The following is a 57,671-nucleotide window of genomic DNA, read 5'->3' as shown; positions in this document are numbered from 1 at the left end:
TTTCAGCCTCGAAAAATAATATAGTACCTCATACGCCACGCCAACCACCAGCAACACCAGGTATCCGCCGATGAGCTGTTGCAGGTACACATCTACCGTAATCGGTACGCCGGCAATGCCCAGCAGCCCGAACAGCGACACGATACCGACCTGGGCCGCGGTAACGATCATAAAATAGCCCAGAAATGTGATCAGTATACGCTGTCGTGTCTGATCGATGTGGGTGTAGCGCAACCGGACGAAGCGCAGCCAGCGGGTAAAGCACTCCCAGATCAGGGAAATATAGACCATACCCCAGAAGCTGGTGCGCAGATAAACACCCCAGTCATAGTGGTATTGCTCCAGGTACAGCAGATTGGTCGACAGTTCAACCAACGGTATACCGATTAATTGCAGCCATTTATCGTTCAGCTTTTCCAAGAGTACAGGTTTATGCAAATCCGCGTAATTGGTTAAAAATACACGCTATTACCGGTCCGGACAACCACACTGCTGTTCAGTTGACAAGAACCGGACTTCATCCGTATAAAAGGGCGGTTGGCCCGTAGGAACCTCAGCCGATTTTCGATAATTTTGTTGGCAACAAATCCGGCGTTATCCGGCTAAAGCAACAAGCAGGCCAGCGCTTCTACTTACTGTTTCCCTCTGAATGAAAAACATTGACGTTTGTCTTACTCCGGACTTATTACATCTTCATAAAATTGATAATGCTATTGTTGTCGTAGCGGATGTTTTCCGGGCAACCTCCTGCATGGTTACCGCTTTTGCCCACAATGTTTCGTGCATTGTCCCGGTGGCAACCGTTGAAGAATGCAGAGCGCTGCAGGAGCGTGGTTACCTGGCTGCTGCCGAACGGAATGCCATGAAGGTCGACGGGTTTGACCTCGATAACTCGCCGTTCAGCTACATGGAAAGCTGGATGGAAAATACCAAAGTAGCCATGACAACGACCAACGGCACACTGGCTATCACCAAATCACGGTCGGCAGTGAAAGTACTGGTCGGGTCTTTTCTGAATCTGGGCGCCATTGCCCGTTACCTGCAAACCCAGCCCTACGATGTCATTGTGCTGTGTGCAGGCTGGAAAGGTCGCCCCAACATGGAAGATACCCTGTTTGCCGGTGCGCTGATCGAGCGGCTGAAAGAAAACCACATGATTGCCGAAGATAGCGCCATCATGGCGTGGCGTTTGTACAATCAGGGGAAAAACGACCTGTTAAGCTACCTGGCCAACTCGTCGCACATCCGCCGGCTACAGCGCCTCGGTATCTCCAAAGACATTGCCTATTGCTTACAGCATGACCTGTATGATGTGGTACCGGTTCTGCGCGGCAACACGCTGGTGAATATGGATATCTGACCGGCGGTCTGCGGTTAAAACAAAAAAGCGGCTGACGTTCGGAACGTCAGCCGCTTTTTTGATGCCATTCCGGCTATATCAGGCCATTTCGGCCACTTGTTGCTCGTGCTGCAGGTAGTGCGTTACACCAGCCAATGTCGTTAACTTTGGATAATCTTCATCCGGAATACGCAATCCGAATTCCTGCTCCAGCTGCATGATCAGATCAACCGTATCCAAACTGTCAAGGCCAAGGTCACGGGTAAAATGTACGTTATCAGTTATCGCGTTACGGTTAACTCCGAAGTTGCATAATATGTCAATAATCTTCTCTTTCATAACATTCCCGTTTTTAGTATTTTATTGATGTACCTTCTGAATCTGTAACAGGAAAATGCGGTAGTTTGTTGTACTCTGTTAAGGTATATTTCAGCTTTTTTAACAATTTTCCTTATCCGCATTCTCACTTCCGCAAAATAGTATTCTGCCGGAAACAACGGCGCCGTAACAGCATAACGACAGCGTATACTGTTACGGCTTTACAACCCATCGATTATGTACGCAAACTTACAGGCTCTCGCCCAGTAATCGTTTTAATTCCAGCTGAGATAACAAAATCTGGTACTGAACCGACAATTGTGTCAGACGAGCTTCTTCCACCCCTGTTTCAGCGCTCTCTAATTCAACCGCCGTGATGACTCCGTTTTTCAGCCGGGCCCGTGCAATGTCCAGCGCTTTGCCAGCCTGCAGCAACTGCGTTTCCAGATTCTGAAGCCGTGCCTGATACGCTTTCATATCGGCATTAAGCTGCGCAAGGCTCTGTCTCAGCTGAGCGTTTGCGTTCTCAACCGCATACTTGCTCGCCGTCAGGCTCACCCGTGCGGCTTCCGTTTGCAGCGCATTGCGTTTTCCCGAATAAATCGGCACGACCAGCGACACACCGGCTGCCTGATTGAATTTCGGCGTATTTACGTCAGGAATATAGCCGTTTTTAAAGCCTACGTTCCCGCCGAAGCCAAGCGTCGGGCGACCGTTCAGCTCACTGGCCCGGATTTCTGACTCGGCCTGGCGCACACGGTCCTGCGCAATCACCAGTTCCTTATTGCCCGACAGTGCCGCCTGATACTGAGCATCGGCAACGGACAATGGCCCCGTAACGGTACTGAACTGCATGGCATCCGGACCAATTGCCGGCGACGGGTTACCGGTCAGGTAGGTCAGCAGGGCCAGCTGGCGGTCGAGCTGATTCTGAATATCGACCTTGCGGTTTTTGGCGGTTTCCAGCCGGACCTTCTGGGTCAGTACGTCAAACTCCAGTGCATCTCCGTTCCGAAGGCGGTTGACGATGGTCTGGATATTGGCCGATGCCGTCTGGATTACCGAGTCCTGAACGGCCAGACTTTTTTGCAGGAAGCCAATGCCGTAATAGGCCGCTGCCACCTGAAAGCCCAGATTATGCTGCGTCAGTTCTACGTTGTGGCGGGCCAGCAGAATATCATCCTGTGCTTTCCGGATCGCCTCTTTTGTCCGCCCCCAGTCATAGATCGGTACATTGATGCCAATATTGGCGTTTACGTTGTGATGCGGCACAAACTTCAGCGCCACATCCTGACCATTGATCGGGAAGGTCGCCTGCGGCACCGGATTGATGTATTGATAGCTGCCATTGCCCTGAATGGTCGGCAGTAAGGTAGTCCGGACAATATCCCGGCGGATTTCACCTGCCTTCACCTGCTGCTCCTGTTCCTTAAGGCGGGGAAAGTTGGTGTTTGCCTGCTGCATCAGCGTCCGCAGATCATCCGGCAGCGTCTGGGCGACCGCCGTCTGGGCGACCGCCGTCAGCGAGCTTAGCGCAAACAATACGATTATGTGTATTCGGTTCATAACTTTTGGTTCTGTTTAGTGAGCTGCATCGGCAGCGGCTTTTGCGGCAGCCGGATCCATTTTCCGGTTCTGCAGGAAAAACAACAGGGGAAACGTGACAATAAAAAAGGTACCTGCCAGCCGGAACGTGTCCAGATAGGAAATCATCAGGGCTTGTTTCTGAATAATCAGGTCGAGGTTACGGTAGGCCGCCGTAGCCGCATCAAAGGCATTCATCCCGCGCGACATAAGGCCCTGGGTCAGTGCGTTCAGCCGTTCGGTGGTAAGCATATCACCGGCCTGCACGTGTGACACCAGATCGCTCCGGTGAACAGCGGACCGCTGGGTAATGAACGTGTTCGTCACTGCCACCCCGAATGCCCCGCCCAGTTGCCGGATCATGTTGGTAAAGGCAATGCCCATCGGTAGTTCCTGCGGTTTCAGCGTCGAGATCGACTGGTTGATCAGCGGCGCATTAATCAGCGCCATCCCGACACCGCGGATGAGCAGGGCAATCGTAAACAGGCTCTCGGTGGCATAATCGTTATAGCTCGCCATCATGAAACAGAAGGTAATGAAAGCGATATAACCCAGGCTCACAAAGATCCGCGGCGACACGCCGTTGGCCAGTGCCCGCCCCACGACCGGAAAGACAAAGATCGTAATAAGCCCCCCCGGAATCAGGAGGTTACCGGTTTTGGTTGCCGTGTAGCCGATAATCCGTTGCACAAACAGCGGAAAGAGCATAATCGACGTGAAGAGCCCATAACCGATGATAAACACCAGAATCGACCCGATGGCGAGGTTCCGGTTTTTCAGCACGCGCAGATCGACCACCGGATTTTTGGTTTTCAGCTCCCACCAGATAAACATCGGGATTGAAATTGCCGCCGCAATGGTCAGGATCAGAATAGTATGATCATCGAACCAGTCATCGGCCTCACCCCGCTCCAGCACGTATTGCAGACTCCCGACACCAACGGCCAGCAACAGAATCCCCAGCTGGTCGATACTGATTTTGCTGCGGTCGATATTATGTTCCTGCGGCTGTTTTTCGATGAAGTTAAGGCACAGGAACGTTGCCAGAATCCCGAACGGCACGTTGATGAAGAACATCCAGCTCCAGTGGTAATTATCGATAATAAAACCACCCAGCGTCGGGCCGAGGGTTGGCCCCATGACAATGCCCATCCCGAAAATTGCCGAAGCAATCGGCCGCTGCTGCGGCGGGAAGGAGTCATACATAATCCCCTGCGAAGTCGAGAGCAGCGCTCCCCCGCCTACCCCCTGCACAAACCGGAAAAAGGTTAAGGTCCAGAGGTCATCCGCAATCCCGCAGGCATACGAAGCAAGGGTAAACAGAATAATGGAAGCGATATAATAGTTTTTCCGGCCGAAATAGTTCTGAAAAAAGCCGGTCATCGGAATGACGATTACGTTGGCAATGGCGTAGGACGTAACGACCCACGAAATGTCTTCGATGGTAACGCCCAGATTACCCGCCATCTGGGTAAGTCCGACGTTGACAATCGACGTATCGATCAACTCCATGATGGCCGCCGATACAACTGTCAGTACGACAATCCACCGACGAAATCCTTGTTGAGCCATGTTGTTGTGTTTTCTGGGCCGTCAGTAAAACCTGTGGCCTGTTAATGTCCTGCCGGCAACCGGTTATTGGCCTACCTGTACGGCAATTTCAGTACTCAGACCGGCACGGAGCAGGCTTTTGTATTTCTCAGGATTCTCGATTTCGATTTTCACCGGCACACGCTGTGTCAGCTTCACAAAGTTTCCGGTGGCGTTATCGGCCGGGAGCAGGGCAAACTTAGAGCCGGTTGCTTCTGAAAGTGATACCACTTTCCCTTTTACGTCGAGGTCAGGATAGGCATCAAGCTTGATGTCAACCGGCTGGCCAACGCGCATTTTTTCCAGCTGTGTTTCCTTGAAGTTGGCTACCACCCAGAACGTAGAGTCCGCTACGATAGTGAACAGGTTCTGCCCCGGCTGAACATACTGGCCAACCACCACGTTTTTCCGGCCGATTTTGCCCGAGATTGGCGCCATCAGTTTGGTATACCCAATCCGGAGGCGTGCGTTCTGTACGGCTGCCTCCTTCACTTTCAGCATGGCCTGCATTTTCTGAATCGACGCCTGTGCTTTGGCAATACCTGCTTTGGCTACGCCTTCCGATGTCTGTGCCAGCGCAATCTGCTGCTGGCTGGCTTCGTACTGACGTCCCTGCACATCGGCATTATTGCGGGTATCTTCCAGTTGTTTCTGGGTTAATGATTGTTCGTTGTACAGGTTCTGATCACGTTGCAGATCTTTTTGCGCTTTGTCGCGGCGGGCAGCCTGTACGCTGGCATTCGACTGGGCGACACGCTGGTTCTGGGCTACATTCCGCAGATTGGCCTGAGCCGTCTGCAGGTCCGCCTGTGCGGTCTGGATATCGGCCAGTGTCTGCTGATAATCGGCTTCAGCCTGCTGGAGGGCCACATCATACTCCTGCGGGTCAATCACCACCAGCACCTGATCTTTTTTAACGGTTGTGTAGTCATCTACAGACACTTGCTGTACATAACCAGCCACACGGGCAAGCACCGGTGCAGTGTTTCCTTCAATCTGTGCGTTGTCGGTTGTTTCGTACTTCTGATTATAACGATACGACTGAAACCCATAAAACGCGGCAGCGACCACAACGATGAGCCCAATAAGCCGTGGCAAATATTTCTTTACAGGATTGGCTTGTTCGGTTGACATTACTTATGCTTGTTTGATACGAGTAATTTTAATGCTTATGCAACTTAACAGGTAGTCAACTCGTTTGACTATTATGGCGCAAATGTAAACCAAGTTGACTATCAAGTCAACCAAATTGACTACTTTTGTGTTGCACATTTGAATTAAAAACGCATTAAAACAGTATCTTTCGGCCATGATCTCCGAAGAAGCCAATATTTCCTACGATTTCGCGCATTACCGTGCGTTGCGCGAACGTTCGTTCGGCCGCTTAATGATGCGGCTGAAACGTTACATGGGTAGTTATCTGGAAGGGAAACTGCACGAACTGGGCTTTGATGATTTCAAGGTAAGCTACCTCTCTTTTCTGTCGCACATTGAAGAAGGTGGTATTACCAACAGCGAACTGGCCCGTCATGCCTGCGTGACGAAGCAAATGATGAGTAAAACGGTGAGCTTACTGGAAGCCTCCGGCTATATATACCTGAAGAAGAACGAAAATGACAGCCGCTCAAGTATCATTTACCTGAGCGACCGTGGTAAATCGCTGTTTATTGCCCTGACGCAGTGCATGCAGGAACTGCGGCAACAATTTGATACGATTGCCGGTGCGGAGCAGATTGATAATATGCTGGACACAATGATACTGCTGGTCAACGAATTACCAACGGAGTAGTAAGCGGCTCAGGGCTTAGTCGACCGAGACAAATTTGTTGGTGTACAGCACAGAGCCCTTCCCGTTGTCCATCCGGAACAAGCCAATCCGGTATTGTCCCGGCTCAACCAGTGCTTTCGGCATAGCTGCCGACCAGCCCGGCAACGCCCTGAACGGGTGGCGGCCTTTGGGTTTATTGGGTTCTGCAAACATGACATAAGCGTGTTGATCAGAACGGAATATCAGATACGTACCCGTATGCCGGTCAACGGTATAGCCTGCCTCATCACTACTGACTACCACATAATCCGGTTTATACTCGATGGCATACGGCGTCGCCTTGATGGTATCGCGTACCATGCCGTTAATTTTCTTTTCATCGGCCGTAATCGCCGGTTCGGGTAAGGTATACCATCCGCGCTGCTTCATTACATCGGTCAGTTCGATAATCCATTTTCCGAGGGCCGAATTACGGGTCCCACCCAGACCAATCCGGTTATGCTGCTGGTTATAGGTCAGCCCCTGCATGTGCAACCGCCGCTGAACAGCTTCCGGAATGTATGTTTTGTAAGTAAAGCCGCTCACAAACACGAATACAGCAAACATACCGACCAGAATAGCCCGGTTGATGAGGGCCTGCCGCTGCACACTGATCCGGACCGAGGTAGCGATGGTATGCAGCAGCGCTACATAGGCAACCGACCACAAAACCAGTGAGTAGGTCCGGTAGGAACTATGCAGCACCATTCCGAAATAGAACCGGATCCGGAAAAAGGCAATCAGGCACATGTTGGCGAGCAGAAACAAGGCACATCCAAGCAGAAACACATCCGTAAATGATGTGTTACGGTCTTTCCGGAAAACCACCTTGACAAGCCAGAACGCCAGAAAAGCAATCACAACCAGCCCCATCACAAAGGGCAGATGTACCCGCTTTTCGATGGGCCATGCCGGGAAAAAGTCAAAAATACTGCCGGCAAAAATCAGGAAACCGGCAAGGGTCTGGAACGGATGCTTCAGCACATAGGCAAACCCTTCGGCATTCCCCTGCTGCACCGGATACCCCAGAAAATACAGGTAAATACTGGCCGCACCGATTAGCAGCCAGATACCCAGCTGTAACCAGCGGCGCTGAATAAAAAGCATGGCCGCCCCTGCCGGCCAAAGTAGAATACCGTTTCCCATACTGAACGTTGCCAGACATCCCGCTATGAGGGCCAGTGCAAAATAGACCGGTCGTTCTTTGGGGCGGGTCAGCGAACCGGACAACCGGGTTCCGTCCTGTGCCAGCAGGAAAAACGTCACCATGACCAGCATGATGATCGCCAGGTATTGCAGGGTGTAAATGGCGGTAAACGTCAGCAGGTAGTTCTGGGCAGAGAAGAGCATCAGCGGCACGGGCAGCAGATAGGCTGCCGGCAGGCCCAGCCGCCGGATGGTGCTGTAGAGCAGGATCAGAATGACCACCAGCCCCAGATTCCCCCAGAGCATCAGACCGCTGTAGCTGATACCGCCCGTCAGCAGGTACTGGCCAAAAACAACCAGCCGGGCATAGACGACCCGATGTTCATTGTTGGGCCGGATCAGGGCTGCAATCCGCTCCTGAAACGAGCCGGCATCCAGAAACTGCTGTAAAAAGAAAGGAATGTTCTCGTATTCGTCGAACCAGGGAATATCGTAACGCAGGGTAAAGAAATAGGCGAAGAACCCCGCAATCGGCAGCAGGATCAGCAACCAGGTTATCGATGGATAGGTAAGCGTCCGGTAAATACGATTCATGGGTAAGTAATTACGTTAAGTTCGGTATTTCTGATGGATACGGTACAGCTCGTACCATAGCCGGAAAAAATAGCTCATTTTCACCCGCGAGTCATGCTGCTCAATCCACTGCCGCAGCGGCATTTCGGCCACGTGCCCCCGCAGCAGGTGCTGACGGCCGTGCATCTGAATGAGCCGTGCCAGCAGTTCGACATCAAAAAGCCACGGGCTCAGAAAACTTTCCTGAAAAAGCGGGGTAACCACCCGCTGCCGGAACAGTTTAGCCCCGCACTGGCTGTCATAGACCGGCAGCCGGAGAATATTGCTGATAAAGGTGGCAATCACGCGGCCGGTATAATGCCGGAACGTGTCGCGCTGAATATCGGTCCCCAGAAACTTGATGCGGGAACCCATGACCAGATCCAGACCCGGCTGAGCGGCCAGGATCGCTTCCAGATCCTGAATAGCATCGAGGGGCGTGGCGAGGTCGGCGTCCAGGTACCCCAGGCAATCGTAGCCGTCTGAAGCCTTGTGCAGCATACCTGCCCTGACCGCACCGGCCTTGCCCAGATTCTCCGGCAGAATCAGCGCCGTCACCTGCGTTGGCAGGGCCGTTTCCAGCCCCTGCAACACCGCTTTGGTACTGTCCTGACTGCCATCATCGACAAAGCAGACATGAATACCGGGATTCTCGCGCAGATACGTCTGAAAATCCGGCACAGGCAGCCGCTGAGCCTCGTTGTAACAGGGAACGATGATACACGTTTTCACTCTAAGATCAGTTTCTGATGTCCGTAATAACCTGCCTGGCAACGATTCCAGAGATATTCAGGGTCTTCTTTAATGTCATCCACAAATAAGCTGGGCGGCTGAATACTGAGCGGTTTCAGCTTAACTTCCTTGCCCGGTTGCAGCAACTGCTCGCGGCGTTCGTTCATTTCGCGGTTAAACGTAGCGGCATGGCCACGGAGCAGGTCATTATACATCAGTTTCAGCGGCTGGCTGAACCAGATGGCTGCACCGACCCAGATCACCATCAACACCGGTACGCTGACCGGTACCGTAAACCGTTCTACCCGCCAGCTCTGCCGGTTGGCAAAGTAAACCCAGGTCGTCAGTACGTAAAACCAGCCGTAGAGTGCGAAATAATAAAAGACATTCATCGTCCGGAAGGCAGGCGGCATACCGATGCCATAGTAAGACGGAAAAATGAGTGCTCCCAGCAGGCCGATATAAACCAGCGTTACAATACCGGCCGGCACCTGAAACAGGTAACGCACCGGACTATTCGGCCGCAACAGGCGCAGGGCCAGCGGCACATACAAGATTGATAACGGAATAACCGGTGTTTTGAGGAGCCACAGGCCCAGCGACATACCCAGCCACCCAAGCGAAGAGACCAGGGAGTTGATAAACTCACCGCCGTGCGGGTTGCCCCCCATCCGGATCGCATTGCCCTCGGCCCGGAACAGTAGCCAGCTTGATATAAACGATACGATGATCAGCACGCCCAGAAACCAGTCCAGCTTTTGCTGAAACAGCAACCGGTATACGCCGAGCGCCAGTAAAAGCAGCACCAGTACAATCAGGTTGGTTTCGCTGGAGCCAACAATGGCAAATACCAGAAAACCAGCCCAGACAACGGTCAGCGATTTAATAAACCCGTCGCGCAGCCGGTACCAGCGGATAATGACCGCAATGAGGTAAAATGTCAGCGCGGTCGGTACGGTGTAGGACGCCACCGCTGCTGTCCAGAAAAACGCCTCGACACTGCTCTGTAAGGAAACGATGCTGATAAAAAACAGGATGGCCGTCGCCAGAATCAGTGTTTGCTTCGACTGCCCGCGCAGCAGTTCGCTCAGCATCGAATAAATTGAGGCCAGCAAACCCGTCACGGCCAGCAGCGGAATCAGCCGGAAGCCGTCGTACCAGCCCCATACCAGCGGGGTACCGTGTACCAGAAAATTGGAGAAATAACGGCCTGTCCATCCGTCATAGTAAAATATCTGTGCCTGCCAGAATCCGTGCTTCAGCGCTGTGTCTGCAAAACAATAATCGTCGGCAGCAGACGGATGGTTAAAAAACGACAGCACCAGCAGCGGAACGTACGCAAAAAGAAACAGGAACACCGCGCCAAGTTGCATCAGCAGGCGCACAATCGGATGCTTCATATCTAGTCATGAAGAGACACGTAGCGACCTGTTAGTCGGTCTGCGCTACGGTCGGCTCTCCACCTTTCATTATAATTGGATAGGCTAAAACGGCGGCTAAGATAACGAGTGTACCGATGTAAAACCCCGGTGTCATCCGTTCTTTATCTTTGAAAATCAGGACAGCCAATAAAATCCCATAAACCGGCTCCAAATTTACGGTCAAATTCACAGCAAAGGGTGAAAATTTACGTAACAGGCTCATGGAGGCTGTGTAAGCATACACGGTACAGACGCCCGCCAGCACCGCCAGCCATAGCCACTGACTGCCCGACGAGGGGACAAAATACTGATTTACAGATAATTTATCAGTGACTCCGGCGTCATTAATGACCGTTAGGTAAAACAACAGCAGAAAAAGACCCGATGTCAGGAAAGCGCCCGTCATTTCGTAGAATGACATGGTAAGCGCCGGAATACGCCGGGCAAACCGGCTGTTAATAATCGTAAAGAGCGAGGCCAGCATCGCCGAAAAAATGGCTACCGACAACCCGAGTACCTTATCAAACGCAAACCGGAAGATCAGATACAGACCGAACATCACGACCACACCCAGCACCACCTCAACAGGCCGGACCCGGCGCCGCAGCAGGAGCGGTTCCAGCAGGCTGGTCCAGATTGATCCCATGGCCATACCTGCCAGGCACACCGACGCATTGGCCAGCCGGGCCGCCCCGAAAAACGCCAGCCAGTGTACGGCAATGATCACGCCCGTTCCCAGTAACCGCCAGCGGTCGGCAGCCATCACCGTGAAACCATCCTTATTACGGACATATACCACCAGCGCCAGACCGGCCGACGCCAGCAACGTGCGGTAGGCAACCACTGCCGGCGCATTCAACGGATCGAGCAAGAGCCCGAGGATCGCCGTAAATCCCCAGATAACAACCAGAAAATGCAGATGCAGGTAATCGTATAGCTTTGGTTTCACCTTGGAATCGTTTTGTACAAAACTACACCAATGATGGTAAAAACAATGTTTGGCAGCCACACGGCCAGTAAAGGATCCATATTGCCGGATTGGGCCACACCCTTAGCCAGCATGAAAAACAGGAGATAGACAAACGCCAGGAAGAATCCCAGGGCAACCTGCCAGCCCACCCCGCGCCGGCTTTTCCGGGCCGACACAATTACACCAATGACGGTAAGAATCACGATGGCCAGCGGCCTAGTGTCGCGGGCGTATTTTTCGAGCAGGTAGATTTCGAGACCGTCGGCACCACGGCTCCGGAGCAGATCGATGTAATTGTTGAGCTCCGGCAATGTAAAGGTTTCGAACAGGTTAAAGTCATTTTCGAAGTCCGACGGCTTCAGGTTCAGCGTTGTATCGGCGCGCATCCCCGGTTTCAGCGTTTCCTTAATGCCGTCGATGGTCCGGATCTGGTAATCGTACATCGCCCATTTCCGGCGGGTGGTATCCCACTCGATGCGGTCGGCGGTCAGCTTCTGCTTCAGCTGGTTACCTTCGATCCGTTCCAGCGTAAATTTGTAGCCGGTCCGGTTGTAGTTGTTGTAGCTCTCCAGATAGGCATAGACATCCGGCGCAATTTTAATGTGCACGTTCCGGCCGGAGAAGTTATACGGGTCTTTGGTATACTGCAGTTCAAAGGCAATCCGGACCTTGTTCGCCTTCGGAATAATGTAGTTCACCATGAAATAGGTCATCACACTGAGTACCAGCGATCCGATCAGGTAAGGCAGCAGCAGCCGCATAAAACTAACCCCGCTGCTCAGAATGGCAATGATCTCGGTACGGGCCGCAAGCCGCGAGGTCAGGAAAACGGTGGCAATAAACACCATGAGCGGACTGATGTAGTTCGCCCAGTACGGGATAAAATTCAGGTAGTAGTCGAAGACGATCTTACTGAACGGGGCATTGTGCTGCCGGAAATCTTCAATTTTTTCGGTGTAGTCGATCATCACGACAACCAGCACAATCACAAACACCACAAAGACGTACGTTTGTAAAAAACGCTTGAGTATATACCAGTCTAATAATTTCATGAATCGTGAATCAGCCTAATTGACTAAGAGGTTTCTCGTTACTTCGCAACTGACAAATAACGATTTTTCGGCGGATAAGTGCACCTGAACAGACTTGTCGAACGAACTTATTTCAGAAACTTTAACAGCGCAGCCCAGGGTAAGGCCGCTCCGGTCGAGGTGTTGCAGAAATTCCGGCGAATGTTCGAGCACCCCCATGATCGTTACTTCTTCGCCAACCCCGACATCTGATAATTTGCGGTATTCGATCTGAGGCATTGTGCCGGCAGGCGTCGGAATCGGATCGCCGTGCGGATCCACTTTCGGGGAACCCAGAAATATATCCAGCCGCGATACCAGCTCTTCAGACCGGATATGTTCCAGCTCTTCAGCGATATCATGTACCTGATCCCAGCCAAAACCCAGCTTCTCTACCAGAAATACCTCCCACAACCGATGACGCCGGATAACCCGCAGGGCCTGCCGTTCGCCCTCTTCCGTTAGCCTGACGCCCTGGTATTTCCGGTAATGAATCAACTGTTTATCAGCCAGTTTACGGAGCATATCCGACACCGAAGCCGCCTTTGTTGCTGTCATCTCTGCCAGGGCATTGGTTGTTACCTCGCCGTTCTGCCGTGTCGACAGTGCATAGATGATTTTCAGATAGTTCTCCTCGGTGAACGAATGCATCGGAATTTACTTGCTATTGAACGTTTTGAAACAATTCGGCGACAAAGTTAGTTTTTAAGAGAATCATACAAAAAATTTAGGCTTGTCTAAATTTAATATTCTATATTTCGGATAATTATTCTTAAGTACCCTAAAAGTCAGTATTTACATCTATGAAACCTTGGCGGCAAGACAATGCCATGCAGTCGTTGCCAGATGTGCACAGTACAATCCGGGTTCCCCGTAATGCAGGGTTTCTCAAAACACTGATGGCCTATTTCGGGCCCGGGCTCATGATTGCGGTCGGGTATATGGATCCCGGTAACTGGGCCACCGACATTGCCGGCGGGGCTCAGTTCGGCTATAAACTGCTTTCGGTCATTCTGATTTCCAATCTGTTTGCCATTCTGCTACAGCACCTGGCGCTGAAACTCGGCATTGCTACCGGCCGTGATCTGGCGCAGGCATGCCGTGACAGTTTCAGCAAACCGGTTTCCATAATTCTCTGGCTGCTGGCCGAAATCGCCATTGCGGCGACCGACCTTGCCGAAGTAATCGGCTCGGCCATTGCCCTGAACCTGCTCTTTGGCTTACCACTGGCTATCGGTGTCAGCATTACGGTGCTGGACGTACTCCTGATGCTTTACCTCCAGCATAAAGGATTCCGGGTCATCGAGAGCATCGTTGCCGGACTTATTTTCCTGATTTTCTTTTGTTTTGCCTACGAGATTTACGTCTCTAAACCGGATATCCAGCAAATTGCCGGTGGTCTCCTGCCTCGCCCTGAAGTGGTCACTACACCGGGCATGCTCTACATTGCCATCGGGATTCTGGGGGCTACGGTTATGCCCCACAACCTGTATCTGCATTCGAGCATTGTTCAGACACGCGATTACGACCGTACTTCAGAAGGCCGCCGGAAAGCCATTAAATTTGCCACCATCGATTCAACGGTATCGCTGCTGCTGGCATTCTTCATCAACGCCGCCATCCTGATTTTGTCGGCGGCGGCCTTTCACACGAGCGGTAACCAGCACATTGCCGATATCACCGATGCCTACCACCTGCTTGATCCGATTCTGGGCGTTAAACTGGCCAGTGTCATGTTTGCGGTAGCCTTGCTGGCATCGGGTCAGAACTCTACATTAACCGGTACACTGGCCGGTCAGATTGTGATGGAGGGTTTTCTGAACCTGCGGCTGAAGCCGTGGCTGCGGCGGTTAATTACCCGCTTACTGGCCGTTGTTCCGGCCCTGATCATCGCCATTCTCTACGGAGAAAAAGGCACGGCTGAATTACTGGTATTTAGCCAGGTTATTTTATCACTCCAACTGAGCTTTGCCGTTGTCCCGCTCGTTCAGTTTACGGGTAATCACCTGAAAATGCGCGAGTTCGTGAATCCAAAATGGATGACCGTACTGGCCTGGGCAGTAGCCGTTATTATCATTATTCTGAATGGTTATCTGCTGTGGCAGACCCTTTTCTAACTAAATAATACCCTGACATACAGAAAATAGCCGCCCTCTACATACTCTTTCGCCCTTTCCCGCTCTAATAATCTAAACAAACTCTATATTTGCCCCGTTTTTCAGTAGCCCTAACCAATTCAGGGACCGGCTCTATCCGCTGATATGGAAGATAAAAAACAGTTAGATACCGTAACGGGCGCGGGCATTCTTGTTGCACTGGGCATTATTTACGGTGACATCGGTACCTCCCCACTGTACACCCTCCGGGCCATTGTCGGGCCAAACAATGTAGTTGATGAAGATGTTGTCCGGGGCGCTGTCTCCTGCATCTTCTGGACGCTTACCATGCTGACCACCATCAAGTATGTGGTCTTGATCTTACGGGCTGATAACCGGGGTGAGGGTGGCATTTTTGCCCTCTATGCGCTGGTCCGGCGACACGCACGGTGGCTCACGGTACCGGCCATGATTGGCGGCGCCGCACTCCTGGCTGACGGCATTATTACACCGCCAATCTCCGTCTCCTCCGCCGTTGAAGGGCTTGAGATTCTCTATCCGGATATTCCGACGGTTCCGATCGTTATCGGCATTCTGACGTTTCTCTTTCTGATTCAGGCCTTTGGCACCAGCGTTGTTGGTACAGCATTCGGGCCGATCATGCTGGTCTGGTTTTCCATGCTGGCAACGTTGGGCGTCATCCATATTTTCGATGACCCGACGATTCTGTATTCTCTGAATCCCTACTACGCCTATAAAATGCTCACCGGCCATCCCGAAGGCTTCTGGCTGTTAGGATCCGTCTTCCTCTGTACGACGGGGGCCGAGGCACTGTATTCAGATATGGGTCACTGCGGCCGGGGCAACATCCGTGTCAGCTGGGTATTCGTCAAAATTTGTCTGCTCATCAACTACTTCGGGCAGGGCGCCTGGCTGATTACGCAGAACGGACAAAACCTGAACGGCCGGATTCCACTGTACGAACTGATGCCGGAATGGTTCCTGATTTTCGGGATTGTCATTGCTACCTCCGCGACTGTTATTGCCAGCCAGGCCCTGATCAGCGGTTCATTTACGCTCATCAGCGAAGCCATCCGGCTGAATTTCTGGCCTAAAGTACGGCTCCGGTACCCATCGGTGCAGAAAGGGCAGCTTTATGTGCCAAGCGTCAATCTGTTGTTATGGATGGGCTGCGTCGGCATTACACTTTACTTCCGCGAATCGTCAAATATGGAAGCGGCCTACGGTCTGGCTATTACGCTGACCATGCTGATGACGACCTTACTCACGGCGTATTACCTGTACGTGAAGAAATTCCAGGCCTGGGGCATTGTCCTGTTCCTGGCCGTATATCTGTCCATTGAAGGGTCTTTCCTGGTAGCTAACCTGATCAAGTTCCCGCACGGCGGCTGGGTATCGCTCGTCATCGGATTGACCATTGCGGCGGTAATGTACATCTGGCTGCGGTCATTCCAGATTAAGCTGCGTCTGACCGAATATGTCCGGATCGACAGCTACCTGCAGACGATCAAGGAACTGAGCCGTGACATCAGTATTCCGAAATATGCCACCCACCTGGTCTTCATGAGCAACGCCGCCCGGCAGTCGGAAATCGAGTCAAAAATCATTTATTCCATCTTCCAGAAGCGGCCAAAACGGGCTGATATTTACTGGTTTGTCCACGTTGATACGACGGATGACCCGTATACCATGGAGTATAAAGTAAATACGATTGCTCCCGATGACGCCTATAAAGTCACCTTCCGGCTGGGTTTCCGGGTTGAACAGCGGATTAACCTCTTTTTCCGGAAAGTGATTGAAGACATGGTGCGTAACAAGGAGGTAGATATTACCAGCCGGTACGAATCCTTAAGCCGTCAGAACGTAATCGGCGACTTCCGGTTTGTCGTGCTGGAAAAATTCCTTTCTTTCGAGAATGACCTGCCGTGGAGCGAGCAGATCATCATGAACCTTTACTTCTTTATCAAGAGCTTTACTACCTCGGAAGACCGCTGGTTCGGCCTTGATAGCAGCTCCGTGAAGATCGAGAAAGTGCCGCTTATCATCCGGCCCGTCGAAAACGTTAAACTCAAGCGTATCCAAAGCTAATTGCGATTGAGTGACTGAGCGATTGAGCGACCTGGCAAAGCATTTCCGCTCAATCACTCAGTCACTCAATCGCACAATAATCGTATGAAAATTCTAATCACAGGCGGGGCCGGGTTTGTGGGCTCTTCGTTAGCCATCTCGCTGAAAACAAACTACCCTGACTACCAGATCTTCGCCCTTGACAACCTGAAGCGCCGCGGCTCTGAGCTGAACATCGCACGGTTGAAACAGGCCGGTGTGGAGTTTGTTCACGGCGATATCCGGAGCAAGGAAGATTTTGACTCACTGCCGGCGGTTGATTCAGTTATTGAGGCCTCAGCAGAGCCATCGGTACTGGCGGGTCTGGACGGCACGCCTGATTATCTGATTAACACCAACCTGTTCGGGACGGTCAACTGCCTGAACTATGCTCTGAAGCATAAGGCCAACTTTATCTTTCTGTCGACCAGCCGGATTTATCCGATCAAAACGATTGAAACCCTGAACTATTCAGAGGCGGATACCCGCTTTGTGCTGACGGATGATCAGCCGGTGCCGGGTGTTTCGTCGAAGGGTATTGCCGAAAACTTCCCGCTGGACGGCGCGCGTTCGCTCTACGGAACAACCAAACTGGCGTCAGAGCTGCTGATTCAGGAATATAACGAGTTCTACGGGCTGAAAACCGTCATCAACCGGTGCGGTGTGATTACCGGTCCGTGGCAGATGGGGAAAGTGGATCAGGGCGTTATGGTGCTCTGGATTGCCAAGCACTATTTCGAGCAGTCGCTGGCCTATATCGGATACGGCGGAACGGGCAAACAAACCCGCGACATGCTCCACGTGGCCGACCTGTACCGCCTGATCGACTGGCAGCTGCACAATATTGAGTCAATTAACGGCGAAATTCTGAACGCCGGTGGTGGTGTCGAAAGCAGTGCGTCGTTGCAGGAGCTGACCAAAATCTGTCAGGAGGTAACGGGCAAAACCATCCCGATTAAATCGGTAACCGAAAACCGGGCAGCCGACATCCGCTTGTATGTAACAGATAACACAAAGGTTACGGCCCTGACCGGCTGGAAGCCCGAACTGGGCATCAAGGAGATTGTAACCGACATTCACGCCTGGCTCGACGAAAACCGCGCGGCGCTTGAGCCGATTTTAAAATAAATTTTCTTTCTGTTGGCACGGCTACTTCCGTGCCAACGCTTTTTTCAGGCTATCCGATGCAGATTCCCCTCCGCTCAGGCCATAAACGAACCTTTCTTCCAGCTGTTAATTCTTTCATCTAAAACGCTTGCAGGCAATCCATTTTAAACGGATGTTTGCAGTCCAAACAAACACAAAAGGCGTTCAACCTTTTCATAAAGAAACATCTAAACACATGGACCACCTCTTTTCCGCCGAAGGCATTGTCAGTTTATTGACGCTCACCTTTCTGGAAATCGTTCTTGGTATCGACAACATCATTTTTATCTCCATCGCGGCCAACAAACTCGCTGCCGGTGATCAGCCTAAAGCCCGTAACATCGGCCTGCTGCTGGCGATGGCATTCCGTGTTGTGCTCCTGTTCGGTATTTCGTACCTGATTGCGCTGTCGGAGCCATTCACCCACATCGACCTCGGCTGGTTCAAAGCCGGTCTGACCGGGCAGAGTATTATTCTGGTAGTCGGTGGTCTGTTCCTGCTGTATAAGGCAACCAGCGAAATTCATCACAAGCTCGAAGGCGAGGAAGAAACGCCGCAGGCCGGACAAACCGGCGGCAAGGCTACTATCTCGGGCGTGGTCACGCAGATTGCGGTTATCAACATCGTGTTCTCGATTGACTCAATTCTGACAGCCGTTGGTCTTACGCAGAACATTACCATCATGATGGTGTCTGTAATCCTGTCGATTGGCATCATGATGTTCTTTGCCGGTCCGGTCGGTAAGTTCGTTAATGAACACCCGAGTATTCAGGTACTGGGGCTTGCCTTCCTGATTATGATCGGCTTTATGCTGGTCGCCGAAGGTGCTCACCTGTCAGAAGTTGTTATTTTCAACTCCGAAATTGGTACAGTACCGAAAGGATATCTTTATTTTGCCATTGCGTTCTCGCTAATGGTCGAATTCCTGAATATGAAACTGCGTAAATCACAAAAACCGGTTCAACTTCGCGGATACGAAGAACAGGCGAAACGGGAAGGTATTCTCTAACTTTCGTGGACGAAGAGTGGTCATGAAAAACCACTCTTCGTTTTTCACGTTTCACTTGTCATACATTGCCGCTGTTAAGCCAACTACAAGACATTATAAACAGCCTCGGGGGCTTCTGGCCCGAGTTGTGGCTTTCTATTGCCTTTTGTTCTATTCTCATTGCTGAGCTGATTCTGATCCGGCTGAAAATACCACAGGCCCGCCTCTGGCTCAGCAGTCTGACCATTGCCTTCTTACTGATCGCCGGTTTTCTGGTCATTCAGAGCACGCGTCAGGGCTTTTTATTCCTCCACCTGCTTTTCTCCGACGATCAGGCCGCCTTCTACAAACTGATCGTCTTACTGGTTGCCATTCTTGTTATCGGCTACGATCAGCTGACAGACGCTCCGAACCGGAAAGACCGGCTACCGGCCGAATGGTATCCGCTCCTGCTCGCCACGGTCCTCGGCTCCTGCCTGCTGGCGATGTCGGTAAACCTGTTGTCAATCTACCTCAGTCTGGAGTTGATTTCTATTTGTTCGTACCTGCTGACGGCGCTTACCAAAACCCGCAAAGCCGTAGAAGGGGGTATCAAGTACCTGCTGTTTGGTGCTATCAGTTCCGCCATTATGCTCTACGGAATGTCGCTGCTGTACGGTATAACCGGCACACTGGATATTACCAGCCCTGCATTTGGTATCGAACTGGCGAAAAACGAACCGCTGGTCGTCGCCGCGATCGGCCTGCTGACCATGTCAGGCTTCCTGTTCAAACTCTCACTGGTACCTTTCCACGTCTGGACACCCGATGTCTATGATGCCGCCCCGGTTCCGGTCGCTGCTTACTTTTCGATTGCCCCCAAAGCGGCAACAGTGCTTGTACTGATGCGTATGGTGACGGCGCTGCCCGATGCTGCGCTGGGCTTTGATGTACAGAGTCCGCTGGCCATCGTTGCCATTGCCAGCATTACACTGGGCAACTTCTCAGCCCTGTGGCAGACCGACGCCAAGCGTCTGTTAGCCTATTCCGGCATTGCTCAGGCCGGCTTCCTGATCGCAGGCATTGTGGCGCTTAATAAAACCGGTTTTGAAGCTACGACCTTTTACATGGCCACCTACCTGTTTATTAATCTGGCCGCGTTCTTCCTGATCGATTTGCTGAGCCGGCAGCACAACGGCCACCTGGCTATTGCCGGTCTGGCGGGGTTAGGTGCCCGTCAGCCACTGCTGTCCATTGCCCTGACGGTTGTCATGATTGCCTTAGTCGGGCTACCACCAACGGTGGGCTTCACAGCCAAACTGCTTGTCTTTTCGGCCCTTTATGAAGCGTTTCAGGCTTCGGGCAATAAGTGGCTGGGCATTTTGTTTGGCTGGGGACTGCTGAATGCCGTCATTTCACTGGCATACTACCTGAAGATCCCGTTCCTGCTCTTTTTCCGCCCGTCCCCTTCCGAGGATACACCGCTTGTGGTAGTCTCACCGGTAGCGACCGGCCTGGCTGTCGGCCTGGCCCTGCTGAGCGTCTGGTTTTTCCTCAAACCCGAGTCACTTCTCCAGTGGATCGCACGGTTTTAAATCCGGATCAGGCAAATACACTATTCAATCCGCATTCCAATAGTTGTATATTTGTATAGACCTTCAACGTAAAATACATGAGTGTAACAGAAGCATTTGGAGATATTGCAAGTCTGATTGCTCAGATGGCTCCAGAGAAGGTAATTAATCTGAAAGCCTCATCTGCAATGTCCGCTCAGGTAGAGGCATTAATTTCAAAAAAAAAGGAAGGTAACATAACGCCGGATGAATCCGCTGAATTAGAACGATTTTTAGGGCTGGACATTTTCATCAGCCTTGCTAAAGCAAGAGCGCGGCTTATTTTACATCAATGAGACAGTCTATTCCGGAAAAGGTTCGGCAACGGGTTGTATCACGTGCAGGTTCAAGATGCGAGTACTGTCGTATTCACAGTGATGATTTATTTCTGTCTTTTGAGATAGATCATATTATTCCGGTTAAACATGGCGGTAGCAACGACCTTGACAACCTTGCACTTGCCTGTCCTCACTGTAACCAACATAAAGGTTCCGATTTTGCGACTATTTTGGATAATGAAATTGTCCGCCTGTTTAATCCAAGAACAGACAATTGGGATGAGCATTATCAGGTAGCTAACGGGCTAATCGTTTCTCACACTAAAATAGGGACTGCGAGTATAAAAATCTTCCGGTTTAATCATCCCGATTTAGTCATTTTAAGACAGCTACTAATACAGCTTGGCCGGTATCCATAAAAAACGGGCTGACCAATCGCTGCCGACCGGCCAACCCGCATTTAAATGGGTGGATATATTATTCTTTCGGTTCCTTCTCTGAAGCCGGTACAATCGGGACACGGCGCACATCGGCCGTTTGCTGACGGGTTTCTGTAAGTTCCAGCAGCTTCATGCCCAGCAAACCGCTCAGCGATCCGTCGGTCGAACTGCCGCCGCTGCCGTTGATAACCACATCCGGAATAATGCGGATATGGCCTCTGGCGATCTCTTCGGTAATCTTGAATCGGGTAAAGTTCTCTTCGCCCATGGCCTTCACCTGCAACTCGTAGGCCTCGGCTGTTGACCGGCCGATGGCCAGGATCTTCTCGGCTTCGGCCGTACCGGTTTTGGCAATTCGTTCAGCCTCGGCGTCGGCATTGAGCTTGGTCGATTCAGCCTCGGCGGCCGCACGGCGACGCGTGGCTTCGGCTTCTGCCTCGGCGCGCAGTTTCGTAGCCTCTGCTTCGGCACCCACCTGTAGCTTCATACTCCGCGCCTCACCTTCGCTTTTCTTCACAGAAGCATTGGCGGTCCGCTCGGCGATTTCGACACTTTGCTGCGCTTTCACGATTTCGCGCTGCATTTCAGCCAGTGCCGTTTCCCGTTCGTAGCCCTGCCGTTTTTCCTGCGCCATCCGCTGCGTTTCGTAGGTCTTTTCTTCTTCCTGCGCCACCTTCCGGTCAGTCAGTGTTTTCATCAGCGCTTCCGGCGGCACAATATCACCGATCAGCGTATCAACGGCGTTTACGTTGTAAATCTCCAGCACCCGCCGGATATGCTCACGGGCCGACTCCTGCCGCTCTTTCCGCGTACTCAGGAACGAAATCACGTCCGAATCCTGGGCCGAGTTGCGGAAATAGTTACCGATAGTCGGCTCCAGTACCTGCGAAACAAGGTTGGTCATGCTCCCGAAACGGGCAATTACTTTTGGGGCTTCATTAGCCGGAATGTGGATGATCTGGGCCACGTCCAGGTTAAACGGGAACCCGTCCTTCGACCGGACCGTGATGGTCGACAGATTGCGGTCAAGAGCATGGGCTTCCGAGCGGGCATTGGCCCAGTTCAGGACCAGGTTGGTGGTCGGTACTTCTTCTACTTTCATCGTGTAGGTGTTTACCGGATACTTACCGGGGCCCAACGGCTCCATCCAGACCCCCCGGAAGCCTTTCTGCACAATATTGCCGTGTTTAAACGTGTCACCGGTCAGGTCCTCCCCTTCTTCACCGATGTAAGAGATCACGACACCCACATGGCCAATCGGCACCTCTGTCATCGGAATCTGTTCGATCTGTACGGCCCACTGGTTGATGTAGTATGAGCCGGCAAGTACGACCTGCGGCTGCAGGCCACGATTACCGCCACGTTGTAAAAATGAGTCAATATCCTGAAAGTTATTATGTCCGTCTACATGCTTACCCGCAATCTGCCCCGGCGTCAGCGGGGCGCCGTCGAGGGTGGTGATGATGCCGACCATGTTTTCCTTGATGTCGGTCATCGGTGCTACGGTGACCGAAAACGCATAGGTGTTGATCCGGTAGGTACCCGGCGTCAGCACACCCGTCTGGCGTCCTTTCTGCCCGCCGCTTGCCAGAAACTGTTCCGTGTTCTGGAAGTTATCGCAGGCCACTTTCCGGGCCAGAATATTACCGGTAGGCAGTTCAGCCCCGTCATTGGCCAGTACCAGCCCGATTTTCCCTTCCGGAATTACTGTAAACGGTTCCATATCGACACCATACTGCCAGGGAAACATCCACCAGTATAACCCCGGAGCCAGGGTCTGTGCCTGATAACCGGCCTCGCCTTTTGTAGCGATAATGCGGCCGTCGGGCAGCTCCCGGTTCGGGCCTACCAGCACGTATTTTTTCGTGACCAGACCAATCCGGTCCTGCGGGACAATGACCATCCCGAACAGAAAACGTAATACCCATTTGTACAGCACAAGGGCAATAAGAATGACAGGCAACCAGATCAGGATGCCGCCAAAAGCAAAGAAATCCATTGAAATTGTGTTTGTGGTTTAGTTAGAAAATGTGCGCGCAGCAATGACCAGTAATCCGGTGATTACTGTTTGGGCAAAAGCAAATACGGCATTCGGCGTTTGAGAAACGAGCCTGAGGCTCTGTGTTTTAGCGAGCGGCTACATCGGTGTAGGGCAGTTGTGCTTGATTGACGGATCAAAAGTAACAGACCCGTCAACACACCTCCACAAAAATCGGATGACTGGCCCGCCTCAGGCCGGATTGGCAGCCGGGCAAGGATGAATGGTAAGTTACAGCGAGCGCGTCACATTGAAGAAAATACCGGTCTGCCCCTGCCGGTTAATGGAGTAGCTAAACCGGCCGACAACGTTGTAAAACGTTACGACATCCAGGCCAAGACCCGTGCTGTACAGCAATTTATTAGCCAGCCGGCTCTCATACTGCGCTGCCACGTTGCTGTGAATGTAGCCCAGATCGCCGAACAGGGTCAGGTAGGCGGCCAGTGGCAGGGTATTAAACTGGCGCACAGGTACCCAGGATAACTGTTTCCGGACGTTAAACAGCTGGTAGCGCATGCTGTTCCGCATGAGCCCCATATTCTGGCCGTCGATCACGTACAGTTCATAGCCCCGCATAACGTTCGGGCCAATCCCGATTCCGCGTAAAGCACTGTACGGCTGGCGTTTGCCAAGCGTCAGCTGCCCCTGTAAGCCAACGCCGTAATAGAGCGGGCCTTTCACCGGTAAAAAACGACTGTAGTCGGCGTTCAGGCTGGTTACGCCCCATCTGGCTCCCGAAAATAATCCGGCCTGCCCGATGGATACCTGAAACACCTTACCCCGCAAGGGATAGGCCACATTATCGCGCTTATCATAGCGATAGGTATAACTCAATGACAGGTAGCGCTGGTGGTTATTGCCGTCGAGATAATAGCCCGGATTCAGATGGGCTACCGTATCCGCAATCCAGTTACGGACATAGCGGACTTCAAAGCCATTATAGTTATAAAAACTGTTGCGGTAAGTCAGTGTAAACCCAGCGTTAAATCGCTCCCGTAAGGTGCGTTCAGAACGCATATAAACCCATTTATCGGCCTGGGTGCGGTAGGCGACATCTTTATTGGTAGCATAGGAAAAATCAAAACGCATCCCCGTCCGCTGTGCCCTGTCCAGATACGGAAGCTGATACGTTACGGCCGCCCGCCGCGTAAATCCCGATTCAAGAGCGATATTCAGCCGGTCGCCGTTGCCGGTCAGGTTGCGGTGGCTCAGATACCCGCCATACACGGTCCGGCGCAGATCCCGCCCCCGTTCATACCACCACTCATTAAAATTCCGGTCGGCAATATCAAAGACCGGAAAGGCAAAAAGATACCAGCGTTCTTTCAAAACAACATCGACATCGACCGGCTGGATGGCGCCAGGCGGTATGACGGGTTTGTACTCAAAATCGGGATTGGTCACGCAGGCGTCCACGTCAGCCGTGACAAAGAGATTGGTGTTGTTGATGTTGCGCTGGCTCCAGGTGAGTTTTTCGGCCAGCTGGCTTACGCGCAGGGTATCGCCCACCTGTACGGCCATTTCCCGCATAACAATACGGGTACGTGTCCGGAAATTACCCGTAATCCTGACCGACCGGATTACGATGAGGGAGTCGTTGAGCGGAGCCGCACTGCGGCTATCCTGTACTGTTACCGAAACCGGTTCTGTTTCCTTTACACGTACGGTATCCGTCAGCCCCCCAAACCCCAACTTCCCACAAATGAATAGCGCAGTAAATAAAAGCATTCCACAAGTTACGTTTGCTTACAGTATTTATCAAAAATAAGCTTTTCTTTAAATTTTAGCGTACTTTTTCTTTAAATCCTGCAATCGGGTTCGTATACTTGTTCTGTATTCTCCTACCTAACAATCCGTAAAGTTGTCAGCTTAGCTGTTTGAACTGCTTTGCACCGTAAATGATGAAAAACAAACCCAGACTAACATTTTGGCAAATCTGGAACATGAGTTTCGGATTCCTTGGGATTCAGTATGGCTTTGGCTTACAACAGGCCAATATGAGTCCTATTTTCCGTTACCTCAATGCCGATGAAGCCGCCATTCCGGCCCTTTGGCTGGCCGGTCCGATAACGGGCCTGCTGGTGCAGCCGGTTATCGGTGCCCTCAGTGACCGAACCTGGTCACCACGCTGGGGCCGCCGGAAGCCGTTCTTCCTTATTGGTGCCCTTATTACCAGCTTCGCTCTCTTCCTGATGCCCAATTCGACCGGGCTCTGGATGGCTGCCAGCCTCATGTGGATCTTAGACTCCGGCTTAAATGTGGCCATGGAACCCTTCCGTGCCTTTATCGGCGACAAGCTCAATGTAGAGCAGCGTACGATTGGTTTTGCGATGCAGAGCTTTTTTGTTGGTTTCGGACAGACACTTGCCAATCAGATGCACCGTATCCTGCCGCTTTTCGGCCTGACTATGGCTGCTACGAGTAGCAATCCGATTCCTGATATTACCCGGTGGTCTTTTTACATCGGTGGTGTCGCGGTAATACTGGCCGTTTTATGGACTGTCTATACGACACAGGAAGCCCCGCCGGAAGATATGGCAGCCTTTGAACGGGAAAAACGTGAGGGCGGCGGCATCAGTAAAGCCTTTACCGAAGTTTTTCATGCCTTACGGGAAATGCCTGCTACCATGAAACAACTGTGGTGGGTCAAATTTTTTACCTGGTATGGGTTACCGCTCATGTGGCAATATCTTTCACTGGCCATTGCCCGGCACGCTTTTAATGCACCAACCCCGCAATCGCCGGGATTCGAGAAAGGAATTGAAGTCGGAAATGACTGCTTCGCCCTTTTTAACGTTGGCTGCTTCGGTATTTCCTTTTTCCTGCCTGCCATTGCTAACCGCATCGGTCGCCGTGGGACCCATGCGCTTTTTTTAACGCTGGGAGGCCTCGGCTTTTTATCCATGCTCTTTAACAGCGACGAGAACGGTTTCCGTATCGGTATGACGCTGGTTGGCTTAGCCTGGGGCTCTATTCTGTCAATGCCTTATGTTATGCTATCGACATCCGTTCCGGCTGACCGCATGGGCGTATACATGGGGCTTTTCAACGGTTTTATCGTCGTGCCTCAAATTGTAAACATGATAACCGTTGGCTTTCTCTACAACAATCTATTAGGCAGCGACCCGTTAAATGCGCTCATTCTCTGCGGTGTATGTTTATTTTTGGCGGCGGGAGCCTGTTTCCTGGTAAAAGAAGACAGTAAAAGCGAAAAAGCGGCGTTCCCCATCGGAGCAGGCGGCCACTGACAGTAATGGAAAACAGAACGTATCAACTGATTGCGGTTGGTGAGCTACTGGTCGATCTGATTGGCCACGAGGTCGCCAACAGCCTTTTTGACACGCGGGATTATCACCGGTATCAGGGTGGAAGCCCCGCAAACATGGCGGCAAACATGGCACGCCTCGGTAATAAAACGGCGCTTGTTGCCTGCGTTGGTAATGACAACCTGGGCACTTACCTTACCCAACGCGTCGGTGAAGCCGGTGTGGATACACAGTTTATTGCCCGGGACGCAGAAGCCCCCAGCAGCATCGTTATCGTTTCACGGACAAAAGGCACCCCCGATTTCATTGCCTACCGGGAAGCAGACCGGATGATCCGGCCGGAATATATTCCGGACTCGCTGCTGGCTCAGGCGTCTTTTTTTCACACAACCTGTTTTGCGCTCAGCCGGCAACCCGCTCAGGATGCGATTGTCGATGCGGCGCAGCGGGCCTGCAAGGCCGGTTGCCAGGTAAGTATTGATGCCAACTATGCCCCGACCATCTGGCCGGACCGCGAAGGTGCGAAGCGGATCCTGAAAAGCTACTGCTCTGCCAATGCACTGGTCAAGCTGAGTGAAGACGATGCCGCACGGCTTTACGGGGCTCCGCAAACACCGGAGCGTATTATCGGCGATTTCCACGAGATGGGCGCTTCACTTGTTTGTCTGACCCTCGGCGGCGACGGCAGCTGGGTGTCGTATGATTATGGAAAAGAAAAGGTCCGGATTCAGGCCAAACCGATCAACGTCGTTGACGCGACCGGAGCCGGGGATGCTTACTGGGCCGGCTTTCTGACTGCCTGGATCGGCGGCCGGACACCGGAGCAGTGCGCACACGCAGCAGCGTGGGTTGCCGAACAAAAGCTCACGCGGAACGGGCCTCTGCCTGCCGGCTTACAGCTTCCCTAACTCCGGATATACCAACGGGTCAGCCGGCAGTATTGCTCTGCCAGCTGACCCGTTTATGTTCAGCCCCCTTCATTGCGCTTCACTGGGCAGTACGGCTATCTATTTCTGTATCCGGATTACCGTTACGGTTTCTTCAGCCTTAGTTTCCGGTTGCCACACGGTTTGTCCGGCCAGCCAGGTTTGCAGCTTTTTTGTACCGCTTTTTCTCTCCCATCCGCTTGGCATTATCAGCCAGGCAGCCTGTTCTTCTTCCAGTAATTGCCCGCTTAACCACAGGTAATAGACAAATGCAGGTGCTTGCGCGGCATATACCGCCTTATACTGCGTTTTAAAGGCATTTAACCAGCTTTCCGGAATAGCAGGCGGCGTTGCAGGCGGCTGCGAGATAATCGCATTAAAGCCGGTAAACCCGCCGTTTTCATCAAACCGGGTTGGCCACCGGATGCGCCATTCAAATCCATCCTGATCATCAGGCCGACGTTGCTCGAGGCGCTGTGTAAGGCGCGTGATGTCAAGCCGCAGCTTTTCCTGATCAGCCTGCTGCGACGGCGTGAGTTGTTCCGGAAAGAGCAGGTTTCCGGCATACCGCTGCGTATAAACTGCCTGCAAACGGGTTAACCGGTCAACCAACGGCCTGTCTGCAAGCACAGTCTGTGCCTGTAAATGTTGGCGGAATACACCGAGTTGCTGATCAATCTGCCGGCCGGAAGCAGCCGTTTCCCGATCATAATAACTCTGTACCTGCTGCTTCAGACGGCTCAGCCGGTCTGTCAGTTCTTCTTCGCCGTAAAGCAGCGGCAGTTGTATGTTCAGTTGGTATAAGAGTCCGTTACCGCTTTGCAGCTGCCACATTAATCCCGGAAAAACCGGCCAGGCAGTACCCTTCTTTTTATCTGCCACCGCATAGAGATCGGTCAGCAATTCCAGCGACAGCCGGGTCAGGGCAATCATCCGTTGGTGCTTATCCGGTACGACGCCGAATAAAACGGATGTCAATAAAGCCTTTTTTGCATCAAACAACGCCTTCCGGATGCGTTGCGGTTCGGTGTTCCGGCTCACAGGCCCGGTAATCCGGTAATAGACCGGCTCTCCATCCAGCGTTGCCAGTTGCACCTGACCGTTTACAACAGCCAGTGTGTAGTGATGCATTGACTGTCCTTGTCCGTCTGTAAGTAACCCTGATCTGTGCTGCAACTGAACGAGTTCCTGGAGCGCTAGTTGCAGAATCCGTCCCGAACCGGCATATACATCGCAGATGGCAACGCTCCGGAAGATAGCCAGCGCTTCGTCGACCGGCACCGATGCCAGCTTTTCGGCCAGCTGCTCCAACGAGGTATCCCCGAGACCCGATAGGGCAGATAACCGCCCCTGAACCGCCTCCTGAACCGCGTTACGGGTTATTTCTCGGACAACGTTCATCGGAGCAACGGTTTCTCCTGTCAACCACGCGAACAACGCATCAACACCCGCTGCTGTACAAACAAACCGTCCTTCCGGAATCACCACCGGAGGGCCCGCCGTTATGATTTCGCAGTCCGCTAACATATGCGACAGCCTGACAACCGGAGATGCCGGTTTCGCCGCAGCTTCATCTGGCGGCACAGTATCAGGCGGAGCCGACCATTCTGTGGTTTCCACGCTCAGTAAGGCCGGATGTGTGTTCTTCCAGATGCTCAGGATTGCTGCAACGTCATCATTCGTCTGTACCTCACCGATGCCTGTAGGTACCTGCCCGCCGATAGCCGCTATTTTGCACTCCAATGCCCGTAGAAAGAACAAACGGCAGAACCATACCGGAAAGGCGTCCGGCATATCCTGACGGATTGGGGCCAGTCGTTCCAGCAGTTCCGGATCAGCTTCATCGACTGCATTATGGGATGCAGACAGGTTACTAAACAGTAAAAAGGCGTTAATCCATTCGGTACTTTGTTGTTCCGGCTGTGATACCAGCTCGCGCAGATTCAGATAAGTAACTGGAATATCCGCCTGGATTTCACGTATTGTTCTGGCTAACTCGGCATAAATTACCGTTTCGGTTTTTCCCTGCTGCTTAAGCTGAAAAATGCGCCTTAACCTTGGATGGTCGATAAAATACGTCCGGATGTCCGGAGCATCAAACCAAAACCATGAAAAGCTGTCGGTTACTACCAGGCACTCCGGCAGGTTACCATAGGTATCGTAGTGCTCAAAGCAGGATAGGATAAGGGTATGCAGTGCCTTTACATTCGGTTTGAGCGGGGTCATCATTTCGGCGCCATAAGCACGCTTCACAACCAGCAGCATCCGGCTGCTGCCTCCGTCCTCAGCATCCGTTAACCGCAATGCTCCGCCGGCATCGGTTTCCGGATGCCATTCCGGTTCAGCCCGCAACTCCTGCACAAAGGCTGTGATAATCCGCCGCTGAAACTCTTCGGTTTCGTCTTCGCTGGTCCGCGACACAAGTTTCCGGGCTGCTTCCTGAAATAAAGCAAATGCGGCGGCGCCGGCATACGTCCGTCCTTCGGTACGGAAAAGGTGCTGTGCCGGTTTACGAAGTGAAAGCCTCATGCCGTAAAATTACATCGAAGCGGTGAAGTTCTAAGCAGTTTACACCCTGATAAACAGCAAACGCCCGACAATTGCCGGGCGTCTGAATTAACGATAAATCGTTGGTATTGTTTTCCTGCCTGTGATTAGTTCAGAAACTCAAGTTTCAGTTCATTGAGCTGGCTGCGCAGTGATGCATCCAGCTGCTCATCACCAATCCGGAGTACGTATCCCCCGATCAGGTTCGGATTTGTCAGTTCTTCCAGTTCTACCCCTTTGGCACCTGTTGATTTTGTCACGAGTGCTTTAAAAGCAGCACGGAGTTCGTCAGTAAGCGGTACCGTTGTGGTTACTGTGGCCCGTTTGATGCCTTTCGACTCATCATACAGATCGATGAACGCGGCAGCAATAGCGTCAAGGATAGACTCACGGTTTTTGCGGGCGACGATACCGAAAAAGGCCATTGACAGTGGATTAATCCGCTCTCCGAAGATTGCCTTAACCACCTGGTTTTTCTTCTCACTGCGCACAATCGGGTTCTTCAGCACCAGCGCCAGCTGGCGGTTCTCTGCCAACGTACGCTTGAAGAACAACATATCGTTCTGAATGTCCTCTGTCAGGCTTTTTTCCTGTGCCAGATCGAACAACGATTTGGCATACCGGAATGCTACTGTAGATACAGCCATATCTTCGGGAGCAACGTGCCGGGCATGGTTAAGGGCGATTCCTTACTCCTGACCGGCCCTTTGCTTAGTTAAGTCTTGCGTTTGCTACTAAGTCCTGAACAAGTTTCTCCTGAGCCGTTTTGTCGGCAAGTTCTTTACGCAGAACTTTTTCAGCGATATCAAGTGAAAGCGTAACTACTTCTTTTTTCACCTGAGCAACCAATGCCTGACGCTCGTTGGCCATGGCTTCACGAGCCTGATCCAGCACACGCTGGCCTTCGGCAGCGGCCTTGTCACGGGCTTCAGCAATCATTTTATCAGCGGTTTCCTTAGCACCACGCAGCATCGCTTCACGCTCAGCACGGGCTTCTGCCAGTAATTTCTGATTGTCTGACTGCAGCTGAGCCATTTCCTTACGTGTTTTCTCCGCAAGGTCAATTGCGCTCTGGATGCTTTCTTCCCGCTCTTTCAAGCCACTTGTGATGGGTTTCCAGGCAAAGCGGGACAGGATAAAGAAGATGGCGAGGAATACAACTACCTGCCAGAAAAGTAACCCAATATCCGGGGTAAGTAAATCCATTGTATTTTACGAATTACGATTTACGTATGAATGACACAGATTTACGATTTTCAGCATTTACGAGGTAAATAAAGACCCGCTCGCAAACCGTAAGGCGTAAATCTTGAAATGCCTGTTCACTGGCTAATCCATATGAACAGGCAATTTCGGATTTTTTTGACGCTTGCGCCGACACCTAATGTAATCAGCACGTCAGTACCGGTTTGTCTGGATTATGCCAGAGCAACCAGCAGACAGATAACGGCAGCAAACAGGGCCACGGCCTCGATCAGGGCCGCGATGATCAGCATAGCTGTCTGGATACGACCGGCAGCTTCCGGCTGGCGGGCGATACCTTCCATCGCACTACCACCGATTTTACCGATACCCAAACCTGCACCAATAGCAGCTAAACCAGCGCCGATAGCAGCACCTGTAACCGAAATACTACCTGTAGCTTCCAACAGGATAGAGAGCAACATAGCTAACATGCTCGAATTGAATTTATATATAGTTGAACAAAAAAACTCGTACTGAAACTAACGTGCTGATGACCGTCAGGTCAGGCAGCTCAGTGACCGTGATCAGCTTCGTGATGTTCTTCGATCGCACTGCCGATATACATCGACGACAGCAGCGTAAAGATGAACGCCTGCAGGAAGGCAACCACCAGCTCAATCAGGTTCATGAAGATCGTAAAGATAGCCACCAGCGGACTGATGCCTGAGGCAATCCCTGAACCGCCCAGGTTCTTCGCGATGAAGATCAGCCCTAATAAGCTCAGGATAATGATGTGACCGGCTGTAATGTTGGCAAATAACCGGACCATCAGTGAGAACGGCTTCATGAACACACCGACAATCTCCACCGGAACCATGACCGGCAACAGTGCCAGCGGTACTCCGGTTGGTTTCACAAGGTGCATCCAGTAGTGCTTGTTACCACTGAAGTTTACGATCAGGAATGTAATCACTGCCAGGGTCATGGTAACGGCAATGTTACCCGTCAGGTTGGCAGCACCCGGTAACAGACCCAGGAGGTTATTGACCAGGATAAAGAAAAACAGGGTCAGCAGATAAGGCAGGTAACGCTCATACTTAGGACCGATGTTCGGCTTAACCACTTCATCGCGGATGAACAGGATAATCGGCTCAAGGAATGACTGCAGACCTTTAGGGGCTTTGCCACGGTTCTGCTGATAGCCTTTCGATACCGATGAGAAAATCACCAGCAGCAATACAGCGCTCAGGAGCAGGGACGCTACGTTCTTCGTAATGGAAAAATCATAAACGTGTGCTTCGTGATCTTCGGCACCGGCAGCATTCACGCGGTGAATTTTGCCATGTACTAACTTATAGTCATTGTAGATGGCGTCGTGGTCGAGTTTTGATGACGAGAACACTTCTACGCCACGGTCTTTGCTATACAGAATTACCGGCAAAGGCAGCTTCAGACCATGCGCAAACTCCCATCCGTGGTCATCACGAATGTGGTGCATAATCATATCACCCACATTGAAACCTTCCTTCTTAGTTTCGGCGCCGTGGGCGCTTCCTTCGTGGTGTTCTTGATGTGTGGCTTCTCCCTCATGCTCGTGTTCCTGAGCGTAAGAAGAAACAAACGGACTGATTATCAGAGCTGAAACCAGTAAAACTTTATGAAGCAGCGAACGAATCATGATGCAATCGAAAGCGGTTTTACAAATCGCGTCGCAAGTTACGATTAAGACCGTACATTTCAAAGCTGGTGTAAAATATATATAGTACAAGAAAGTTTAAAATGAAGGTCTTGCGGTCGTCGAGGCCCCGATACAGAAAAAAACCAATGAACCCGACACTTAAGATCAGCCGGGCAATAATGAATGCCATATAAAACCCGATAAACCGTTCGGGTTTACCCTGATTTCCAAGATCAACTAACCGGTGCATGAGAAAGGACAGGCTCACATAAAAGAGCAGCATCACTTTCCAGAGCGGATGTATATACTGATTACCGAAAAAGTACTCAGCTATAAAAAATACAAATGCGATGATGGCTGAAAAGATAATTGAACGGAGCATTATGGTAGTAAAAATGAATATCCGGCAAGAAACACAGGACAATTCTGACACAAACTATACTTTATCTGGTATCAGTTGTACCTTATTGTTTGGGAAGTTGCTTAATAAACAGATACAATGAAGCACCGATTGAGGTAAGCGACAGAATCACCGTCCAGGCCGGAAACTTATTGCCCAGCCATTCATCGATCTTCATGCCGCCCCACACGCCCAGGCCAATCGTGCCTAACATCTGAAATGCAATGCTGCTGTACTGCGCATAGGATGAGGTTTTGCGGCTGGCATCGTCCAGTTTTTTCCGCACCTCCTCCTGATCCGGTTTTTGTTCTTTATTTTCCATGATACAGGCTATCTGGCTGGCCGTTCGGCCTTTATTTTGTTATTTTGGGTTTACATTAAATACGGCAAACCCATTCTGGTACGTTTTATGAATGGTGCTTTTCCAACACGTGTACACCCGACCTGCCACACAACTTGTAAAGGTCGTGTTTTTTATGTTATGTTCCCGGATGCAACGTCTCTATACTAACTACGTTTCTATCTACTTCGTTACGCTGACTGCGTTTATCGGTCTGGTTCTGGGGTCTGCCGGCTGTTCGCAATACAGCGACCGCTCCATGAGCAAGGGTTATCACAACCTGACCGCCCATTATAATGCGTACTTCATTGCCAAAGTAAAAATGGACGAAGTGGAAAAACTTCGTTTTGAAAACCGTAAGGAAAACTACAACCAGCTTCTCCCGATTCTGCTACCGGTCGATTCTCTGGAAGCGCAGCCGATGCAGGCCCAGCTCGATGACGTTATCAAAAAAGCCTCCATGGTTGCCGAACGCCACCAGAACAGTAAGTGGCTGGATAATGCCTATAACCTGATCGGTAAAGTACGTCTTTACCGCGAAGATTACCCGAACGCAGTTGAAGTTTTTAAATACGTTAATACAAAAGGCACCAACGCGGACGATAAGCATGAGGCACTTATTCTGCTCATGCAGACCTATACCGAAACGGGCGATTTTCCGAATGCGCTGAATGTTGCCGAATTCCTGCGTACACAACCGCTGAATGCGGCCAATACCAAAGCGTTCTACCTGACGAAAGCCAACCTGCACCAGCGCAAAGGCGAGTATGCCGTTGCCGCTGCGATTCTGGATGCTACCTTTCCTTCACTCAAAAAGGGCGAAGCTACCGCACGGCTCCATCTGGCTGCCGGGCAACTGTATGATCTGGCCAACCAGCCGGCCAAAGCAGCTGACCACTATCAGGCTGTACTGAAAAACCGCCCTTTGTACGATCAGGCATTCTATGCAAACATGCTCTTGCTGCAAAGTACAGACCCGCGGCAGGCAGCCAAAGCCAATAGTACGTTTGAGCGCATGCTCCGCGACCGCAAGAACGAAGACCTGAAGGACAAGATTTATTATACGATGGGCCTGCTCGAAGCCCGCAAGGGACAATACGACCGCGCACTTGCCCTCTACCGGATTTCGATTCAGGAAACGACCACCAATACGGCACAGATTCCGTATACTTACCTGGAAATGGGTAAGCTATACTTTGAGAAAAAGCAGCAGTTTGAGGCCGCACGGGCTTACTATGACAGCGCCCTGGCCCTGCTGCCACAGCAGTCACCGGATTTTGCAGCCGTTCAGGGCCGTAAAAAAACGCTGGATGACTTTGTTAAGCACCTGACCATTGTCCGGACCGAAGACAGCCTCCAGCACCTGACAACACTCAGCCCCGATGCGCTTGAGAAAGTACTGAGCGCAGCCGTGGCCCGCAAAGCGAAGGAAGACGAGGCAAAGGCTGAACTGGCCCGTAAAGTGATTGAGAAAGCAACCGGCCAGCCAACCAACGCCGGTATGAGCATGCCGGGGGCCACAAACTCGAATCTCGCGCCGGATCAGCGCTGGATACTGTATAACCCGAACCGGATGGCGCAGGGAAAACAGGAGTTTATGCAGCGCTGGGGAAACCGGCCGCTCGAAGATAACTGGCGCCGCCAGACCAAAGATGCACCGAACGTTACAGCGGCAACGACCGTAGCAGCACCGGCAAACAGCACGGCATCTGCCCCTGCCACCGGTGACGCCAATGCGCCGGGCCTGCCGACCGAACTCGCCAGCAGCTTTAACAGCGGACAGCCGTCGCCGAAGGCGCGGCGGGATGCCATGTATGCGTCCATTCCGTTTTCGGCCGAAGCCCGGAACCAGTCCAATCAGCGGCTGGACGAATCGCTCTATCAGCTTGGCAAGATTTACAAATTCCAACTGAATCAGCCGAAAGATGCCGTCAAAACATTTGAGAGCCACGCCGGCCGTTTCCCGGGCAGCCAGCATCGCCCCGAAGTGTATTACCTGCTCTATCTGACGAATGAGCAGCTGGGCATCCAGACCGACTGGCGCGATAAACTACTGCGCGAATTCCCGAATACGTCGTATGCCCGGCTCGCCAACCGGACCAACCGCTCGGAGCAGCCTACGACAGGAACGGAAGCCGTAGCGGCAAAAACCTACACGGACATTTATAATTTATACCGGTCCGGCAACCATACAGAAGCCCTTGCGCGCTCCGAAAATGCATTGACCAGCTTTGCCGGTACACAGATTGAAGATAAGCTTGCCTTGCTGCGTACCATCCTGACCGGTCACGTTCATGGCGCCGAAAAATACCGGCAGGCCATTACCGATTTCATCCGGGATTACCCGTCGAGCCCGCTGTTGCCATACGTAAAAGAGCTTCAGACCACAGCCGACCAGGCAACGGCTAAACGTAAATAAGTATCCGCACAGAAATGTGGCAGCTTATTGTTTTTTTGGCTTTCTTGCCACTTTCTGATGTCGAAGTTTAATGTAACAGTCATCAATGATTGAACTCGCTCCCGGTCCCTACCGTAAGTTGATCCGACGCTTATGGCGAGGCACCCTCATAGGCCTCGGCATGCTGATTTTGTATATTCTGGCAGTCAGTTTTAACTTTCTGTGGTTGTTCGGCGGAATGCCGAATCTGAAAACGCTGGAAAACCCGCAAAGTGAAATTGCCTCGGCCCTCTATTCAGAAGACGGTGTCTTACTGGGTAAATACTATACCGAAAACCGTACACTGGTCGAAATCACTCAGGTTTCGCCCAATGTGATTATGGCATTGCTGTCTACGGAAGACGCCCGCTTTACCAAGCATTCCGGCATTGACCCGCGATCTATTTTCCGGGCTGCGCTGGGTTTTATCCCGTTTTCCGGCAGTAAAGGCGGCGGCAGTACGCTTACCCAGCAAACGGCCAAAAACCTGTTTGAAACCCGCGGGGAAAAATACCGTGGTCTGCTCGGCCATATTCCGCTGGTCCGGACGGTTATTGAAAAGACCAAAGAGTGGATTCTGTCCGTACAGCTCGAACGCAACTATACCAAGCAGGAGATCATGATGATGTACCTGAACACGGTTTCGTTCGGTAACAATACCTATGGCATCAAGACTGCCGCTAAAACCTACTTCAATAAGGAGCCCTGGAACCTGAACGTACAGGAAGCGGCGCTGCTGGTCGGTATGCTGCAGAATCCTTCGCTCTGGAATCCGCGGACCCACGAAGAACGTGCCCTGCAACGGCGTAATGTCGTGTTGTCGCAGATGAAGAAATACGGGTTTCTGAACGACGAACAGTTTGTCAGTTACCGGGAAAAACCGATTCAGCTGGATTTCAATATTGAAAACCAGAATACCGGTATGGCTCCCTATTTCCGGTCCGTACTGAAACAGGAGTTACAGAAATGGATCGATGATTATAATGAAGCGAACGACACAGAGCTTGATCTGTATACGAGCGGTCTCCAGATCATCACCACGATTGATTCGCGCATGCAGACCTATGCCGAAGCGGCTGTTATGGAAAATATGCGTGACCAGCAAACCAAGTTTTACGAACACTGGCGCGGACGGAACCCATGGGTTGAGCGAGATGCGAAGACCGGAAAATTCCGGGAGATTCCGGGATTTATCGAATCCGTAGCCAAACGGACGGGGCGCTACCGGCAGCTTAAAGAACAGTATCCCGACGATGAAGATGCGATCTGGAAAGAAATGCGGCAACCGGTCAAAATGAAGGTCTTTACCTATGCCGGCAAACGCCACGAGAAGGACACTACCCTCAGCTCCCTAGACTCGATCCGATATTACAAACGTATGCTGAATACGGGTTTCATGGCTATGGACCCGCGCGACGGCCACGTTAAGGCATGGGTTGGTGGGATCAACTTTAAGTACATGAAATTCGACCACGTCCGGCAGGGACGGCGGCAGCCGGGTTCGACATTTAAACCATTCGTTTATCTGGCGGCTCTCGATAATAACTACATGACGCCCTGCGACCACCTAGTTGATCAGCCGACGACCTTCGCTCCTTACGAACTAGGCAACGGGCCTAAGTCGTGGACACCTAAAAACTCAAACGGCAAATACAGCTATCGCTCGCTGTCGCTGCGTGAGGCCATCGGTCAGTCGATTAATACTGTCAGCGCACAGCTGATTAAGAAAGCGACCCCGGAAACCGTCGTAAACTACGCGAAACGGCTGGGTGTTTCCAGTGACCTGCTGGCGAATCCAACCCTTTGTCTGGGCACCAGCGATGTGTCGGTATACGAGATGGTAGCCTCTTACTGTACGTTTGCCAATGGCGGGTATCGTGTAAAGCCGATGCTTATCTGGAAAATTCTGGATAAGGACGGCAATGAACTGGCCAAGTTCAATCCGGAAGCCAAACAGGAAATCAGCGCCGACCGCGCCTATGACATGTTGTATCTGATGCGCGGCGCCGTTGAAGAAGCGGGTGGTACGGCAGCACGGCTACGGAGTCAGTATAAGCTGAGTGAAGGCGGTAACGAGATTGCCGCTAAAACCGGTACGACCTCTAATTATTCCGATGCGTGGTTTATGGGCATGACCCAGCACCTTGTAGCCGGTCTGTGGGTAGGCGGCGATGACCGGAGTATCCACTTCCGGAACATTGAGCTCGGTCAGGGCGGTCGTCAGGCTATGCCGGCATGGGGTTTATTCATGCAGCGGGTATACAAGGACCCGACGCTGCGGAAGTATAAGCCGGAACCCTTCCGGAAGCCCGACAAGTACAAAATCGACTGTGGAGGCTACTACATTGACTCAACACAGCGGTACGTGCCCCCGAAAGTACTTAATTCCGAAGACGAAGATATCTTACAGTAACTTTTTCCGTCCATTTCTGGTTTTTCAGGAAGGAGAAGACTCGCTTACAACCCCGGCAGATCGCCTGTTTATAATGCATAAACAACGATCCCTGCCGGGGTTGTAAATGAATGAATAATGGACAATGAATAATGCGGCGTCAGCTACAGCCAGTATCTGGTCTCTTCAATTATCCGGTATCCGTTTTTCATTGTCCATTTTACATTATCCATTAAACGCATATGCCTATGCCGCCCTTTGATTATAAAGCCGAACTAGCCAGAATCCCGCATGAACCGGGTGTTTACCGCTATTTTGATCTGACCGGCGAAGTAATCTACGTCGGGAAAGCAAAAGATTTGAAGAACCGTGTCAGCAGCTATTTTGTTAAATCGAACCAGCATGACCGGAAAACAACGCGGCTGGTCAGTCAGATCCGGAAGATTGAGTTCACGATCGTTCATACCGAGTTTGATGCGTTACTGCTAGAAAATCAGCTGATCAAGCGTTATCAGCCGAAATACAATATCCTGCTGCGCGATGACAAAACGTATCCGTTTATCTGCGTGACAAACGAACCGTTTCCGCGTGTGCAGACGACCCGTCGTATTGACCGGAAACTGGGTACGTTCTATGGTCCTTTCGCCAATCTGAAGCCGATGTATACAGTACTGGAAATGTTCAGCCAGCTGTTTACGATACGCACCTGTAATTACCACCTGTCGAAAGAAAACATTGAAGAAAACAAGTTTAAGGTCTGTCTTGAATACCACATCGGCAATTGTAAAGGCCCCTGCGAAGGCAGACAGTCGCGCGAGGAGTATGATAAGGACATCGAACAGATACATCATATTCTGAAAGGCAACCTGAAACCTGCCCAGGACTATTTTAAGTCGAAAATGCTGGAAGCGGCGCAGGATCTTGCCTTTGAGCAGGCGCAGCAATACAAGGACCGGCTTGATATCCTGCAGCGTTTTCAGAGTAAATCAACGGTTGTGAATCCGAAGATTGAAAACGCTGATGTGTTTACGATTGCGTCGGATGAGTCGTGCGCCTACATCAACTTTATGAAAGTAGCTAACGGCACCATCATCCAGACCCACACCGTTGAGGTAAAGAAAAAACTGGACGAAAGTGACGCCGACCTGCTGACGATGATTATAATCGAATTCAGGAATCAATACGGAGCTGAAGCCAAAGAGATCATTACCAATATTCCGCTGGAGGCTGACCTGAAGGCTGAAATTACGGTGCCGCAGATCGGCGACAAAAAGAAACTGCTCGACATGTCGCTCAAAAATGTGCTGTATTTCCGGCGCGAGCGGCAGGAAAAAGCCAACGCTGAAGCATCGGCGAATGCCAGCAAGAAAGACCGCGTCCTGATCCGGTTGAAGCAGGATCTTCAGCTGAAAACCCTCCCGCACCGGATTGAATGCTTTGATAACTCGAATATTCAGGGCACGAACCCCGTTTCGGCGATGGTATGTTTTATCGACGGTAAACCGGCAAACCGCGAATACCGCCATTTTTCCATCAAGACCGTGGTTGGCCCGAACGACTTTGCCAGCATGCATGAGGTCGTTACCCGCCGCTATACCCGCGTGCTCGACGAACAGACCGGCCTTCCGGATCTGATTGTTATTGATGGTGGTAAAGGCCAGCTCAGCGCTGCCTGCGAAGCCCTGAAAGGCCTGGACCTTTACGGCAAGGTCCCGATCATAGGCATTGCCAAGCGGCTTGAAGAAATTTATTTTCCCGAAGACAGCCTGCCGCTCTATATTGATAAAAAGTCTGAGTCGCTGAAGCTCATCCAGCGTATTCGTGATGAGGCCCACCGCTTCGCCATTACGTATCACCGCGACAAACGGAGCCGCAACAGCCTGATCAGCGAACTTGAAAATATTGAAGGAGTTGGTAAAAAGACTGCCGCCAAACTGCTCAAATTCTTCAAGGGAGTCACGAAAATACGGGAAGCATCCGTTGAGGAAGTTGCTGAAGTCGTTGGCGTTGACCGGGCAACTAAGATTAAAGCATACTTTGCCAACATGGAACAATAAGCGATAGCGGTAAAACCAGCCGGTAGCGGACTTTTACAGGGGAATGTATCATCTGTCAGATAACACCCCTTGTTCATGAAACGATTTGCTGCGCTTACTGCGCTACTGATTGCCCCGCTTTTGGCATTTACACAACCAAAGATTGACGTTAAAAAGCAATTTGACATTGCTCAGGAGCATTACACCCGTATGCTGCAAACCCATACGGACCTTACCCGTTTTCCACAATCGACCAATCCGGACGGCTCACCGCGTGATATGAAATCAGACTGGTGGTGCAGTGGTTTTTTCGGCGGCTCGCTCTGGTATCTTTACGAATACACAAACGACCCGAAATGGAAAGAGGCGGCCCATACCTGGACAATGGCCGTTGAAAAAGAAAAGTTTAATACCCGGACCCATGACCTGGGTTTTATGCTCTACTGTCCGTTCGGAAATGGCTACCGGCTTACTAAGAACCCGCAGTATAAGGAAATCATGCTGACGGGTGCCAAATCGCTGGCAACGCGGTTTAATCCGCAGGTCGGAGTGATTAAATCATGGGAAAAGCTGGGTAAATATACGTATCCGGTGATTGTCGATAACATGATGAACCTGGAGTTCCTGTTCTGGGCGGCCCGCGAATCCGGCGACAAGACCTTCTATAACCTGAGTGTTACGCATGCCGATAATACGCTCAAAAACCATTTCCGCCCCGATAACAGCAGCTACCATGTCGTTTGTTATGGTCCAAACGGCGAGGTTGAAGCCAAGGTGACTCATCAGGGCTACTCCAATGAATCGGCATGGTCACGCGGTCAGGCATGGGCCTTGTATGGCTATACCGATATGTACCGCGAAACGAAGGATAAAAAATACCTCGCACAGGCGGAAAAAATCGCGGATTATATCCTGAATCACCCTAACCTTCCGGCCGACAAAATTCCGTACTGGGATTTCAATGCCCCGAACATTCCGAATGAAGAGCGCGATGCCTCAGCTGGAGCCATTACGGCGTCAGCATTATTGGAACTAAGCACCTACACCGGTAAAAAAGGAAAAGTATACTTTTCTGCCGCTGAAAAAATGCTGCAAAGCCTGTCGGGAGATGCCTATCTGGCGAAGCCCGGCGAAAACAACAACTTTATCCTGAAACACAGCGTAGGCGCTAAACCGCTTAAGTCAGAAATTAATACTCCGCTGGTTTACGCCGACTATTACTACCTCGAAGGTCTGCTCCGTTACCAGAAACTAGCTAAACGCTGATCAGGCTGATGAAAACGTTCCCCCAATTAACTCTCTGCACGCTTACCGGCCTGCTACTCATTGCTTGTGGCGGAACAAAAACCGACCAGAAAACAACGCAGACTATGCAAGTACCTCAAGGCGCGTTCGGCCATGATATCGCGTTCCTGAAGCAACATAAGGATGTATTAGTGCTGACATCTCCCGATAATGACTCCGCACAGGTCGCAGTGATCGGCGATTATCAGGGCCGCGTAATGACCAGTACGGCCAACGGATCCGGCGGCAACAGCTTTGGCTGGATCAACTACAAACTTATTGAGTCCGGCGAACACCAGCCCCATATGAATGCCTTCGGCGGCGAAGACCGCATCTGGCTCTCGCCGGAAGGTGGTCAGTTTTCGGTGTATTTCAAGCCGGCTGCCCCGTTTACGTTTGATGAATGGCAGACGCCCGCTATCATTGATACAACTGCCTATACACTTGAGCGGTCAACCGGCTCAGAAGCGGTTTTCAGTAAAGCAGCTTCGCTGACAAATCATGCAGGTGTGTCGTTTGCTATCCGTATTGAGCGGAAGGTTTCCGTTTTTTCGAAAACAGCTCTTGCCGGGTTGTTTCCGGATACCGACCTGACCGGCGTTAAGGTTGTTGGTTATGAAACCGCCAATACGCTCGAAAACACCGGCTCTGACTGGCAACGCGACAAAGGTGTGCTGGGCATCTGGATTCTGGGTATGTTTACGCCGTCTCCGCAAACTACGATCATTGCTCCTTTTACCAGAACCTACTCCGCAAACCTTCTGCTGACTGATACCTATTTCGGTAAGGTCCCGGCTGACCGGCTGAAGGTGCTTGAACAGGCTGTACTTATGCGGGCAGACGGGAAACACCGGAGCAAAATCGGGCTGGCAGGCCTGTCGGCACGGCCGTTCGCGGGTAGCTATGATGCCGGAAAAGGCGTCTTAACCATCGTTCAGTACGACCTCTCTCCGACCGGCGATTACCTGAAATCAACATGGGAGCACCATAAAGACCCGTATGGCGGCGATGCGCTGAACGCCTACAATGACGGCCCGCTTGCCGATGGCAGTCAACTGGGGCCGTTTTATGAACTGGAGTCTAATTCGTCGGTTAAAGCGCTGAAAAAAGGCGAGAAGCTAACCCACCATCACCGGACGTTTCATTTTGAAGGTTCGGCTGAAAAACTGGCCCCGATTGCGAAGACTGTTTTAGGAATCGATCTTTTGAAGGACTTAAACTGGTGAGTATTCCCCACAATGCAAAAGCCGGAAGCAGCTGATAGCTGGCTTCCGGCTTTTTTTATGAGCAGGAAAAGGGATTAATATTCCCAGAGACCGTGCTCAACTTCCATCAGTTCGTACTCTGTCTGGTATGATTTCATCAGACCGTCACGGTCACCGAACATACCGATCAGGTCGTTATCCTGCGGGTTTGATACTTTTGTAATACGACCATAGAATAACCGGAGATCAAAGGCATCGGCCAGATTTTTATGCTGTGCCTGGTTCTGTGGGTTATACCAGATAAACTTCTTAGGGTCGCTGCGGAACAGTTGGTCCAGATCCTTATACTTGAAGGTAGCAACCGGTACTTCCAGACCAGCCTGGTTTTTATCAGCAGGCAGAAATAGCGTTACAGTCTGAACGTCGTAGAACAACCGTGAACGTTTACGGTCAAAAATCCAGTCTTCCTTCACTTCCAGAATACTGAATTCGCGGGCCAGATACTCGTTATCCGATGACATCGGCTTCGGCGCGGCAGCAGCCAGCGCTGCTGAATCAACAGCCGGCTTTGGTGGTTCTACCGGCTGAACCGCCTTAGCACCTTTTTTGCCTTTGGCATTTTTCGCCGTTGCTTTTTTCTTAGGAGCCGGTGTTCCCCAGCCGTCATCAGCCGGTTTGGCCTCTTTCTTCGGCGTTCCCCAGCCATCGTCAGCTGCCTTTTTAGGATCTTCTTTCTTTGGCTTATCCCAACCGTCGTTAGCTCCGGCGGCGCCGTCTTCCTTAAAACCGGCTGCGATTTCCTCGGCAGACAGACCACCTGTGGCATTCGGCTGCACAAGACGCTGCTGGAATTTCTCCGGCGCCATCTTCGTTTTCACCGAGTCGTTTTCGTAAGGTACCAGTAAACCGGCTTTAACAGCCTCGATCAGGTACTTTGAAATTTCGTTATTCTTCGAGAACATCGACTGATTCTGCTTCTCCTTCAGGTCGATCCGACGCCAAAGGGTTTTCTTCATCATGATGTCGTTCTCGTTGATTGCCCGTACTGAAAGCGGGTTTGTACCATTACTGGCCTTCTCCTGCGCCACCGCACTACCTCCTGTCACCAGTAAGGCGGATACTACCGTTCCGGCAGCTACCGCTATCGTGTTGATTCGCAACATACGTTTCAATCCTTGATATTGTCTGACTTTCATTTTCACTATTACTAACGTGGAGTACGGGGTAATAGTATTTGATTTTTAGGATATTGAGCGAGTATTTTTCATACCCGCTCAACTATATTTCAGGCTTAATATAAGCCCACTGACTGCATTGGACGGCCCATGGATACCTCGCTGATTTCACCACGGAAATTTCTGCGCTGTACGCCATTTACTTCAATAATCAGACGGTCACCCGGCTGCGCTTCTGCGCCGATCTCACCCAGAGAGCCTTGAGGGCCGCTAATTTCCACGGCTTTCACACGACGGGTACCACGCGCCAGTGAAACAGTCAGACCCGTCACCCGATAATTGGCATCATCCGGCGAGTAGTTCTTAAAGCTCTCATCAGCAATAGCAGCAACACGTACGTTACGGGCACTGGAAGCCGGTAAACCACGCGGGTTATCTGCTTTCTGATTACCGACATAGTATTCAATCGTTGGCTTAGGCACGCGGTTTACGCGGAAAGGCTCCGAGCCTAACCGGTTACCGGCGTTGTTGATGTTCAGCATTACGTTTGCCGCACTTGGCACAATCGTAATCTTACCTTTCTGGCCTGACTCGATAACGGCAGCACCGTCAGCTGTAAAGCTTGGGTTCCAGAGTGCACCCAGCTGCGGGCTTTGTACACTCAGTTTGTTGGCACAACCCAGATACAGCGGAGGCAACGTACCGGTTTCGATTTGATACGAAGGTTTGGCTACGAAATATTCTGCCTGAAGCGGCACCGTTTTCATACCAGCCGGCGTGTTGTAGCTGATTGATCCTGTCAGCACGCGGCGAGCCAGACCATTTTTGTCATATGCACCACCTTGTGCCGTAAATTCAATAATACCTTTACCGCCATCCATCCGGACCGGTGCGCCGCTCAGGCTCATCCGTGGTGTAATGCCTGATGACGAAGCCGCCAGGAACATTTCGCCTTTGAATTTCGTACCGGCAACAACCACTTTCGATTCCATGCTCAGCATCGCCGAAATCTGGTCGAACTTAACGTCTTCGGCACCAACTTTCTGGGCAAGGGCGCTCAGTGTTTCACCTTCAATCCGACGGATTTCCGCCTGCTTCTGGCTCAATACTGCCAGGGCTGCCGGAACCGGTGTCTGGGCAAAGTTCAGCTCAGCAAAATCCTTTGTACGCTGCTCCGGTGAACGGCTCGCGATCGGATCGTCTTTGCCATCAGTAGCCAGTGACGGGTATTTCGTGGTCGAATATTTACCCATGTTCTGCAGATAGCCATCCAGGTTTTTCTGGAGCTGGTATGCCGAACCGTTGCGGTTAGCACCCACCATGATCTGCGCCACTTTTTCTTCTTCGCTGGCGTTTTTGATGTGGCCGGTTTCGTCAAGGCCACCGCCTGCTTCTTCAACGATCCGTTGTTTCAGCTGGTCGATTTCACCGATGATCGCTGAGGTAATCTGGCGGACATCACCGGCCTGCTTAAATACGGCAACGTCGTTCGGACGATTACCGGCTTTTTCAACAGCGGCCTGGATACTTTTTAACCGTTGGTCGTTTGCCTGATTGACAGCCCCCGTTGACTGCTCAAGGCTATTGTTAAGGACAATGAATTTTTCCAGAATGGCCGATGTGACCTGAAGGGCCAGCAGCGCGGTCAAAACCAGATACATCATCCCGATCATCTTCTGACGGGGTGATTCTTTTGCACCTGCCATATACTATGGGTACTTTTCTTGGTGAAGTTTAGTGTTTTAACGATCAGCGTTTTAAAGCCGGAGAGGTCCTGCCCTAAAACGCTGTCACTTAATACCTTGCTTTTATTTCTGTCCGCGCATAGCAGTCAACATGCTGCCATAAACGTTGTTCAGCGACGTCAGGTTACCGGTCAGTTTAGACAGCTCATTCTTGAACTGCTGGGTATCCCGGCTGGCATCAGCCATATTCTGCATCGCAGCTGACAGATTACCATAGAAAGCATTCATAGCTTTCAGGTGTTTGTTTGTATCCTGTAATTCCAGTTCGTAAACGGCGTTCAGCGCGCCCATGCTCTGGGTTACTTTCTGGAACTGAGTGCGGTATTCTTTCGCGTCAGTCGTGGCATCAGCCATGGCGTTCATTGCCGTGATCGCAGTGCCATATGACTTGTTCATGTCAGAAATTGCCTGAGCCGCCGTTTTCACGTTACGGGCATAGTCGTTAGTAGCTACCGTTGCATCGCTGATGTCACGCATTTTTGATACGCTGTCTGACAAAGTGCGGAAGCCGGTACCAAGCTTTTCGAATACGTCCGGCGTGATTTTCGCCTGAGCCAGCATCTGATCCATGTTAGCCGTCAGACCATTTGCCTGCGGTGCCTGCGCAACAGCCTTACGGGCTTCGCCCTTGTAGTCTTTTGCCAGTTCAGGATAAACGCGCTCCCACTCGTAATCAGATGAAGCAACAGGGAACAGGAAACTTTGGAAAGCATACAGACCGAAGATAACGGCTTCGATAATCAGACCCGCTGTCAGAAGCCAGCTGAGCGATGTAATATGCTGAATTTTGGCCATGGCGCCTAATACTACGATTGCGGCTCCGGCACTGTAAATGGTTGGTACTAGACGATCCCAGAAAAAGTTAGTTTTTCCTGCTGCCATGATGAAAGGGAAACTGTTAAAATGGGTAATTGATTGATTGTATGAAAGGAAAAATCTTAAGGCTTATTTACGACTGCTTCCTCCACGACCACTGCCACCTCCGCTGCTCTTACTGCTCTTGCTGCTGGCGCTAGAGCGTCCGCTGCTGCGTCCGCCTCCACGCGCTGAAGCTGCACGACCTTCGAGGTTATCCATTACGCAACGGAACCCGATGTAAGAACGTTTTGCATCTTCGTATTCGTAATAGCGTGTACCTGTTTCCAGATAGTACGCAATATCTTTCCATGATCCGCCGCGAACCACTTTGCGGGGCTCATCCGGATTCTGGTTGTCAGGGTTCATATCCCAAACGATGGCGTTGCTGTTGTCGGCATAGGCATCGCGGCACCACTCAGCTACGTTACCTGCCATGTTGTACAGGCCGTATTCGTTAGCGTTGTAGGCATTAGCCGGTGCCGTATACGGATACCCATCGGCATCAAAGTTACCACGCTGCGGCTTAAAGTTAGCCAGGTAGCAACCTTTACCGTTTGCCACGTATGGGTTACCCCATGGATATTTAGCTCCGTTTTTACCGCCACGGGCTGCCCATTCCCATTCAGCCTCTGATGGCAGGCGGAAACGTGGTGACTGGAACATGCCTTCTTTAGTACGGTAGTCGTTATAAAGCGAAGTACGCCAGTTACAGAAATGCTGTGCGGCTTTCCAGCTTACACCAACAACCGGATAAGTGTCGAATGCAGGGTGTGTATAGTAATACTCCAGCATCGGGTCACCGTTGTGATAGGTAAAGTCGTTTTTCCAGACCGTAGTATCCGGATAAAACTTTGTCATAATCTCTTCTTCTCCCAGAACAGATACAGAATCGGCCAGCAGTGCATTGACATACTGACGATACTCATGGTTGGTGATCTCCGTATCATCCATGTAGAATGAGCTGATGGTCACCCGGCGATTCATGTTGATTTGAGTAGCAGCAACATCTTCGTCAGCCTGACCCATAATAAACGAGCCAGATGGGATAAGAACCATTCCGTAAGGCGTTGTCTGCTTCCAGCCTTTCCGGCCTTTGTCAGCGGTTACTTCACCGTTGTTAACCCCTACTTCGCCACTACCACCTTTGCCACCCCCAAACTTGGATTTGATAAAGCCGCAACTCTGCATCAGCAGAACCACTGCCGCGACCATTACCCCGCGAGTTGCGCGAATTGTCAACCAGTTGTACTTCATCTTTATTGGTACGTTAAATCCTTCTTGTGCAAGACCGAACTAAAAACGAAAATCAGTACGGTTATTGTATGCTATACTTTTTTATTGCAATAATTCTGTGCAACGACCTGATTCCGGCTATTGTCAACCCCTGTCAGTCAGCCCAATCACCTCAAAAATACAACCCACACTGCAAACAGCCTAACAATAATTCTGCCAATTTGTTGATAATCCCGTTTTTTATATCCAAAACCTTCATTTAGTTCCTTTTTATACTGACTATGAAGTATTTGGATCCTCAACGTACGAATAGCATTCCTGTTTCCCTTTCTGTTAATACCGGAACCGGGGGGTCCGTACAACCGGCTTTTTACGGCCGTCCGGTGTTGGTAAATTGTAGCTTACCAGAATTTCGTGTGACCCCGGGCTTTTGCCTACATATGAGTTTGTGGTAAAATCGAAGGCATACCCTAACCGCAATGACTTATTAGCCAGCAGGTTTACACCGATCGTACCCGAGAAGGCATCCCCCTGCCGGTAGGATACACCAAGCCAGTAACGGGTGTCGTATGTCAACAGAATATTGCCGGTAATCGACGAGGCTTTAATGTTAGGCTGCGGATCAACCACATACTGGTATAAAATAGACGGCTGTACATCCAGATCGTAACCGATACCCAGCCGGTAACCGGCCGATAAATAAGCCGTTTTGCTCTGGGGAATGATGGAGCGGCCGTTTTCAAGCGTAGCACTCGCATTATTCAGGTGCACAACGCTCGCACCGATCCAGTAATCAATGGTATTGTAATATACGCCGGCCCCAAAATCAGGACGGGTTTCCATAAAACGGCCGGTTGGCAACAGCGGATCCGTAGGATCGGCCGCACGGAGCTTAGCATAATCTATGCCACGGGCATACAGGCCCGCCTGCGCTCCGATGGCCAGCGTACCCTGCTTCAGATTAAGGCGGTAGGCATACGATACTTCTGCGGCCTGGTTAATGAACGGTCCCAGCTTATCATTCAGCAGGTAAACCCCTACTCCGCTTTTAATTTTGGTAAGCGGTGTATTAAAGGAAAGCAATTGTGTGCCGGGAGCGCCGCCGTCATTATAGGTTGACTGATAACCAGCCCATTGTGTACGGTGTGTCAGCTGAAACCGACTGACACCCTCAGAACCGGCAGCAGCCGGATTGTAGTACAACGGGTTAAACATGAATAAGCTGAACTGCGGATCGTTCTGACCGTATGAACCATACGACACGCCAAGCAGCAAGCACGTAAAAACGTAAAGTATGCGCCCCATATTCGACTTTTAAGGGATTGAGTTCGGGTAATAATTAACGCAATTTAGAAATTCAGCCCACTTTTTATACGTTACCTCCGCTGATCCACGCAAGTAATCTGATTTCCTGAGTGCTGTTAACAGCCAATTTTGTTCGACTTATTTCTTAAACGCCAAATCTCTGAAATTATTGGCACAAAAAAAGAGGTCGAATCTCTAAAATCCGACCTCTTCCTTAACTCACTATCCCTACAGATTGTTGGCCTTTTTGATATATAACTCCAGTGCACCGGTCATCGACGGGGCATTTGGCAACGGAGCCTCAATATCAAGAATTAAGCCGGCTTCTGTAATCGCCTTAGCGGTTGTCGGCCCGAAAGCCGCCATACGAATGTCGTTTTGTTTGAACTCCGGAAAGTTATTGAACAGCGAGGTAACACCTGACGGGCTGAAAAAGGCAATGATGTCGAACGACTGGATATCGACATCGGATAAGTCCGTCGATACCGTTTCGTACATTACCGCTTCTGTCAGATGCAGACCGCTGATATCCATAAACTCAGGAATATCGTTATGCCGGATGTTCGAGCACGGGAATAAAAACTTCTCTGTCTTGTGCTTTTTAATAAGATCAAAAAGCTCAACAGCGGTTTTTGTGCCTGAAAAAATCTTGCGCTTCCGGATGACAATATACTTCTGTAGATAATTTGCCGTCTGCTCAGAAATACAGAAATATTTCATGTCGGCCGGTACTTCGATACGGCCTTCCTGACAGATCCGGAAAAAATGGTCGATCGCATTCCGGCTGGTGAAAATGATAGCCGTATGATCGAGGATGTTTATCTTTTGTCTACGGAAATCTTTATACGATACGCCTTGAATTTGAATAAACGGCCGGAAATCAATGGTGATGTTAAATTTACTAGCTAAGTCGAAGTAAGGTGATTTCTCGTCAGCGGGCCGTGACTGGGTTACCAGCACTTTGGAAACTTTTGTCAGCCGGCTTGCCGATGACTGCGTGCTTATTTCATTCATTGACAATACTTCTTTTGACGTTCAGAGTCGGATGCCGCAAAGGAAGTGCTCAAAGTGCAAAGCGCACCCCAATGAGCAAGGGCACTAATTCTACGATGCAAAGGTACGAAATTAAATAGAGACTTTTTACTGATGCTGCATTTGTAAATACAACGTATAGCAATACAAGACGTCCGACATAGAAGATTATAAACGGGATTTGCAGATAAGCCCCTATCGATGCCGGATCGTGTATGTTGAAAACCAACGCAGTAAGCAGTATTGCAATTGTGGGAAAGAAAATAGAAGAAGCCTGAAGAATTTTAAAATAATGTAGATTCGTTATACTCTCCAGACGATATAAACTACCGATTGACTGCAGTGCAACGTATTTTCCCATCATCAATAAAAAGGCAATTCCGCTAACCAGGAAAAAATCAATGATCAGCGACGGCAGCTGGCGGCCCTGCAACATGAGGGTACGCGACGCAAACACGTCGATATCCAGATCCTGGACAAACATTATCAGAAACCCGATCACAAAACTGAGATTCAGCGTAAATGCGATGGTTGCCCGGTTCAGCTGCTTGTTGATCACAAACTGCTCGTCGCGCAGGCGCAGGGCAAATAAATCGTGGAGGCTGAAGAAACTCAGAAAGGGACGGCGGAAGAATGTAAACAGAAATGCGTGTGTACCGAGCAGAAAGATCAGCGCCAGCCCGAAGAAATCGTCGTAGACCGTATGTGGCCTCGGCAATACGCTCAGGTTGTCGTCGCTCAGTACTACCGCCTTCTGGCTGGCAGACTTCGGATAACCGATAAATGCCTGTTTGTTTTCAATTCCCGGAGGTCCGTAAAGCGTCAGAAAAAGCTGTGGTTTCCGGTATACTTTATACAGGCTGTCGATGCTCATCACCAGCCAGCTTCCCCCCGGCAGTTTTTGCTTCAGCGCTGCATCCAGAAATACATAACAATCCTCCTCACTCCAGACCAGCAGTTTATAGTTCCGGTTACTTTCCAGATCTATAAATGCACTCACCGAAGGTAATTCACTATGCTGCTCGACGATAAACGGGATATAGGCTTTGTTGGCCTCGTCATAGACCTGCCAGTCATCCCAGATTGAGTGTACCGGATAATAACGTCCGCCCGGACCGATACCGTTGCGTGTATTACCGGCTCCGCGCCCGGTCTGTGCCAGTGATACCTGCCCAATTCCTACTATACACCAAAAAAGCAGCCAGACGCGCAACAGCATAGTTTTGAAAACGAAATCGGGGTGGTAAAACAAGCGAAAGTCAGCGGGCTTCATCGTAACGAGTTGACTTTCGATTGCCTTACGGCCCCGATTAAAATACATAGTATGGTGATTATTTACCCAGGGCTTTCAGCATGGTTTCGCCGATAAGTGCCGGAGAATCGACCACGAAGATGCCGCACTCACTCATGATTTTCATTTTGGCAGCAGCCGTATCGTCGGCACCGCCAACGATCGCACCGGCGTGTCCCATCCGGCGGCCTTTAGGGGCAGTCTGACCGGCGATAAAGCCGACAACCGGCTTCCGGTTACCATCAGCCTTGATCCAGCGGGCAGCTTCAGCTTCCATGCCGCCGCCAATCTCACCGATCATAACAATCGCTTCGGTTTCCGGATCGTTCATCAGCAATTCAACGGCTTCACGCGTTGTTGTGCCGATAATCGGGTCACCACCGATACCGATAGCCGTTGTCTGGCCAAGACCTACTTTTGATAACTGATCTACGGCTTCGTATGTCAATGTGCCTGATTTCGAGACGATACCAACTGTACCTTTCTTGAAAATAAAGCCCGGCATGATACCTACCTTACATTCGTCAGACGTCATAACGCCCGGGCAGTTAGGTCCGATCAGACGAACATCCTTACCCTGCAGGTATGCTTTAGCCGTTACCATATCCGCCGTCGGAATACCTTCGGTGATACAGATAATCACTTTAATACCGGCATCAGCAGCCTCCATAATCGCATCAGCCGCAAAAGCAGGTGGTACGAAAATGATCGATACGTCAGCTCCTGTAGTATCAACGGCATCTTTAACAGTATTGAATACAGGCCGGTCAAGATGAGACTGACCGCCTTTACCAGGCGTTACACCACCAACAACGTTGGTGCCATATTCGATCATTTGCTGGGCATGAAAACTCCCCTCAGAGCCGGTAAAGCCCTGTACAATAACTTTAGAATCTTTGTTAACTAAAACACTCATGATAAAGTCCGTAGATCGTTGGCGTTGCGTTTGGAAGCCTTTGAATTATATGCAAAAGCCGGGGCAAAAGTAGTAATTATCGCTGAACAGTGAACCTTAGATTGCAGGATTTCAGATTTACATGGCCATAATTCGACAATTTCTATAGAAAATACCCGCGTCAATTGTCTTTTTTTTCGAATTTATCAGCCGGTTTTTATTGACTCTGCTGCCGATAACTGTAACTTTCGGCATGATTCTTTCCAATGTCATTTCCGACGCCGTATTGGCTTGCACAGGTATTGGCGTTTTTTGGCATTACCACCAGCAAACCCCAATCTTCAACCGCTTGCTGTGGGGCTTCTTCTTTTTACTGATTTCACTAACCGCACTTGTAGGGGTTTTCCGCTTTGCCGGCTTCGACGGCGTTATCGGGCTGCACCAGTCGGCGCAGGTGCTGGCCGGAAGTTTAGGCGTAGTTTGTGTCGTTATGGCTGTCTGGGCCCTTGTCCGCCGTGTATCGCTGGGTATCATTGCTTTTGCAGTCTCGCTTATTATCGGCCTGTTTCTTTTCTTTATACTCCTCCTGCCGCAGGTAGCTCCGTTTGCTAAAGTTGTCGCCTCGCTCGGTATTCTGATCGTGATGCTACTGGGTGTATATGGTTTGCTTCAGCGCGATATCCGGGCGGTCTGGATTATTGCCGCCGTCATGATCATGGGGCTGGCAACCAAAACACCGTCACTTCCTCAGCCGATCAACCCTGTCGATTTTTACCATTACGCACTCGTCTGTGCGCTGCTCTGTTTTGGTAAGGCTACCCAGCACATTGAATAAATTTTCCGGCAACCACGGCCGCTTACGGGTTTCTGTGTAACTGCCGTCCGGCAGTATGCAAACACGATTCACCAATGAACGCGCCGATTAATACGCAAGACCCTGTTCTGGCTGCCAAAGCCATTAAACTCCGTTATGTCAGTGACACCATGCCCGGCATCCTCCGCCAGCGGGTTAAAGACCATTTTGTTTATGTAAATGCGAAAGCGGAGCCCGTTGAGGATGAAGCCACGCTGGAACGTATCCGTAAAATGGCCCTCCCGCCCGCCTGGGAGCATGTCTGGATTTGCTCCGCTCCGAACGGCCACCTGCAGGCTACCGGCATCGATACCAAAGGACGGAAACAATACCGCTATCACGTCCGCTGGAACGCTATGCGCAGTGATTCCAAGTTTACCCGCATGATTGCTTTCGGCGAAAAACTACCCCTGCTGCGTAAACGCCTTCAGGAAGATTTACGCGTGCGTACGCTCTCCCGCGAAAAAGTGATTGCCGTTGCACTGAGCGTGATGGAGCATACATTGATCCGGGTCGGTAATGCGGCTTATGAAAAGGAATACGGATCGTATGGCTTAACCACCCTCAAAGACCGGCACGCCAAAATAGAGGGCAGCGCCGTGCGATTCAGCTTTAAAGGCAAAAAAGGGATATACCACGACATTACCCTGCGCGACCGCCGCCTGGCCCGCCTGGTGAAAGCCTGCCGTGATATTCCCGGTAAAGAACTGTTCCAGTATCTCGGCGACGACGGTAACCGCCACAGCATTGACTCGGGTATGGTTAATGCGTATCTGCAGGAAACAATGGGCGACGAATTTTCGGCTAAGGATTTCCGGACCTGGGCCGGTACGGTTAATGCCCTGCGGCTGCTGATTGATCTGGAGCCCTGCCAGTCGGAGAAGGAGGCGAAAAAAAATGTGAATACGATCCTTGACGAAGTCTCCCACCGGCTGGGCAACACCCGTACGGTATGCCGGAAGCATTACGTACACCCTCAATTGCTTGAAGCCTATGAGTGCAGCGATCTGAATCCGTATTTCAAGCAGAAGAACCGCTACCGGCAAACCGAAGTATACGGCCTTGACGGCGTTGAAAAGCTGCTGCTCCGTTTCCTGAAAGACAAACAACCAGCCTGATTATAAAGCCTGTAAAAAAAATCAGGCATCAGCATTGACATTACGAAGACTTTCGTACATCTTTACTACGAAATTCTTCGTAGACACTATGAAACCAACAGATGCTGAACTGGAAATCCTGCAGGTACTCTGGTCAAAAGGCCCGAGTACGGTACGGCAAGTCCATGATGAACTCATTAAGACACGGGATGTCGGCTACACGACGACACTCAAACTCATGCAGATTATGCAGGAGAAAGGCATTCTGAGCCGCACAGAAGATGCCCGGTCCCACGTGTACCACGTCCTGATCGGCGAGGAGGAAACCCAGAAAAGCCTCCTCGGCCGGTTTGTCGAAACCGCCTTCCGCGGATCGGCCACCAAACTGGTTATCCAGGCGTTAGGCCAGCACAAAGCCAGCCGTGAGGAGCTGGACGAAATCCGCGCACTGCTGAACCAGCAACTCAACCAGAACTCTCCTGACTAAACCTTAAACAAATTTCACTAATGAACATGCAGCAGTTTTCCCACCCGGCAATCTGGGCTCTTGGCTGGATGCTGGTCCATGCCCTCTGGCAGGGTTTTGCCCTGGTACTTCCCGTGGCTATTGGTTTTCACCTGCTCCGGAAACGAAATGCCCGTCTGCGGTACAATCTTGGCGTTGCCACGCTGCTGGTACAGGTCGTGGTATCAGCCGGTACATTTTTCTATTACTACTGGCCGCTCCGGAATATCCGGACCGCCTCAGATCTGACGCTCCGGTCCTTGCCCTATACCTTCACGCCTACCCTACAGATTCAGGCGACTCACCTGCCCTGGTATTCAGCTCTACAGCAGTTTGTTGAAAGCCATATGCCCGAAATCGTCGTATGCTGGCTGATCGGCGTAGCAGTGTTCATGATCCGGCTGGCGGGCGGGTGGCTGTATCTGCAACACCTCAAACGCACAGCTCACCGGATTACAGACAAGGCGGTGCTTGACCTGGCAGCGGCTTTACAGGAATACCTGGGCCTGACACGGGCCATTCACATCACCGAATCAGCCGCCATCCGTGTTCCGATGGTGATTGGTATCATTAAACCGGTGGTTCTGTTGCCGGTCGGTCTGGTCAGCGGGCTTAGCCTGCGGCAAGTGGAAGCTGTGCTGGCCCATGAGTTTGCTCATATCAAGCGTGCCGACTTTGCCATCAATATCCTCCAGTCGGTTATTGAGGTGCTCTTCTTTTTCCATCCTGCGCTGTGGTGGTTGTCGGCCCGCGTCCGCGAAGAGCGCGAACTTTGCTGCGATGATATTGCCATTGACGTATGCGGGGATGCCCGTATTCTGGCCCGGGCCCTTGCCGATGTCGAAGAGTTTGCCCAGTCACCGGCACTGGCCATGAGCCTCGCCTCCAACCGGAAACAGCTGCTGCACCGGGTACGCCGGATGCTGGGTGTGCCTGTGAAACCGTTTATCTCGAACCGCAGTCTGGCCGGTCTGACCCTGGCAACCATCCTGCTGTTCAGTGTTTCGGTGTATGCCGTTCAGGAAAAAATTGACGATGAGGTAAAACCTAAATCCGCAAGCCGCCCAAAGAAAACCGGCAAAACCGAGATTGTTTTTTCAGATGATAAAAAACTGGAATCGGTTGTCTGGAACGGAGAAACGTTTCCGGCAGAACGCGTGGAGAAGATGCAAAAGCTGCTGAAAGACCTGGAGACAGGCACTATTCAACTGACCAGTGTACAAAATCCGGAGGAGCAGGAATTGCTGGCAAATCTGATGGAAAGCCGGCAGCGAACAACTGAGGGAACACTTCAGCGGGACAGCTTTGCGGGAATTTCGTCTGGTACAAACACCCTTATGCTTGCACAAGCGGCGAATATACAAATCACGGATTCAGTATTAACGCCGGCTGGATGGGCTAAAGTTACAGATTACGCCATTTCGATTGACTCACTTCCTGATGAATATTCCTATAAAGAACGTGCGCGGATTGACAGAAAACTCCAGTATGAACGCCAGATGCAGCGGCAACGGTTAAGTGCAGATCAGGCTGACAGTCTCCGGCGTGCTACCGAATCACTCCAGCGGCAAATGGAAGCACTTCAGTTGCAGCAGGAACGGGAGAACTTTAAGCTGGAAGAAGTTCAGCGTAAGGAAGAGCTGCTCAGCTGGAAAAAGCAGAAACTGATGGAGCAACGGGCAGCAGCCATTGACAAAAGCCGGCAGTCGCTCTACAGTACAAAGCAACCGCTTTCCGAGGCAGACATGGAAAAGATGGTACGCGATGGCGAGGCAAAGATAAAGGAAAGCGAAGCTCAGATTGAGGCATTGAGCAAGGATATGGAAAAGCTGAAACAGACGCAGGAAGAAATCCGGCAGCCGTATCAGAAACTGGAACGGCAGATGGAGCAACTCGAACGGCAGCAGGAATTGCTGATGCGGCAACAGGAACGGCATTTTGACGCAATGGCAGATGCAGACGTGCACGTAACAGGTTACGGCGTTTTCCGGGCACCGCGTGCAGCAAGAGCCCCAAGAGTTCCCCGAATGTCAGATGAGAACGTTCGTATATCAGGCTATGCTGTTTCACGGGCACCACGTGCCGCAAGAGTTCCCCGCGTGCCTCGTGCTCCCCGCGCTGTCAGCGGTGTGCCGATACCAGCTACGCCGCCAGAACCCTCAGGTGTACTGGCTCCGGCCGCTCCGCTGGAACCCGTTACCGTTGAAGGTCATCTCCTGCCCCCCGACCCGCTTGACCCGGTTACCGTCGAAGGAAGGCCGGCTCCTCCACGGATTCAGAAAGCACCGCGCACCAAATGGAAGCGTATAACCGTACCGCCGAAAGCCCCGAAGCCAGCCACCGCTCCTAAGCCGGAGAACGATTGATGGATATTGTAAAATGAACAATGGATGCTGTAGAATGAATAACAGGCTAATGACCATTATTCATTCTACAGCATCCATTGTTCATTAAGCCATATTACTCAATTTCAATCACCACATCCTTTGTCAGCGGATGGGCCACGCAGGTAAGCACATAGCCTGCTTTCAGTTCCGATTCAGTCAGGCCATCTTCTTCATCGAGTTTGACTTTGCCTGATGTACACATACCCAGACAGGCTGTACACATCCCTGCCTGGCACGAATACGGCAAATCAATATCCAGTTCTAGGGCCGCCTCCAGAATGGTCTGGTGCGGGGCCACCGGAAAT

At 51.2% G+C, this 57,671-nt stretch carries 48 protein-coding genes (2 of these 48 running past the window's edge); 20 read left to right on the top strand and 28 right to left on the bottom strand.

What is annotated here, in order from left to right; all coding sequences use genetic code 11:
- Nucleotides 1-420: the 5' portion of a sensor histidine kinase gene (locus AC23NW_RS08760; protein WP_487448903.1), read on the bottom strand. 648 nt of this gene lie to the left of the window's left edge; 420 of the gene's 1,068 nt are visible here — the first part of the coding sequence; its start codon is at nt 418-420; the stop codon falls past the left edge of the window.
- 229 nt (nt 421-649) lie between these two features.
- On the opposite strand from AC23NW_RS08760, the gene AC23NW_RS08755 reads away from it, so the two are divergent.
- The gene (locus tag AC23NW_RS08755) at nt 650-1,360 is read left to right on the top strand and encodes a 2-phosphosulfolactate phosphatase (RefSeq protein ID WP_293845345.1); all 711 of its coding nucleotides are present in this window, start codon (nt 650-652) and stop codon (nt 1,358-1,360) included.
- 78 nt (nt 1,361-1,438) lie between these two features.
- On the opposite strand, the gene AC23NW_RS08750 is transcribed toward AC23NW_RS08755, so the two are convergent.
- The 4 genes from AC23NW_RS08750 to AC23NW_RS08735 form a co-directional block, all read right to left on the bottom strand.
- Entirely contained in the window at nt 1,439-1,678 is a 240-nt protein-coding gene (locus AC23NW_RS08750) for an acyl carrier protein (protein ID WP_487448901.1), read from the bottom strand.
- A 228-nt stretch (nt 1,679-1,906) separates the two neighbouring features.
- The gene (locus AC23NW_RS08745) at nt 1,907-3,223 is read right to left on the bottom strand and encodes a TolC family protein (protein WP_293845351.1); all 1,317 of its coding nucleotides are present in this window, start codon (nt 3,221-3,223) and stop codon (nt 1,907-1,909) included.
- Between the two features lie 15 nt (nt 3,224-3,238).
- Complete coding sequence (locus tag AC23NW_RS08740) at nt 3,239-4,813, bottom strand: DHA2 family efflux MFS transporter permease subunit (RefSeq protein ID WP_487448898.1); 1,575 nt, start codon at nt 4,811-4,813, stop codon at nt 3,239-3,241.
- Nucleotides 4,814-4,876: 63 nt separating this feature from the next.
- A complete protein-coding gene (locus tag AC23NW_RS08735; protein ID WP_293838959.1) occupies nt 4,877-5,965 on the bottom strand; it encodes an HlyD family secretion protein in 1,089 nt (362 codons plus the stop codon).
- 175 nt (nt 5,966-6,140) lie between these two features.
- Here AC23NW_RS08735 and AC23NW_RS08730 point away from each other — a divergent pair, with 175 nt between their 5' ends.
- The gene (locus AC23NW_RS08730) at nt 6,141-6,620 is read left to right on the top strand and encodes a MarR family winged helix-turn-helix transcriptional regulator (RefSeq protein WP_293838956.1); all 480 of its coding nucleotides are present in this window, start codon (nt 6,141-6,143) and stop codon (nt 6,618-6,620) included.
- A 15-nt stretch (nt 6,621-6,635) separates the two neighbouring features.
- On the opposite strand, the gene AC23NW_RS08725 is transcribed toward AC23NW_RS08730, so the two are convergent.
- The 6 genes from AC23NW_RS08725 to AC23NW_RS08700 are packed head-to-tail and all read right to left on the bottom strand — an operon-like array spanning nt 6,636 to nt 13,240.
- Nucleotides 6,636-8,378 carry a hypothetical protein gene (locus AC23NW_RS08725; RefSeq protein ID WP_487448896.1) on the bottom strand — a complete coding sequence of 581 codons (1,743 nt, stop codon included), beginning with the start codon at nt 8,376-8,378 and terminating at the stop codon, nt 6,636-6,638.
- Between the two features lie 15 nt (nt 8,379-8,393).
- The gene (locus AC23NW_RS08720; protein WP_487448895.1) at nt 8,394-9,128 is read right to left on the bottom strand and encodes a glycosyltransferase; all 735 of its coding nucleotides are present in this window, start codon (nt 9,126-9,128) and stop codon (nt 8,394-8,396) included.
- On the bottom strand, nt 9,125-10,528 hold the full coding sequence (locus tag AC23NW_RS08715; protein WP_487448894.1) for a DUF6056 family protein: 1,404 nt from the start codon (nt 10,526-10,528) through the stop codon (nt 9,125-9,127). The genes AC23NW_RS08720 and AC23NW_RS08715 overlap by 4 nt, the downstream gene beginning before the upstream one ends.
- Before the next feature lie 31 nt (nt 10,529-10,559).
- A complete protein-coding gene (locus AC23NW_RS08710) occupies nt 10,560-11,498 on the bottom strand; it encodes a DMT family transporter (protein ID WP_487448892.1) in 939 nt (312 codons plus the stop codon).
- The gene (locus AC23NW_RS08705) at nt 11,495-12,571 is read right to left on the bottom strand and encodes an LptF/LptG family permease (protein WP_293838942.1); all 1,077 of its coding nucleotides are present in this window, start codon (nt 12,569-12,571) and stop codon (nt 11,495-11,497) included. The genes AC23NW_RS08710 and AC23NW_RS08705 overlap by 4 nt, the downstream gene beginning before the upstream one ends.
- A 15-nt stretch (nt 12,572-12,586) precedes the next feature.
- Nucleotides 12,587-13,240 carry a metal-dependent transcriptional regulator gene (locus tag AC23NW_RS08700; RefSeq protein WP_293838939.1) on the bottom strand — a complete coding sequence of 218 codons (654 nt, stop codon included), beginning with the start codon at nt 13,238-13,240 and terminating at the stop codon, nt 12,587-12,589.
- 152 nt (nt 13,241-13,392) lie between these two features.
- Here AC23NW_RS08700 and AC23NW_RS08695 point away from each other — a divergent pair, with 152 nt between their 5' ends.
- The 7 genes from AC23NW_RS08695 to AC23NW_RS08665 all read left to right on the top strand — a co-directional run bounded on the left by AC23NW_RS08695 (nt 13,393) and on the right by AC23NW_RS08665 (nt 21,235).
- Nucleotides 13,393-14,706: an Nramp family divalent metal transporter gene (locus AC23NW_RS08695; protein WP_293838936.1), complete on the top strand. Its 1,314-nt coding sequence runs from the start codon at nt 13,393-13,395 to the stop codon at nt 14,704-14,706.
- A 144-nt stretch (nt 14,707-14,850) separates the two neighbouring features.
- Entirely contained in the window at nt 14,851-16,794 is a 1,944-nt protein-coding gene (locus AC23NW_RS08690) for a KUP/HAK/KT family potassium transporter (RefSeq protein ID WP_293838933.1), read from the top strand.
- A gap of 84 nt (nt 16,795-16,878) precedes the next feature.
- Nucleotides 16,879-17,940 (top strand): NAD-dependent epimerase/dehydratase family protein, encoded by a 1,062-nt coding sequence (locus AC23NW_RS08685; RefSeq protein ID WP_293838930.1) that lies wholly within the window; start codon nt 16,879-16,881, stop codon nt 17,938-17,940.
- Between the two features lie 214 nt (nt 17,941-18,154).
- Nucleotides 18,155-18,967: a TerC family protein gene (locus tag AC23NW_RS08680; protein WP_293843514.1), complete on the top strand. Its 813-nt coding sequence runs from the start codon at nt 18,155-18,157 to the stop codon at nt 18,965-18,967.
- 65 nt (nt 18,968-19,032) lie between these two features.
- Complete coding sequence (locus AC23NW_RS08675; protein WP_487448888.1) at nt 19,033-20,520, top strand: NADH-quinone oxidoreductase subunit N; 1,488 nt, start codon at nt 19,033-19,035, stop codon at nt 20,518-20,520.
- 77 nt (nt 20,521-20,597) lie between these two features.
- On the top strand, nt 20,598-20,834 hold the full coding sequence (locus tag AC23NW_RS08670) for a hypothetical protein (protein ID WP_487448886.1): 237 nt from the start codon (nt 20,598-20,600) through the stop codon (nt 20,832-20,834).
- Nucleotides 20,831-21,235 (top strand): HNH endonuclease, encoded by a 405-nt coding sequence (locus AC23NW_RS08665; RefSeq protein ID WP_487448885.1) that lies wholly within the window; start codon nt 20,831-20,833, stop codon nt 21,233-21,235. The genes AC23NW_RS08670 and AC23NW_RS08665 overlap by 4 nt, the downstream gene beginning before the upstream one ends.
- Nucleotides 21,236-21,293: 58 nt before the next feature.
- On the opposite strand, the gene AC23NW_RS08660 is transcribed toward AC23NW_RS08665, so the two are convergent.
- Nucleotides 21,294-23,255 (bottom strand): SPFH domain-containing protein, encoded by a 1,962-nt coding sequence (locus tag AC23NW_RS08660; RefSeq protein WP_487448883.1) that lies wholly within the window; start codon nt 23,253-23,255, stop codon nt 21,294-21,296.
- A gap of 270 nt (nt 23,256-23,525) precedes the next feature.
- Complete coding sequence (locus tag AC23NW_RS08655) at nt 23,526-25,022, bottom strand: BamA/TamA family outer membrane protein (protein WP_487448882.1); 1,497 nt, start codon at nt 25,020-25,022, stop codon at nt 23,526-23,528.
- A 215-nt stretch (nt 25,023-25,237) separates the two neighbouring features.
- Here AC23NW_RS08655 and AC23NW_RS08650 point away from each other — a divergent pair, with 215 nt between their 5' ends.
- Entirely contained in the window at nt 25,238-26,542 is a 1,305-nt protein-coding gene (locus tag AC23NW_RS08650; RefSeq protein WP_487448880.1) for an MFS transporter, read from the top strand.
- A gap of 5 nt (nt 26,543-26,547) precedes the next feature.
- Complete coding sequence (locus AC23NW_RS08645; RefSeq protein WP_487448879.1) at nt 26,548-27,468, top strand: carbohydrate kinase family protein; 921 nt, start codon at nt 26,548-26,550, stop codon at nt 27,466-27,468.
- A 99-nt stretch (nt 27,469-27,567) separates the two neighbouring features.
- On the opposite strand, the gene AC23NW_RS08640 is transcribed toward AC23NW_RS08645, so the two are convergent.
- The 6 genes from AC23NW_RS08640 to AC23NW_RS08615 all read right to left on the bottom strand — a co-directional run bounded on the left by AC23NW_RS08640 (nt 27,568) and on the right by AC23NW_RS08615 (nt 33,618).
- Complete coding sequence (locus tag AC23NW_RS08640) at nt 27,568-30,015, bottom strand: DUF7149 domain-containing protein (RefSeq protein ID WP_487448878.1); 2,448 nt, start codon at nt 30,013-30,015, stop codon at nt 27,568-27,570.
- A 125-nt stretch (nt 30,016-30,140) separates the two neighbouring features.
- The gene (gene atpH, locus AC23NW_RS08635; RefSeq protein ID WP_487448877.1) at nt 30,141-30,680 is read right to left on the bottom strand and encodes an ATP synthase F1 subunit delta; all 540 of its coding nucleotides are present in this window, start codon (nt 30,678-30,680) and stop codon (nt 30,141-30,143) included.
- A 64-nt stretch (nt 30,681-30,744) separates the two neighbouring features.
- Complete coding sequence (locus AC23NW_RS08630) at nt 30,745-31,239, bottom strand: F0F1 ATP synthase subunit B (RefSeq protein ID WP_293835572.1); 495 nt, start codon at nt 31,237-31,239, stop codon at nt 30,745-30,747.
- 212 nt (nt 31,240-31,451) lie between these two features.
- Entirely contained in the window at nt 31,452-31,700 is a 249-nt protein-coding gene (atpE, locus tag AC23NW_RS08625; protein ID WP_293835573.1) for an ATP synthase F0 subunit C, read from the bottom strand.
- An 89-nt stretch (nt 31,701-31,789) separates the two neighbouring features.
- A complete protein-coding gene (gene atpB / locus AC23NW_RS08620; RefSeq protein ID WP_293835576.1) occupies nt 31,790-32,896 on the bottom strand; it encodes a F0F1 ATP synthase subunit A in 1,107 nt (368 codons plus the stop codon).
- Nucleotides 32,897-33,360: 464 nt separating this feature from the next.
- Nucleotides 33,361-33,618, bottom strand: coding sequence for an AtpZ/AtpI family protein (locus AC23NW_RS08615; protein WP_487448876.1), 258 nt, complete (start codon nt 33,616-33,618; stop codon nt 33,361-33,363).
- Between the two features lie 169 nt (nt 33,619-33,787).
- Between AC23NW_RS08615 and porW the strand changes: the two genes are divergently transcribed.
- From porW to AC23NW_RS08590, 5 genes are all read left to right on the top strand, one after another.
- Nucleotides 33,788-36,055 (top strand): type IX secretion system periplasmic lipoprotein PorW/SprE, encoded by a 2,268-nt coding sequence (gene porW, locus AC23NW_RS08610; RefSeq protein WP_487448875.1) that lies wholly within the window; start codon nt 33,788-33,790, stop codon nt 36,053-36,055.
- 85 nt (nt 36,056-36,140) lie between these two features.
- The gene (locus tag AC23NW_RS08605; RefSeq protein ID WP_293835582.1) at nt 36,141-38,486 is read left to right on the top strand and encodes a penicillin-binding protein 1A; all 2,346 of its coding nucleotides are present in this window, start codon (nt 36,141-36,143) and stop codon (nt 38,484-38,486) included.
- Between the two features lie 227 nt (nt 38,487-38,713).
- A complete protein-coding gene (gene uvrC, locus AC23NW_RS08600) occupies nt 38,714-40,522 on the top strand; it encodes an excinuclease ABC subunit UvrC (protein WP_293835585.1) in 1,809 nt (602 codons plus the stop codon).
- A 75-nt stretch (nt 40,523-40,597) separates the two neighbouring features.
- Nucleotides 40,598-41,767: a glycoside hydrolase family 88 protein gene (locus tag AC23NW_RS08595; protein ID WP_293835587.1), complete on the top strand. Its 1,170-nt coding sequence runs from the start codon at nt 40,598-40,600 to the stop codon at nt 41,765-41,767.
- A 104-nt stretch (nt 41,768-41,871) separates the two neighbouring features.
- On the top strand, nt 41,872-43,011 hold the full coding sequence (locus AC23NW_RS08590) for a DUF6786 family protein (protein ID WP_487448874.1): 1,140 nt from the start codon (nt 41,872-41,874) through the stop codon (nt 43,009-43,011).
- A gap of 74 nt (nt 43,012-43,085) precedes the next feature.
- Here AC23NW_RS08590 and AC23NW_RS08585 read toward each other — a convergent pair whose 3' ends face one another.
- The 8 genes from AC23NW_RS08585 to sucD all read right to left on the bottom strand — a co-directional run bounded on the left by AC23NW_RS08585 (nt 43,086) and on the right by sucD (nt 52,545).
- The gene (locus tag AC23NW_RS08585) at nt 43,086-44,153 is read right to left on the bottom strand and encodes a type IX secretion system ring subunit PorN/GldN (protein WP_487448872.1); all 1,068 of its coding nucleotides are present in this window, start codon (nt 44,151-44,153) and stop codon (nt 43,086-43,088) included.
- Between the two features lie 128 nt (nt 44,154-44,281).
- Nucleotides 44,282-45,871: a type IX secretion system motor protein PorM/GldM gene (porM, locus tag AC23NW_RS08580; protein ID WP_487448871.1), complete on the bottom strand. Its 1,590-nt coding sequence runs from the start codon at nt 45,869-45,871 to the stop codon at nt 44,282-44,284.
- A 102-nt stretch (nt 45,872-45,973) separates the two neighbouring features.
- Nucleotides 45,974-46,792, bottom strand: coding sequence for a type IX secretion system motor protein PorL/GldL (porL, locus tag AC23NW_RS08575; RefSeq protein WP_293835596.1), 819 nt, complete (start codon nt 46,790-46,792; stop codon nt 45,974-45,976).
- A gap of 63 nt (nt 46,793-46,855) precedes the next feature.
- The gene (gene porK, locus AC23NW_RS08570; RefSeq protein ID WP_293835598.1) at nt 46,856-48,022 is read right to left on the bottom strand and encodes a T9SS ring complex lipoprotein PorK/GldK; all 1,167 of its coding nucleotides are present in this window, start codon (nt 48,020-48,022) and stop codon (nt 46,856-46,858) included.
- A 312-nt stretch (nt 48,023-48,334) separates the two neighbouring features.
- The gene (locus AC23NW_RS08565; protein ID WP_487448870.1) at nt 48,335-49,306 is read right to left on the bottom strand and encodes a PorP/SprF family type IX secretion system membrane protein; all 972 of its coding nucleotides are present in this window, start codon (nt 49,304-49,306) and stop codon (nt 48,335-48,337) included.
- 228 nt (nt 49,307-49,534) lie between these two features.
- Nucleotides 49,535-50,320 (bottom strand): uroporphyrinogen-III synthase, encoded by a 786-nt coding sequence (locus tag AC23NW_RS08560; RefSeq protein ID WP_293835603.1) that lies wholly within the window; start codon nt 50,318-50,320, stop codon nt 49,535-49,537.
- 49 nt (nt 50,321-50,369) lie between these two features.
- Nucleotides 50,370-51,659, bottom strand: coding sequence for a DUF4271 domain-containing protein (locus tag AC23NW_RS08555; RefSeq protein WP_487448867.1), 1,290 nt, complete (start codon nt 51,657-51,659; stop codon nt 50,370-50,372).
- Between the two features lie 10 nt (nt 51,660-51,669).
- The gene (gene sucD, locus AC23NW_RS08550) at nt 51,670-52,545 is read right to left on the bottom strand and encodes a succinate--CoA ligase subunit alpha (RefSeq protein WP_293835609.1); all 876 of its coding nucleotides are present in this window, start codon (nt 52,543-52,545) and stop codon (nt 51,670-51,672) included.
- A gap of 232 nt (nt 52,546-52,777) precedes the next feature.
- On the opposite strand from sucD, the gene AC23NW_RS08545 reads away from it, so the two are divergent.
- The 4 genes from AC23NW_RS08545 (at nt 52,778) to AC23NW_RS08530 (ending at nt 57,345) form a co-directional block, all read left to right on the top strand.
- Nucleotides 52,778-53,359 (top strand): DUF6962 family protein, encoded by a 582-nt coding sequence (locus AC23NW_RS08545; protein WP_487448865.1) that lies wholly within the window; start codon nt 52,778-52,780, stop codon nt 53,357-53,359.
- 74 nt (nt 53,360-53,433) lie between these two features.
- Entirely contained in the window at nt 53,434-54,495 is a 1,062-nt protein-coding gene (locus tag AC23NW_RS08540) for a DNA topoisomerase IB (protein WP_487448863.1), read from the top strand.
- 88 nt (nt 54,496-54,583) lie between these two features.
- On the top strand, nt 54,584-54,961 hold the full coding sequence (locus AC23NW_RS08535) for a BlaI/MecI/CopY family transcriptional regulator (RefSeq protein WP_293835616.1): 378 nt from the start codon (nt 54,584-54,586) through the stop codon (nt 54,959-54,961).
- 26 nt (nt 54,962-54,987) lie between these two features.
- Entirely contained in the window at nt 54,988-57,345 is a 2,358-nt protein-coding gene (locus AC23NW_RS08530) for a M56 family metallopeptidase (RefSeq protein WP_487448860.1), read from the top strand.
- Nucleotides 57,346-57,439: 94 nt separating this feature from the next.
- On the opposite strand, the gene AC23NW_RS08525 is transcribed toward AC23NW_RS08530, so the two are convergent.
- On the bottom strand, nt 57,440-57,671 hold the 3' portion of the coding sequence (locus AC23NW_RS08525; RefSeq protein WP_487448859.1) for a 2Fe-2S iron-sulfur cluster-binding protein. The gene runs 836 nt beyond the window's last position; 232 of the gene's 1,068 nt are visible here — the last part of the coding sequence; its start codon lies off the right edge, out of view; the stop codon is at nt 57,440-57,442.

This window comes from Arsenicibacter sp. R0_47 (genome assembly GCF_057652235.1).
This window is presented reverse-complemented; position numbering and strand designations above follow the sequence as displayed.

Excerpts from the sequence above, each read along its gene's own strand:
- AC23NW_RS08745 (WP_293845351.1), bottom strand. The coding sequence starts at position 3,223 with ATGAACCGAATACACATAATCGTATTGTTTGCGCTAAGCTCGCTGACG.
- AC23NW_RS08670 (WP_487448886.1), top strand. The coding sequence starts at position 20,598 with ATGAGTGTAACAGAAGCATTTGGAGATATTGCAAGTCTGATTGCTCAG.
- AC23NW_RS08630 (WP_293835572.1), bottom strand. The coding sequence starts at position 31,239 with ATGGATTTACTTACCCCGGATATTGGGTTACTTTTCTGGCAGGTAGTT.
- porL (WP_293835596.1), bottom strand. The coding sequence starts at position 46,792 with ATGGCAGCAGGAAAAACTAACTTTTTCTGGGATCGTCTAGTACCAACC.
- sucD (WP_293835609.1), bottom strand. The coding sequence starts at position 52,545 with ATGAGTGTTTTAGTTAACAAAGATTCTAAAGTTATTGTACAGGGCTTT.
- AC23NW_RS08595 (WP_293835587.1), top strand. The coding sequence starts at position 40,598 with ATGAAACGATTTGCTGCGCTTACTGCGCTACTGATTGCCCCGCTTTTG.
- AC23NW_RS08650 (WP_487448880.1), top strand. The coding sequence starts at position 25,238 with ATGAGTTTCGGATTCCTTGGGATTCAGTATGGCTTTGGCTTACAACAG.
- AC23NW_RS08690 (WP_293838933.1), top strand. The coding sequence starts at position 14,851 with ATGGAAGATAAAAAACAGTTAGATACCGTAACGGGCGCGGGCATTCTT.
- porM (WP_487448871.1), bottom strand. The coding sequence starts at position 45,871 with ATGGCAGGTGCAAAAGAATCACCCCGTCAGAAGATGATCGGGATGATG.
- AC23NW_RS08565 (WP_487448870.1), bottom strand. The coding sequence starts at position 49,306 with ATGGGGCGCATACTTTACGTTTTTACGTGCTTGCTGCTTGGCGTGTCG.
- AC23NW_RS08530 (WP_487448860.1), top strand. The coding sequence starts at position 54,988 with ATGCAGCAGTTTTCCCACCCGGCAATCTGGGCTCTTGGCTGGATGCTG.
- porW (WP_487448875.1), top strand. The coding sequence starts at position 33,788 with ATGCAACGTCTCTATACTAACTACGTTTCTATCTACTTCGTTACGCTG.
- atpH (WP_487448877.1), bottom strand. The coding sequence starts at position 30,680 with ATGGCTGTATCTACAGTAGCATTCCGGTATGCCAAATCGTTGTTCGAT.
- AC23NW_RS08645 (WP_487448879.1), top strand. The coding sequence starts at position 26,548 with ATGGAAAACAGAACGTATCAACTGATTGCGGTTGGTGAGCTACTGGTC.
- AC23NW_RS08535 (WP_293835616.1), top strand. The coding sequence starts at position 54,584 with ATGAAACCAACAGATGCTGAACTGGAAATCCTGCAGGTACTCTGGTCA.
- AC23NW_RS08725 (WP_487448896.1), bottom strand. The coding sequence starts at position 8,378 with ATGAATCGTATTTACCGGACGCTTACCTATCCATCGATAACCTGGTTG.
- AC23NW_RS08740 (WP_487448898.1), bottom strand. The coding sequence starts at position 4,813 with ATGGCTCAACAAGGATTTCGTCGGTGGATTGTCGTACTGACAGTTGTA.
- AC23NW_RS08700 (WP_293838939.1), bottom strand. The coding sequence starts at position 13,240 with ATGCATTCGTTCACCGAGGAGAACTATCTGAAAATCATCTATGCACTG.
- atpE (WP_293835573.1), bottom strand. The coding sequence starts at position 31,700 with ATGTTGCTCTCTATCCTGTTGGAAGCTACAGGTAGTATTTCGGTTACA.
- porK (WP_293835598.1), bottom strand. The coding sequence starts at position 48,022 with ATGAAGTACAACTGGTTGACAATTCGCGCAACTCGCGGGGTAATGGTC.
- atpB (WP_293835576.1), bottom strand. The coding sequence starts at position 32,896 with ATGATTCGTTCGCTGCTTCATAAAGTTTTACTGGTTTCAGCTCTGATA.
- AC23NW_RS08665 (WP_487448885.1), top strand. The coding sequence starts at position 20,831 with ATGAGACAGTCTATTCCGGAAAAGGTTCGGCAACGGGTTGTATCACGT.
- AC23NW_RS08655 (WP_487448882.1), bottom strand. The coding sequence starts at position 25,022 with ATGCTTTTATTTACTGCGCTATTCATTTGTGGGAAGTTGGGGTTTGGG.
- AC23NW_RS08695 (WP_293838936.1), top strand. The coding sequence starts at position 13,393 with ATGAAACCTTGGCGGCAAGACAATGCCATGCAGTCGTTGCCAGATGTG.
- AC23NW_RS08755 (WP_293845345.1), top strand. The coding sequence starts at position 650 with ATGAAAAACATTGACGTTTGTCTTACTCCGGACTTATTACATCTTCAT.
- AC23NW_RS08730 (WP_293838956.1), top strand. The coding sequence starts at position 6,141 with ATGATCTCCGAAGAAGCCAATATTTCCTACGATTTCGCGCATTACCGT.
- AC23NW_RS08615 (WP_487448876.1), bottom strand. The coding sequence starts at position 33,618 with ATGGAAAATAAAGAACAAAAACCGGATCAGGAGGAGGTGCGGAAAAAA.
- AC23NW_RS08545 (WP_487448865.1), top strand. The coding sequence starts at position 52,778 with ATGATTCTTTCCAATGTCATTTCCGACGCCGTATTGGCTTGCACAGGT.
- AC23NW_RS08590 (WP_487448874.1), top strand. The coding sequence starts at position 41,872 with ATGCAAGTACCTCAAGGCGCGTTCGGCCATGATATCGCGTTCCTGAAG.
- uvrC (WP_293835585.1), top strand. The coding sequence starts at position 38,714 with ATGCCGCCCTTTGATTATAAAGCCGAACTAGCCAGAATCCCGCATGAA.
- AC23NW_RS08585 (WP_487448872.1), bottom strand. The coding sequence starts at position 44,153 with ATGTTGCGAATCAACACGATAGCGGTAGCTGCCGGAACGGTAGTATCC.
- AC23NW_RS08735 (WP_293838959.1), bottom strand. The coding sequence starts at position 5,965 with ATGTCAACCGAACAAGCCAATCCTGTAAAGAAATATTTGCCACGGCTT.
- AC23NW_RS08750 (WP_487448901.1), bottom strand. The coding sequence starts at position 1,678 with ATGAAAGAGAAGATTATTGACATATTATGCAACTTCGGAGTTAACCGT.
- AC23NW_RS08680 (WP_293843514.1), top strand. The coding sequence starts at position 18,155 with ATGGACCACCTCTTTTCCGCCGAAGGCATTGTCAGTTTATTGACGCTC.
- AC23NW_RS08540 (WP_487448863.1), top strand. The coding sequence starts at position 53,434 with ATGAACGCGCCGATTAATACGCAAGACCCTGTTCTGGCTGCCAAAGCC.
- AC23NW_RS08560 (WP_293835603.1), bottom strand. The coding sequence starts at position 50,320 with ATGAATGAAATAAGCACGCAGTCATCGGCAAGCCGGCTGACAAAAGTT.
- AC23NW_RS08660 (WP_487448883.1), bottom strand. The coding sequence starts at position 23,255 with ATGGATTTCTTTGCTTTTGGCGGCATCCTGATCTGGTTGCCTGTCATT.
- AC23NW_RS08715 (WP_487448894.1), bottom strand. The coding sequence starts at position 10,528 with ATGAAGCATCCGATTGTGCGCCTGCTGATGCAACTTGGCGCGGTGTTC.
- AC23NW_RS08640 (WP_487448878.1), bottom strand. The coding sequence starts at position 30,015 with ATGAGGCTTTCACTTCGTAAACCGGCACAGCACCTTTTCCGTACCGAA.
- AC23NW_RS08555 (WP_487448867.1), bottom strand. The coding sequence starts at position 51,659 with ATGTATTTTAATCGGGGCCGTAAGGCAATCGAAAGTCAACTCGTTACG.
- AC23NW_RS08605 (WP_293835582.1), top strand. The coding sequence starts at position 36,141 with ATGATTGAACTCGCTCCCGGTCCCTACCGTAAGTTGATCCGACGCTTA.
- AC23NW_RS08685 (WP_293838930.1), top strand. The coding sequence starts at position 16,879 with ATGAAAATTCTAATCACAGGCGGGGCCGGGTTTGTGGGCTCTTCGTTA.
- AC23NW_RS08705 (WP_293838942.1), bottom strand. The coding sequence starts at position 12,571 with ATGAAATTATTAGACTGGTATATACTCAAGCGTTTTTTACAAACGTAC.